The 56,367-nt window shown below is 61.6% G+C and carries 55 protein-coding genes (2 of these 55 running past the window's edge); 35 read left to right on the top strand and 20 right to left on the bottom strand.

Annotated elements, in window-relative coordinates:
* The 11 genes from E2F50_RS05940 to ftsZ form a co-directional block, all read left to right on the top strand.
* Positions 1 to 163, top strand: partial view of an acyltransferase family protein gene (locus tag E2F50_RS05940; RefSeq protein WP_161974006.1) — the end only. The gene continues 986 nt to the left of window position 1, outside the view; the window shows 163 of its 1,149 coding nt (coding positions 987–1,149); the start codon falls outside the window, past its left edge; it ends in the stop codon at positions 161 to 163.
* Positions 164 to 168: 5 nt separating this feature from the next.
* Positions 169 to 966, top strand: a complete 798-nt coding sequence (gene exoK / locus E2F50_RS05935) for an endo-1,3-1,4-beta-glycanase ExoK (protein ID WP_133315089.1) — start codon at positions 169 to 171, stop codon at positions 964 to 966.
* A gap of 59 nt (positions 967 to 1,025) precedes the next feature.
* Complete coding sequence (locus tag E2F50_RS23340; protein ID WP_245515299.1) at positions 1,026 to 2,216, top strand: glycosyltransferase; 1,191 nt, start codon at positions 1,026 to 1,028, stop codon at positions 2,214 to 2,216.
* Between the two features lie 9 nt (positions 2,217 to 2,225).
* Complete coding sequence (locus E2F50_RS23335) at positions 2,226 to 3,236, top strand: glycosyltransferase family 2 protein (protein ID WP_245515298.1); 1,011 nt, start codon at positions 2,226 to 2,228, stop codon at positions 3,234 to 3,236.
* Between the two features lie 2 nt (positions 3,237 to 3,238).
* Complete coding sequence (locus tag E2F50_RS05925) at positions 3,239 to 4,159, top strand: glycosyltransferase family 2 protein (protein WP_133315088.1); 921 nt, start codon at positions 3,239 to 3,241, stop codon at positions 4,157 to 4,159.
* Positions 4,156 to 5,112 carry a glycosyltransferase family 2 protein gene (locus E2F50_RS05920; RefSeq protein ID WP_133315087.1) on the top strand — a complete coding sequence of 319 codons (957 nt, stop codon included), beginning with the start codon at positions 4,156 to 4,158 and terminating at the stop codon, positions 5,110 to 5,112. Before E2F50_RS05925 ends, E2F50_RS05920 begins: the two co-directional genes overlap by 4 nt.
* Before the next feature lie 44 nt (positions 5,113 to 5,156).
* On the top strand, positions 5,157 to 6,062 hold the full coding sequence (locus E2F50_RS05915) for a UTP--glucose-1-phosphate uridylyltransferase (RefSeq protein ID WP_133315086.1): 906 nt from the start codon (positions 5,157 to 5,159) through the stop codon (positions 6,060 to 6,062).
* A gap of 76 nt (positions 6,063 to 6,138) precedes the next feature.
* Positions 6,139 to 8,475: a Wzz/FepE/Etk N-terminal domain-containing protein gene (locus E2F50_RS05910; protein WP_133315085.1), complete on the top strand. Its 2,337-nt coding sequence runs from the start codon at positions 6,139 to 6,141 to the stop codon at positions 8,473 to 8,475.
* 228 nt (positions 8,476 to 8,703) lie between these two features.
* Positions 8,704 to 10,506 carry an adenine deaminase gene (locus tag E2F50_RS05905; protein WP_133315084.1) on the top strand — a complete coding sequence of 601 codons (1,803 nt, stop codon included), beginning with the start codon at positions 8,704 to 8,706 and terminating at the stop codon, positions 10,504 to 10,506.
* Positions 10,507 to 10,516: 10 nt separating this feature from the next.
* Positions 10,517 to 11,890: a M20/M25/M40 family metallo-hydrolase gene (locus tag E2F50_RS05900; RefSeq protein WP_133315083.1), complete on the top strand. Its 1,374-nt coding sequence runs from the start codon at positions 10,517 to 10,519 to the stop codon at positions 11,888 to 11,890.
* 147 nt (positions 11,891 to 12,037) lie between these two features.
* Complete coding sequence (gene ftsZ, locus E2F50_RS05895) at positions 12,038 to 13,060, top strand: cell division protein FtsZ (RefSeq protein ID WP_133315082.1); 1,023 nt, start codon at positions 12,038 to 12,040, stop codon at positions 13,058 to 13,060.
* Between the two features lie 62 nt (positions 13,061 to 13,122).
* Here the strand turns inward: ftsZ and E2F50_RS05890 are convergent, their stop codons facing one another.
* From E2F50_RS05890 to E2F50_RS05880, 3 genes are all read right to left on the bottom strand, one after another.
* Complete coding sequence (locus E2F50_RS05890; RefSeq protein WP_133315081.1) at positions 13,123 to 14,046, bottom strand: pseudouridine-5'-phosphate glycosidase; 924 nt, start codon at positions 14,044 to 14,046, stop codon at positions 13,123 to 13,125.
* Positions 14,047 to 14,069: 23 nt separating this feature from the next.
* Positions 14,070 to 15,179 carry a carbohydrate kinase gene (locus tag E2F50_RS05885; protein ID WP_133315080.1) on the bottom strand — a complete coding sequence of 370 codons (1,110 nt, stop codon included), beginning with the start codon at positions 15,177 to 15,179 and terminating at the stop codon, positions 14,070 to 14,072.
* A 71-nt stretch (positions 15,180 to 15,250) separates the two neighbouring features.
* Positions 15,251 to 15,832, bottom strand: a complete 582-nt coding sequence (locus tag E2F50_RS05880; RefSeq protein ID WP_425375358.1) for a TetR/AcrR family transcriptional regulator — start codon at positions 15,830 to 15,832, stop codon at positions 15,251 to 15,253.
* 247 nt (positions 15,833 to 16,079) lie between these two features.
* Here E2F50_RS05880 and E2F50_RS05875 point away from each other — a divergent pair, with 247 nt between their 5' ends.
* From E2F50_RS05875 to E2F50_RS05865, 3 genes are read left to right on the top strand one after another with little or no spacing between them, the layout of a single operon-like run.
* Positions 16,080 to 16,556, top strand: coding sequence for a (2Fe-2S)-binding protein (locus E2F50_RS05875; protein ID WP_133315078.1), 477 nt, complete (start codon positions 16,080 to 16,082; stop codon positions 16,554 to 16,556).
* A complete protein-coding gene (locus E2F50_RS05870) occupies positions 16,553 to 17,536 on the top strand; it encodes an FAD binding domain-containing protein (protein WP_133315077.1) in 984 nt (327 codons plus the stop codon). Before E2F50_RS05875 ends, E2F50_RS05870 begins: the two co-directional genes overlap by 4 nt.
* Positions 17,533 to 19,824: a xanthine dehydrogenase family protein molybdopterin-binding subunit gene (locus tag E2F50_RS05865; RefSeq protein WP_133315076.1), complete on the top strand. Its 2,292-nt coding sequence runs from the start codon at positions 17,533 to 17,535 to the stop codon at positions 19,822 to 19,824. Before E2F50_RS05870 ends, E2F50_RS05865 begins: the two co-directional genes overlap by 4 nt.
* Before the next feature lie 31 nt (positions 19,825 to 19,855).
* Here the strand turns inward: E2F50_RS05865 and E2F50_RS05860 are convergent, their stop codons facing one another.
* Positions 19,856 to 20,809, bottom strand: a complete 954-nt coding sequence (locus E2F50_RS05860) for a LysR family transcriptional regulator (RefSeq protein ID WP_133315075.1) — start codon at positions 20,807 to 20,809, stop codon at positions 19,856 to 19,858.
* A gap of 107 nt (positions 20,810 to 20,916) precedes the next feature.
* Between E2F50_RS05860 and E2F50_RS05855 the strand changes: the two genes are divergently transcribed.
* Positions 20,917 to 21,525 (top strand): NADPH-dependent F420 reductase, encoded by a 609-nt coding sequence (locus tag E2F50_RS05855; RefSeq protein ID WP_133315074.1) that lies wholly within the window; start codon positions 20,917 to 20,919, stop codon positions 21,523 to 21,525.
* A gap of 53 nt (positions 21,526 to 21,578) precedes the next feature.
* Here E2F50_RS05855 and E2F50_RS05850 read toward each other — a convergent pair whose 3' ends face one another.
* Positions 21,579 to 22,274, bottom strand: coding sequence for a sulfite oxidase-like oxidoreductase (locus E2F50_RS05850; protein WP_133315073.1), 696 nt, complete (start codon positions 22,272 to 22,274; stop codon positions 21,579 to 21,581).
* Between the two features lie 86 nt (positions 22,275 to 22,360).
* Here E2F50_RS05850 and E2F50_RS05845 point away from each other — a divergent pair, with 86 nt between their 5' ends.
* Genes E2F50_RS05845 through E2F50_RS05835 form a run of 3 tightly spaced genes read left to right on the top strand, consistent with a single transcriptional unit; the run spans position 22,361 to position 25,153 of the window.
* Positions 22,361 to 23,533 carry an aminotransferase gene (locus tag E2F50_RS05845; protein WP_133315072.1) on the top strand — a complete coding sequence of 391 codons (1,173 nt, stop codon included), beginning with the start codon at positions 22,361 to 22,363 and terminating at the stop codon, positions 23,531 to 23,533.
* Positions 23,534 to 23,560: 27 nt separating this feature from the next.
* A complete protein-coding gene (locus E2F50_RS05840) occupies positions 23,561 to 24,817 on the top strand; it encodes a DUF763 domain-containing protein (protein ID WP_133315071.1) in 1,257 nt (418 codons plus the stop codon).
* A 57-nt stretch (positions 24,818 to 24,874) separates the two neighbouring features.
* Complete coding sequence (locus tag E2F50_RS05835) at positions 24,875 to 25,153, top strand: hypothetical protein (protein ID WP_133315070.1); 279 nt, start codon at positions 24,875 to 24,877, stop codon at positions 25,151 to 25,153.
* Positions 25,154 to 25,242: 89 nt separating this feature from the next.
* On the opposite strand, the gene E2F50_RS05830 is transcribed toward E2F50_RS05835, so the two are convergent.
* The 4 genes from E2F50_RS05830 to E2F50_RS05815 all read right to left on the bottom strand — a co-directional run bounded on the left by E2F50_RS05830 (position 25,243) and on the right by E2F50_RS05815 (position 29,932).
* The gene (locus E2F50_RS05830; RefSeq protein WP_133315069.1) at positions 25,243 to 26,448 is read right to left on the bottom strand and encodes a pyridoxal phosphate-dependent aminotransferase; all 1,206 of its coding nucleotides are present in this window, start codon (positions 26,446 to 26,448) and stop codon (positions 25,243 to 25,245) included.
* Positions 26,449 to 26,463: 15 nt separating this feature from the next.
* On the bottom strand, positions 26,464 to 27,105 hold the full coding sequence (locus E2F50_RS05825; protein WP_133315262.1) for a TetR family transcriptional regulator C-terminal domain-containing protein: 642 nt from the start codon (positions 27,103 to 27,105) through the stop codon (positions 26,464 to 26,466).
* Between the two features lie 224 nt (positions 27,106 to 27,329).
* Positions 27,330 to 28,577, bottom strand: a complete 1,248-nt coding sequence (locus E2F50_RS05820; RefSeq protein WP_133315068.1) for an MFS transporter — start codon at positions 28,575 to 28,577, stop codon at positions 27,330 to 27,332.
* Positions 28,577 to 29,932, bottom strand: coding sequence for an LLM class flavin-dependent oxidoreductase (locus E2F50_RS05815; RefSeq protein ID WP_202615405.1), 1,356 nt, complete (start codon positions 29,930 to 29,932; stop codon positions 28,577 to 28,579). Before E2F50_RS05815 ends, E2F50_RS05820 begins: the two co-directional genes overlap by 1 nt.
* Positions 29,933 to 30,023: 91 nt before the next feature.
* Here E2F50_RS05815 and E2F50_RS05810 point away from each other — a divergent pair, with 91 nt between their 5' ends.
* From E2F50_RS05810 to E2F50_RS05795, 4 genes are all read left to right on the top strand, one after another.
* A complete protein-coding gene (locus tag E2F50_RS05810) occupies positions 30,024 to 30,587 on the top strand; it encodes a helix-turn-helix domain-containing protein (RefSeq protein ID WP_133315066.1) in 564 nt (187 codons plus the stop codon).
* A 534-nt stretch (positions 30,588 to 31,121) separates the two neighbouring features.
* Positions 31,122 to 31,865, top strand: a complete 744-nt coding sequence (locus E2F50_RS05805) for a helix-turn-helix domain-containing protein (protein WP_425375357.1) — start codon at positions 31,122 to 31,124, stop codon at positions 31,863 to 31,865.
* Between the two features lie 244 nt (positions 31,866 to 32,109).
* Complete coding sequence (locus E2F50_RS23330; protein WP_133315065.1) at positions 32,110 to 33,573, top strand: DUF305 domain-containing protein; 1,464 nt, start codon at positions 32,110 to 32,112, stop codon at positions 33,571 to 33,573.
* 569 nt (positions 33,574 to 34,142) lie between these two features.
* Positions 34,143 to 34,376 (top strand): hypothetical protein, encoded by a 234-nt coding sequence (locus E2F50_RS05795; protein WP_133315064.1) that lies wholly within the window; start codon positions 34,143 to 34,145, stop codon positions 34,374 to 34,376.
* Between the two features lie 70 nt (positions 34,377 to 34,446).
* On the opposite strand, the gene E2F50_RS05790 is transcribed toward E2F50_RS05795, so the two are convergent.
* A complete protein-coding gene (locus E2F50_RS05790) occupies positions 34,447 to 35,199 on the bottom strand; it encodes an endonuclease/exonuclease/phosphatase family protein (protein ID WP_133315063.1) in 753 nt (250 codons plus the stop codon).
* Between the two features lie 63 nt (positions 35,200 to 35,262).
* Between E2F50_RS05790 and E2F50_RS05785 the strand changes: the two genes are divergently transcribed.
* Positions 35,263 to 36,195: a lysylphosphatidylglycerol synthase domain-containing protein gene (locus E2F50_RS05785; RefSeq protein WP_133315062.1), complete on the top strand. Its 933-nt coding sequence runs from the start codon at positions 35,263 to 35,265 to the stop codon at positions 36,193 to 36,195.
* Here E2F50_RS05785 and E2F50_RS05780 read toward each other — a convergent pair.
* The 4 genes from E2F50_RS05780 to E2F50_RS05765 form a co-directional block, all read right to left on the bottom strand.
* Entirely contained in the window at positions 36,175 to 37,701 is a 1,527-nt protein-coding gene (locus tag E2F50_RS05780) for a phospholipase D-like domain-containing protein (RefSeq protein WP_245515296.1), read from the bottom strand. The two genes, E2F50_RS05785 and E2F50_RS05780, sit on opposite strands and share 21 nt — an antisense overlap.
* A 64-nt stretch (positions 37,702 to 37,765) precedes the next feature.
* Positions 37,766 to 37,966 carry a hypothetical protein gene (locus tag E2F50_RS05775; RefSeq protein WP_133315061.1) on the bottom strand — a complete coding sequence of 67 codons (201 nt, stop codon included), beginning with the start codon at positions 37,964 to 37,966 and terminating at the stop codon, positions 37,766 to 37,768.
* 40 nt (positions 37,967 to 38,006) lie between these two features.
* Complete coding sequence (locus E2F50_RS05770; RefSeq protein ID WP_245515295.1) at positions 38,007 to 38,207, bottom strand: hypothetical protein; 201 nt, start codon at positions 38,205 to 38,207, stop codon at positions 38,007 to 38,009.
* A gap of 36 nt (positions 38,208 to 38,243) precedes the next feature.
* A complete protein-coding gene (locus tag E2F50_RS05765; RefSeq protein ID WP_133315060.1) occupies positions 38,244 to 38,450 on the bottom strand; it encodes a hypothetical protein in 207 nt (68 codons plus the stop codon).
* 148 nt (positions 38,451 to 38,598) lie between these two features.
* Here E2F50_RS05765 and E2F50_RS05760 point away from each other — a divergent pair, with 148 nt between their 5' ends.
* Positions 38,599 to 39,105, top strand: a complete 507-nt coding sequence (locus E2F50_RS05760; protein WP_133315059.1) for a ferritin-like domain-containing protein — start codon at positions 38,599 to 38,601, stop codon at positions 39,103 to 39,105.
* Between the two features lie 85 nt (positions 39,106 to 39,190).
* On the opposite strand, the gene E2F50_RS05755 is transcribed toward E2F50_RS05760, so the two are convergent.
* From E2F50_RS05755 to E2F50_RS05735, 5 genes are all read right to left on the bottom strand, one after another.
* Complete coding sequence (locus E2F50_RS05755) at positions 39,191 to 39,406, bottom strand: hypothetical protein (protein ID WP_133315058.1); 216 nt, start codon at positions 39,404 to 39,406, stop codon at positions 39,191 to 39,193.
* Between the two features lie 183 nt (positions 39,407 to 39,589).
* On the bottom strand, positions 39,590 to 39,802 hold the full coding sequence (locus tag E2F50_RS05750) for a hypothetical protein (RefSeq protein ID WP_133315057.1): 213 nt from the start codon (positions 39,800 to 39,802) through the stop codon (positions 39,590 to 39,592).
* A gap of 124 nt (positions 39,803 to 39,926) precedes the next feature.
* On the bottom strand, positions 39,927 to 41,891 hold the full coding sequence (gene asnB, locus E2F50_RS05745; protein WP_133315056.1) for an asparagine synthase (glutamine-hydrolyzing): 1,965 nt from the start codon (positions 41,889 to 41,891) through the stop codon (positions 39,927 to 39,929).
* Positions 41,892 to 41,993: 102 nt separating this feature from the next.
* Positions 41,994 to 43,367 (bottom strand): FAD-containing oxidoreductase, encoded by a 1,374-nt coding sequence (locus E2F50_RS05740; protein ID WP_133315055.1) that lies wholly within the window; start codon positions 43,365 to 43,367, stop codon positions 41,994 to 41,996.
* A complete protein-coding gene (locus E2F50_RS05735) occupies positions 43,364 to 43,840 on the bottom strand; it encodes a DUF4126 family protein (RefSeq protein WP_133315054.1) in 477 nt (158 codons plus the stop codon). Before E2F50_RS05735 ends, E2F50_RS05740 begins: the two co-directional genes overlap by 4 nt.
* A gap of 228 nt (positions 43,841 to 44,068) precedes the next feature.
* Between E2F50_RS05735 and E2F50_RS05730 the strand changes: the two genes are divergently transcribed.
* The 7 genes from E2F50_RS05730 to E2F50_RS05700 all read left to right on the top strand — a co-directional run bounded on the left by E2F50_RS05730 (position 44,069) and on the right by E2F50_RS05700 (position 51,698).
* Positions 44,069 to 45,895: a sensor histidine kinase gene (locus E2F50_RS05730; protein WP_281029177.1), complete on the top strand. Its 1,827-nt coding sequence runs from the start codon at positions 44,069 to 44,071 to the stop codon at positions 45,893 to 45,895.
* Positions 45,892 to 47,271, top strand: coding sequence for a sigma-54-dependent transcriptional regulator (locus E2F50_RS05725; RefSeq protein WP_133315053.1), 1,380 nt, complete (start codon positions 45,892 to 45,894; stop codon positions 47,269 to 47,271). The genes E2F50_RS05730 and E2F50_RS05725 overlap by 4 nt, the downstream gene beginning before the upstream one ends.
* Before the next feature lie 358 nt (positions 47,272 to 47,629).
* A complete protein-coding gene (locus E2F50_RS23325) occupies positions 47,630 to 47,821 on the top strand; it encodes a limonene-1,2-epoxide hydrolase family protein (protein WP_245515294.1) in 192 nt (63 codons plus the stop codon).
* Positions 47,822 to 48,075: 254 nt separating this feature from the next.
* Positions 48,076 to 49,059, top strand: coding sequence for a tripartite tricarboxylate transporter substrate-binding protein (locus E2F50_RS05715; RefSeq protein WP_133315052.1), 984 nt, complete (start codon positions 48,076 to 48,078; stop codon positions 49,057 to 49,059).
* A 126-nt stretch (positions 49,060 to 49,185) separates the two neighbouring features.
* Positions 49,186 to 49,647: a tripartite tricarboxylate transporter TctB family protein gene (locus E2F50_RS05710; protein WP_133315051.1), complete on the top strand. Its 462-nt coding sequence runs from the start codon at positions 49,186 to 49,188 to the stop codon at positions 49,645 to 49,647.
* Between the two features lie 10 nt (positions 49,648 to 49,657).
* Positions 49,658 to 51,163: a tripartite tricarboxylate transporter permease gene (locus E2F50_RS05705; RefSeq protein ID WP_133315050.1), complete on the top strand. Its 1,506-nt coding sequence runs from the start codon at positions 49,658 to 49,660 to the stop codon at positions 51,161 to 51,163.
* Between the two features lie 136 nt (positions 51,164 to 51,299).
* A complete protein-coding gene (locus E2F50_RS05700; RefSeq protein WP_133315049.1) occupies positions 51,300 to 51,698 on the top strand; it encodes a DUF1236 domain-containing protein in 399 nt (132 codons plus the stop codon).
* 83 nt (positions 51,699 to 51,781) lie between these two features.
* On the opposite strand, the gene E2F50_RS05695 is transcribed toward E2F50_RS05700, so the two are convergent.
* Entirely contained in the window at positions 51,782 to 52,837 is a 1,056-nt protein-coding gene (locus tag E2F50_RS05695; protein ID WP_133315048.1) for a LacI family transcriptional regulator, read from the bottom strand.
* Positions 52,838 to 53,099: 262 nt separating this feature from the next.
* Between E2F50_RS05695 and E2F50_RS05690 the strand changes: the two genes are divergently transcribed.
* From E2F50_RS05690 to E2F50_RS05675, 4 genes are all read left to right on the top strand, one after another.
* Complete coding sequence (locus E2F50_RS05690; protein WP_202615421.1) at positions 53,100 to 54,350, top strand: ABC transporter substrate-binding protein; 1,251 nt, start codon at positions 53,100 to 53,102, stop codon at positions 54,348 to 54,350.
* A gap of 110 nt (positions 54,351 to 54,460) precedes the next feature.
* The gene (locus tag E2F50_RS05685; RefSeq protein WP_202615404.1) at positions 54,461 to 55,387 is read left to right on the top strand and encodes a carbohydrate ABC transporter permease; all 927 of its coding nucleotides are present in this window, start codon (positions 54,461 to 54,463) and stop codon (positions 55,385 to 55,387) included.
* A complete protein-coding gene (locus E2F50_RS05680) occupies positions 55,384 to 56,265 on the top strand; it encodes a carbohydrate ABC transporter permease (protein ID WP_133315046.1) in 882 nt (293 codons plus the stop codon). The genes E2F50_RS05685 and E2F50_RS05680 overlap by 4 nt, the downstream gene beginning before the upstream one ends.
* Positions 56,266 to 56,269: 4 nt before the next feature.
* A protein-coding gene (locus tag E2F50_RS05675; RefSeq protein WP_133315045.1) for an ABC transporter ATP-binding protein crosses the window boundary here: on the top strand, positions 56,270 to 56,367 show its 5' portion. The gene runs 1,000 nt beyond the window's last position; only the first 98 of its 1,098 coding nucleotides appear in the window; it begins with the start codon at positions 56,270 to 56,272; the stop codon falls past the right edge of the window.

Below are 56,367 nucleotides of genomic sequence, written 5' to 3'. Positions count from 1 at the left end.
GGCCGCCACCAATGCGTTGGTTTCGACAAGGCTGACGAGCGTCTACGAAGTGCTGACGGGCAGCCGTGGCCGCACGGCGAAATCCTCTTCCGCTTCCAAATTCTATCCGCCCGCAGCATCTGTCCAGCCTAACAAACGCGCTTTGACGCAACAGCAGAGGTGACATCGATGGCCCAAGAACGCGAGATACAGAACCGACGGGTCTACCAGATCTTGGTGGTAGCGATGGTGTCTCTTGTCGCGCCTCCGCTGCATGCCCAGGAAGGTGTTACCGGCAAGTCCTTCGTCGAGAATTTCGACAGTCTCGACCGGTCGATCTGGTATATCTCGGACGGCTGGAACAATGGCAGCCACCAGAACTGCACCTGGTCCAAGAAGCAGGTGCAGGTCGAGGGTGGCGAACTGCGTCTTTCGTTTGCCGAAGGCAAGGCCGCCGATCGGAAATACCTGTGCGGCGAGATCCAGACCAAGGCGCGGTTCGGCTACGGCACCTATGAAGTCCGCATGAAGACCGCACCTGGATCGGGCCTCAACTCGGCCTTCTTCAGCTATATCGGCCCGACCGACAAGAAGCCCTGGGACGAGATAGACTTCGAGGTTCTCGGAAAGGACACCAGCCAAGTTCAGGTTAACCAGTATGTCAATGGCAAGGGCGGCAATGAAAAGCTTGCCCCCGTTGCCGAGGGTGCCGACAAGAGCTTCAACGACTATGCCTTCATCTGGGAGCCAAACCGGATCCGCTATTTCTTGAACGGCAAGCTGGTCCAGGAAGTGACCGACAAGGCCAAGTTGCCATCGAACGCCCAGAAGATATTCCTGAGCCTGTGGGGCAGCGATACTTTCAAGGACTGGATGGGGCCCTTTGCTTATACGGGGCCGGTCAGCATGCAGATCGACCGCGTCGCTTTCACGGCGCTTGGCGAAGACTGCCTATTCCCGCAATCCGTTCTGTGCACCATCGATTAAGGCCGCAGAGGCGTCTGCCGCCTCGACGGTCTCTCGAATAGCCAAAGGAGCTGGACGATTTGACGCTGCATGTTCTTTATCTGGCCCATGATCTGGCCGACGCTGCCATCCGGCGGCGGGTGCTGACGCTGAAGGCGGGCGGCGCAGACGTCACCGTGGCGGGCTTCCAACGCGGAAGCAATCTCCTGTCCGGCGAGGACGTCACAACCGTGGTGCTGGGCGAAACGGCGGACGGCCGCTTTGCGCAAAGGATTGGCGCGGTGTTTTCAGCGCGCATGACGCTGAAGAGCAAGTTGGCCGGGCTGAGGAGGCCCGATGTGATCATCGCCCGCAATCTGGAAACCCTGGCGCTGGCCGAGCAGGCAGCCTCGATCTTTGGCGGGAGAATTCCTTTCGTTTATGAATGCCTGGATATCCATAGGCTTCTTCTCGATGACGGCGTGAAGGGCTGCGTGATGCGGGCGGCACAGCGCCGCTTCGCTCGTAATGCCAGCCTGCTGATCACCAGTTCACCCGCCTTTATCGACAATTTCTTCAAGCCGCGGTCCGGCCTCGACCTGCCGATCCTGCTTCTGGAAAACAAGGTTCTGCAGCTCGATCCTCCGTCCGACCAGCAGCCGCCCCAGCCGCGTCCTCCCGAAGAGGGAAAGCCTTGGCGGATCGGCTGGTTCGGGGCGATCCGCTGCCGCAAGTCTCTGACCATTCTTCTGGATTTCGCCCGCCGCATGGAAGGCCAGGTGGAAATCGTGCTGCGTGGCCGCCCCGCCTATGGCGAGCTTCCGGATTTCGACGCGCAGGTGGCCGCCGCTCCGCATGTAAAATTCCACGGGCCTTACCGCAATCCGGAGGACTTGGCGGCAATCTATGGCGACGTGCAATTCACCTGGGCGATCGATTTCTTCGAGGAAGGCCTCAATTCGGATTGGCTGCTGCCCAACCGCCTATATGAAGGCGGGCTGCATGGCGCCATTCCTATTGCGCTTGCCTCGACCGAAACGGGCCGCTTCGTCGCCAGCCGCAATATCGGCGTGACGCTGGAGACCGCGACGCCGGATGTCCTTGTCGGCGTGTTCAAGGCAATGACACAAGCGCGCTATATGCAGTTGTTCGGCGCGGTCGCCGCCGTAGACCGCAGCCAATGGGTCACGGACATGGCCGACTGCCGCGCCCTCGTCGCCAGGCTTGGCGCACTTGGCTTCAATTCATCATCGCCGGCAGCCATGCCGGTCGTTTCAACCGTGCAGTCTTGAGGGTAGGATATGGTTTCGAGTGTGCCTTCGGATGCTCCAGTGTCGGAAATGCGGATATTGCTGGTAATCCCCTGCCTCAATGAGGCAGCGACGATCGAGCCGCTGCTCCGCAAGCTTGATGGTCAGCGCGCCGGCTTGGACATGTTGATCGTCGTTGCCGACGGCGGCAGCCGGGATGGCACACCGGATATCGTGCGCAGCCTCAGTGCGGAAATCGCCAATATCGTGCTGATCGGCAACCACAAGAAGATCCAGAGCGCTGCCATCAATCTTGCCGTCGAACGCTTCGGTGACGAGCGGGACTATCTGATCCGCATCGATGCGCATGGCGACTATCCGGATGATTATTGCCGTGTCCTGCTGGAAGAGGCGGCCGCGCCGGGCGCCGATTCGGTTGTCGTCGGCATGGATACGGTCGGCTTCGGCCTGTTCCAGAAGGCAACCGCCGTCGCGCAGAATTCCAAGCTCGGCAATGGCGGTTCGAAGCACCGGGCCGGCGGCGGCGGCGAGTGGGTGGATCATGGCCATCATGCGCTGATGCGGATTGCCGCCTTCCGCGCTGTCGGCGGCTATGACGAAAGCTTCAGCCATAACGAGGACGCCGAACTGGATTTCCGCCTGCGCAAGGCCGGCTTCCGTATCTGGATGACCGGCAAGACCTATATGACCTACTATCCGCGCAAGAGTGTCGGAGCGCTTTTCCGCCAGTATCTCGGCTATGGCCGCGGCCGCGCCAAAAACCTGCTCAAGCACCGCTCCATCCCCAAGGTGCGCCAGGCCATACCCCTGGCCGTGGCGCCGGTCGTTATCATTGCCCTGCTTGCCATGCTGCATTGGTGGGCGGTGATCCCACTCGCGGTCTGGGCTTTCGCCTGCCTCGGCTACGGGGTCTGGATGGCGGTCGGTCAGCGTAACCCCTACGGACCATTGGCCGCGGTCTCGGCAATGATCATGCATTTCGCCTGGTCGACCGGTTTTTGGCTGGAACTGATCGGCATTCGCCGGCGGAGGACGGTGTGAACATGGAAAGCAAGACCCGCATCGATATCGGCATCTGCACCTATCAGCGGCCGGGGCTGGAGGAAACGCTCGTTTCGCTCTTCGGCCTCGACGTGCCGGCGGCAACCGAACTTCGTCTCATCGTTGCAGACAATGACGTAGTTCCGAGCGCCCGCGACCTCGTGGACCGGTTGAGAGATCGCTCGCCTTTCCCCATTGCCTACGTCCATTGCCCGAAATCCAATATTTCGATCGCCCGCAATGCCTGCCTTGCCGCCTCCGACGGGGACTATCTCGCCTTCATCGACGATGACGAGACCGCCGGTCGCTCCTGGATCGCCGAACTGCTTGCCCGGGCAAAGGATAGCGGCGCGGATGCCGTTCTTGGACCAGTACGGGCAATCTACGATGGCAAGAGTGCCGGCTGGATGCAGAGCGGAGATTTCCACTCGACGATGCCAGTCTGGGTCGGGAACACGATCAAGACGGGCTATACCTGCAATGTCCTCCTCGACATGCGATCGCCCCATGTCACGGGACGGACCTTCGCGCTGTCGCTCGGTCAAAGCGGCGGCGAGGATACACATTTCTTCACCCAGCTGACCGAGTCGGGAGGCCGGATCGAGTTCGCGCCGGACGCTGTCGTCACCGAGCCGGTACCGGCCAAGCGTGCGAGCTTTGCGTGGCTCGCCAAGCGCCGCTTCCGCTCCGGCCAGACGCATGGGCGCATTCTTGCCGCCAAGACGTCCGGCCTCGGCCGCATCAAGCAGACGGCAGTTGCTGGTCTGAAGCTTGGTTATTGCGTGGCCGTGGGAGCGGTGAGCGCGCCATTCCCCGTCAGCCGCAACCGATACGCGCTCAGGGCGGCCCTGCATGCGGGCGTGTTTCTCGGCACGCTCGGCATGCGGGAAATCCGCCAATACGGCACGGTGGAGGCAGCATGAATTCCTCCCCAACCTTTCCCGACGTCAGCTTCGTCATTGCCGCTTACAATGCCCAGGACACGCTGGCGGACGCCATCGAAAGCGCGCTGACGCAGGTCGGCGTGACCGTGGAGGTGATCGTCGTCGATGATTGCTCGAGCGACCAGACGCGGGACATTGCCGGCAATCATCCGGACGAACGCGTGAGACTGATCGCACAGCGGGTCAATGGTGGCCCGGCCGTGGCGCGCAATACCGGCTTTGCGGCTGCGACTGGTCGCTGGATCGCCGTTCTCGATGCCGATGACACGATCCATCCGCAGCGCCTTCAAGCCATGCTGGCCCGGGCAAAGGCCACCGATGCGCAGGTGGTGGTCGACAATATCGACGTCATTCCGCTCGATGGCGGAAAGCCGGAGGCCATGTTCCCGCAGGAGGAGCTGCGCAAGCGCCCGCTGATGACGCTTGCGGAATTCATCCGCTCGAATGTGATCTTCGGCTCCACCTTCAACTTTGGCTACATGAAGCCGATCTTCGAGCGTCAGTTCCTGGTGGCGCACGAACTGCGCTTCGACGAGACGCTGCGGATCGGTGAAGACTATGCGCTGCTGGCTTCCGCGCTTGCAAGCGGTGCCCGCTGCGCCATCGAGCCGAGTGCCGGCTATGTCTATAACCTGCGCCACGGCTCGATCTCGCGGGTCTTAAAGCAGCAGCATCTCGATGCCATGCTGGAAGCGGACAAAAAATTTCTCGCCCGCTACCGGCTGGATGCCGATGCGATGGCGGCCCAGCAACGCCGGACCCGCAGCATTCGCGAAGCCGGTTCCTTCCTCACGCTTGTCGACGAACTGAAACGCGGTTCCGTCGGCGGCTTCCTGAAAACGGCAATGGGCAATCCGCGGGCATTGATGCATCTGCGCATGCCGATTGCCGTTCGCATGCGCCGGCTCGTCAAAACGGCAGGCGTCAACTGAAATCCGATCGAACAGGGCGGGGCGCCCTCGGAAAGGACGAAGGAATGGACATGATGAGACCAGTTCGCAAGGCAGTCATTCCGGTCGCAGGCAATGGAACGCGCTTCCTGCCGGCGACCAAGGCTATGCCCAAGGAAATGCTGACGATCGTTGATCGGCCCGTCGTGCAATATGCAGTCGACGAAGCGATGCAGGCAGGCATCGAGAACATCATTTTCGTCACCAGCCGCAACAAGACCGCCATCGAAGACTATTTCGACAGCGCACCGGAGCTCATCGCCACCCTCACGCGATCCGGCAAAACCGTGCAGGTAACGCAGCTCGAGAAGATGCTGCCGCTTGCCGGCACCGTCAGCTATACCCGCCAGCAGGTACCGCTCGGCCTCGGTCATGCCGTCTGGTGTGCCCGTGAACTGGTCGGCGACGAGCCCTTCGCCCTGCTTCTTCCCGACATGGTGTCCTACGGGCCCCAAGGCTGCATGGCCGGCCTGATGGGGCTTTACGAGGAAGTCGGCGGCAATGTCTTTGCCGTGGAACAATGCGCACCGGAGGAAACCTCCAGCTACGGCGTGGTCGGCATCGGCCGCAGCGTCAGCCATGGTTTCGAGGTCACCGAAATGGTCGAGAAGCCGGCTCCAGCCGAGGCTCCGTCGAACTATTACCTCAATGGTCGCTATATCCTGCAGCCGCAGATATTCGAATTGCTTGCCGCGCAGGAGCGCGGGGCCGGTAATGAGATCCAGCTGACGGACAGCATGCAGAAGCTCTTGCAGACGCAGCCCTTCCACGCTCATCCTTACAAGGGCCGCACCTTCGACTGCGGCAGCAAGCGCGGGTTCATCGAAGCCAATGTGGCCTTCGCCATGCTTCGTGCCGACATGGGCGACGACATCTATACCTCCGTCAAGGAGCTTATCGCCCTGCACGAAACGCGCATGAAGGCTGCCTGACGGCACAGACCTAAGTCGGAGGAACGGCAAGCAGATCTTGCCGTTCCTCGTACACTCTCCCGAAGCGGAAAAATCCATGGACCAGGCAAACTTTCGACCGATAACCATCTTCCCGAGCGAGGCGAAGGACAATGATACATTCATTGACCTCGACAAGCTGTGGACGGCGGCGATGCGCCGCGCCCGCGTGATCATCGGTTGCGTCATTGCCGCCGTTGTTCTGGCCGGGCTTTATCTGCTGACGGCACAGCCGACCTATACGGCGATGACGCAGATCCTTCTGGACGAGAACCTGTCCCGTTATGCGGAAGAGCAGACGGATAGCCAGACTGCCCAGCAGGTCGACAACCGCCTGTCGAGCACGGTGGAAATCCTGAAGTCCAAGGCGCTGGCTCTGAGCGTTGTCGACAAGGCCAAGCTCGACCAGAACGAGATGCTGGTAAACCCGCCGAAGTCGCCGGTGGATCTGATCAAGGATACGGTGCGCAGCCTGGTCGCCCTTGTATCCACCGGCGATGCGACGCCGACGGAGGATCAGCTGCGAGCCGGACGGCGGGAAAAAGCCGCTGCCATCGTCCAGCAGGCCATCATCGTGGAGCGCGTCGGACGAAGCTCGGTTATCGCTCTTTCGGCCAAGTCGCCGGATCCGCAACTCTCAGCACTGATTGCCCGGACCTATGCGGAATCCTTCCTTACGGACCAGCTGAACGCCAATTTCGATGCCACCGAAAGGGCGTCGCTGTGGCTCCAGGAAAGGTTGAACGACCTCAACACCCGAGCCCAGCAGGCGGCGCTGGCGGTCGAGCAGTATAAGCGGGAAAAGGGCCTCGTGTCTCCAAGAGGCGAACTGCTGTCCGCCCAGCAGCTTTCCGACCTCAACAGCCAGCTCATCGTCGCCCAGGCGGATGTTGCCACCGCGTCTGCCCGCTACAACCAGTACAAGGCCATCCTCGACAAGGGCCCCGACGCGGCTGTGCAGAATGCCGTGATCTCCATGCGCGATACGGATAATTCCGTGATCCAGGATCTGCGCAAGCGGTATATCGCCATCAGCGACCGCGAGCAGGGCATCATCCAGCAGTTTGGCGCAGACCATCCGCAGGCGGTTGCTCTGAAAGGCGAAAAACAGGATCTGGCTCAGCAGATCTTCCGGGAGCTGCAACAGCTGACCGGCAGCTTCCGCAATGAGGTGGATGTCGCGACTTCGCGTGAACGCTCCCTGAAAGAGAACATCCAGCGGGTCGCCGGAAGCAATTCGGACGCCAATGTATCCATGGTCCAGCTTCAGGAACTCGAGCAGAAGTCTTCGGCCCTGAAGACCATGTACGAGGCCTATCTGCACCGCTTCGAGGAAGCGACGCAGCTGCAGTCGCTGCCGATTGCCAAGGCTCGCGTCATCTCTGCGGCCGGCACGCCGACGGCGCCTTCGAGCCCCCGCAAGACGCTGACCATGGCCTTGTCCGTGGTCTTAGGATTGATGCTCGGCGGCGCGGCTGCTGCGCTTTTGGAATTCCGCGAGCGCTTCTTCCGCACCGGCGAAGATGTGCAGGACAAGCTAGGCATGCGCTTCCTCGGCTATCTGCCGAAGATCGGCATTCAGGCGGAGGAAAGCAATGCTCCTGTGCCTGAAACCGTGGACGCAGCCGGATTGCCGGCAGGCGATCCGATCTCCTTCCGCCGGATGATGCGCATTGCCGTGGAAGCGCCACGCTCGCAATTCTCGGAAACCCTGCGCAATACCAAGCTCGCCTGCGATATCGTCCTTCAGGGGCGCAAATGTGCGGTGATCGGCGTCGTCTCCTGCCTTCCGGGAGAGGGCAAGTCTCTGGTTGCCGCCAATCTCGCCGGGCTCATTTCCGCCAGCGGCGTGCGCACTCTGGTTGTCGATGCCGACCTGCGCAATCCGGGCTTGAGCAAGATGCTGGCCAGCGCGCCTGAGGTTGGCCTGGTCGATGTTCTGCTTCAGAAAACCCCTTGGACAGCCGCAGCCCGGGTAGACAGGAAGTCGCGGCTGACCATCCTTCCGATGACCATGCGCAGCCGTCAGCTGGCTCATACCAGCGAATTGCTCGCATCGACCGGCATGAGCCAGTTCCTCGACGGCATTCGGGATACGTTCGACGTCATCGTCGTCGACCTGGCGCCGCTCATCCCGGTGATCGACGCCAAGGCCTTCGAGCCTTTCGTTGATGGCTTCATCTTTGTGACGGAATGGGGCGTGACGCCGGTCAAGGCGGTCCAGAGCGTGCTTCGGTCGGAGCCCCAGATTGCCTCGAAGACGATCGGCGTCATCCTCAACAAGACCGAGATGTCGGAGCTGAAGCGCTATGCCGATGCCGGTGCGCCGGAACGGCTGCATGACAGCTATTCCTCTTATTATCGCGAAGGACCGATCTCCACAAAGACGCGATAAAAGAGCAAATCAAACGGGCGGCGGCCTTTGGCAGCCGCCCGAAGTGTTTTCGGAAAACTTCAAGCACCGCCTCCTTCAAGCACGCCGCGGCCTCGAGAGTTTCCTGCCCGAAGCCGTCATGCAATGATGCACCACCGGGAATGATTAAGAGCTTGGACAAGGTGCTTCCGCGCCCTTTCCAATTCCCCTAGGGTGGTGGCAGCCCGATCATCAATTTAGCGAGTTCTCATGGCCACGCTCACCCGCTTTTCAGTCCAGCCGCTTTCGACCATGACGCGGGTCCTCGCCGACGTCGCTTCGGCCCGGCGGGAGCCGGATCTCCTGATCCGCGGCGCACGAGTTCTGTCGACCTATTCCGAGCGCATCATCGATCACCGCGAGATCTGGATTTCGGGTGGCCGCATCGCTGCGGTCAAGCCGGCCGGCAGCTATGGCGGCAGCTCGGCCAAGAGCTATGATGCAAGAGGTGGCATCATAGCTCCGGGCCTGGTCGATCCACATATCCATATCGAGTCCTCCATGGTCACCGCCTGCGCCTATGCCGAGGCGGCGCTCCTCAATGGCACGACGACGATCTTCTGCGACAGCCACGAGATCGGCAATGTCATGGATGTCGCAGGCGTCGAGGCGATGCTGGAGGATGCACGGCAGGCGCCGCTGTCCATCTTTCTGACGGTGCCGAGCACGGTGCCGGCGACAACGGCGGAGATGGAAACGGCAGGCGGCGACCTGACGCCCGCCAAGATCGCGGCGCTTTTCGACAAATGGCCGGAAGCCGTCGCGCTCGGCGAGAAGATGGATTTCGTGCCGGTCGCCATGGGCGACGAGCGCAGCCATGCCATCCTTGCGGCGGCTCTCGAGCGGGGACGTCCGGTCTCGGGCCATGTCTATGGCCGCGAATTCGTGGCGGCCTATGCGGCCTCCGGCGTCACCGACACCCATGAGGCAATCGACCGGGACATTGCCGACGATTTGCTGGAAGCCGGCGTCTGGATCTTCCTGCGCGGCGGACCGCCGACAACGCCGTGGCATTCGCTGCCGCAGGCGATCAAGACGATCACCGAACTCGGCGCCTCCCACAAGCGCGTCGCTGTCTGCACCGACGACCGGGACGCTGAAGACCTGCTCGCCTTCGGCATGGACTGGGTGACGCGCGAGGCGGTGAAATACGGCATGAAGCCGGAACAGGCCTGGTCAATGGGTTCGCTGCATGGCGCGACGCGCTTCGGCATGGAAGGCGAGATCGGCGGTCTCGGCGGCGGCCGGCGAGCCGACCTCGTGCTTTTGAGCGACGACCTCAAGCCGGTCAGCACCTGGTATGGCGGCGAACTGGTGGTCGATCAGAAGAAGATTACGCCCCTTCTCGACGCGGCGCTGTCCAAGCCTTACCGCTATCCAGAGGCGGCCTATCATACGGTCAAGCTGCCGAAGAACCTCCAGCTGACGCCGGACCTGCCGACCGGTACTGTCACGGCCCACACGATCAAGACCGAGCTGCCGGGCATTACGCTGCGCCATGTGACGGTGGAGCTTGAACCGGCCAAAGATTGGCAGACGCATTTCGACCGCCACGACCTGTGCTTCGTGACGGTCGTGGAGCGCCACGGCAAGTCAGATGGCAATGTTGCGCATGGGCTGCTGAACGGTTTCGGCCTCAAGAAGGGCGCGGTCGCCTCGTCTGTCGGGCATGACAGCCACAACATCATCGTTGCCGGTACGAATGCGGCCGACATGCAGGTGGCCCTGGATGCTATCGAAGTGCAGCAGGGCGGCGTCTGCGTCGTCATGGACGGCAAGGTGACCGCCATGGTGCCGCTGCCGATCGCCGGTCTTTTGTCGGACAAGCGCGTGCATGAGGTCGCCGACGAGGTGAAGGCCCTGAAGCTGGAATGGGAAAAGGCCGGCTGCACCATTGCCTATATGGGCTTCAACCTCATTCCACTGTCGGTCATTCCGGAAATTCGCATTACCGACAAGGGCCTGGTGCTTGTGCCGGAAATGCAGATCGCTCCCCTGTTCGAGCCGGCTTGAGGACTTGGCATTGACTGCAGAACCATCCGACCTGGACAAGGTCTTCGCCCATATCGAATCGCATCGCGAAAGCTTCATCGACCGGGTGATGGATTATGTCCGGCATCCCTCGATCAGCGCTTCCAACGAGGGGATCGGCGACGCGGCCGATATCCTGGTCGCCATGCTGAACGGTCTCGGCATGCAGGCCGAGACCATTGCCACCCGCAACCATCCCATGGTCATCGGCCGGATGGAGACGCAGCCGGGCAAGCCGACCGTGCTGCTCTACGGCCATTACGACGTGCAGCCGCCGGAGCCGATGGAGCTTTGGAAAAGTCCGCCCTTCGAGCCGGAAATCCGCGACGGACGTATTTACGCGCGCGGCATCGGCGACAACAAGGGCCAGCACTTTGCCCAATTGCTCGCCCTAGAGTCCTTCCTCAAAGTGGCGGGCGAGCTGCCCTGCAACGTCATCTTTCTTCTCGAAGGCGAAGAAGAGATCGGCAGCCCACATATGGCCGAATTCGTTTCCGAGCATGCCGATAAGCTAGACGCGGATCTAGTGATTACCGCCGACGGTTCTTTACATGACAGCGGCCGGCCGATCGTCACCTTTGGCGTGCGCGGCGTCGCCTCTTTCGAACTGAGGGCAAGGACTGCCAACCGCGACGCCCATTCCGGCAATTTCGGCGGTGTGATGCCGAACGCAATCTGGAAGCTGGTGCATCTGCTGGCGACGATGAAGAACGAACGCGGCGAGATCACCATCGACGGGATCTACGATCCGGTCCTGCCGCCAAGCGATCTCGAACGGCAGGCGATGGCCTCCCTGCCGCTCGACGTTGAGAAGATCAAGGCCGAACTCGGCATGGCAAAACTCGACGAGCCCGCGGATCGCCCGTATTACGAACGGCTGATGTTCCAGCCGACGCTGACGATCAACGGCCTGCATGGCGGTTACGGCGGGCCGGGACAGAAGACGGTGCTGCCGAGCGAGGCGATTGCCAAATGCGATATTCGGCTGGTCGAGAACCTGACGCCAGACTATGTCTTTGAAAAGGTGCGAGCGCATGTGGAGACACATGCGCCGGATGTCGAATTCGTGCCGATGAACTCCATGCTGCCGTCGAAGACCTCGATCGACAGCCCATTCGCCCCGGTGATCCGGGAGGCGGTCGTCGCGGCGCGGGGCGTGGAGCCGCTGCTTTACCCGAGCCTCGGCGGCAGCCTTCCCGATTACGTGTTCACCAAGATCCTCAAGAAGCCGGCCTTCGTGGTGCCTTATGCCAATGCGGATCAGGCCAACCATGCGCCGAACGAAAATCTGAAGATCGATCTCTTCATTGCAGGCATTCGCACCGGCGCGGCGCTTCTGGCAAAGCTGGGCGAAATGGCGCGCTGAGCGAGCTCAAGCGTCCGCTCGTCGGGCGCATTTCGCATTCCGTTGTGGATTTTACGCCCCGTCTCTGCCTTGTTGCGCACTTAGTCTGCGCCCGATTCGCTGCCCGCATAAGGGCAGGGCGGAAACACGTTCAAAGGAGAAAGCACGATGACGGACGCTAAGAGCGGCATTTCCGGATTACGGCCGCATATCACTGTCATCGGCGTTGGCGGCGGCGGCGGCAATGCCATCAACAACATGATTGCGGAAGATCTGCAGGGCGTGGAATTCATTGCCGCCAATACGGATGCTCAGGTGCTCGCCACATCAAGGGCGTCGCGCCGCATCCAGCTCGGCGCCCAGGTCACCGAAGGTCTCGGTGCCGGGTCGCTGCCGGAAGTGGGCCGCGCGGCCGCCGAGGAGTCCATTGACGAGATCATGGACCACCTGGCCGGCTCGCATATGTGCTTCGTCACCGCCGGCATGGGCGGCGGCACGGGTACGGGTGCCGCGTCAGTGATTGCCCAGGCAGCGCGCTCGGCCGGGATCCTGACCGTTGGCGTGGTGACCAAGCCTTTCACCTTTGAAGGCAATCGCCGCATGAGAATGGCGGAAGCCGGTGTCGAGGCGCTCCGCCAGGCCGCCGATACCGTTATCGTCATCCCCAACCAGAACCTTTTCCGCATCGCGGATGCGAAGACGACATTCGCCGATGCCTTCATGACGGCCGATCGGGTGCTGTTCGCCGGCGTCGGCTGCATCACCGACCTGATCGTCAAGGAAGGCCTGATCAACCTCGATTTCGCCGATGTGAAATCGGTCATGCGCGGCATGGGCCGGGCCATGATGGGTACGGGCGAGGCTGCCGGGGAGGGCCGGGCGATGAAAGCTGCGGAAGCGGCGATCGCCAATCCGCTGCTGGACGATGTCTCGCTGCGGGGTGCCAGAGGTGTGCTGGTGTCGATCTCCGGCGGCTCGGACATGACGCTGTTCGAGGTCGATGAGGCGGCCAGCCGGATCCGCGACCAGGTGCAGGACGATGCGGATATCGTCGTCGGCGCGATCTTCGACCGCAATCTCGACGGCAAGTTCCGTGTCTCGGTCGTTGCGACCGGCCTGGAAGACAGCGGGCTTCCCGCTTCGGCTTCCGGTTACAGCGCCGACCAGCTGCAGCCGCGGACGCTTCAGTAGGCTCTGGCCTGATACTGGCGCATAAATCGCCCGCATAGTGTTCGGCTATGCGGGCGTTTTTGTTACGACCTCTTCAGCGCGGCGTAGGCCACCGCCATCTGAGCTGCGAGCTTCGCATTGTTGCGCACCAGCTCGATATTCGCCTTCAGGCTTTCGCCCTTGGAAAGCTCATTGATCCTGCCGAGAAGGAAGGGGGTCAGCTCCTTGCGGCTGATGCCGCGTTCTTCGGCTTCGCGCACCGCATCCGCAATCGTACCGTCGATGAAGTCAGGCGTCAGGGCCGCTTCCTGCGGAATGGGATTGGCGATCAGCAGGCCGGTTCCGGTGCCGAGCTGGTGGTGCAGGTGCATGGCCCGGGCGATCTCCTCTGGAGAATCCAGCCGATGATCGGCCTTGTAGCCGCTTTGGCGCGTAAAGAAGGCCGGAAAATCCTCGGTTCCAAACGCGATCACCGGCACGCGCTGGGTTTCCAGAAATTCGAGCGTCTTAGAAATATCTAGGATCGACTTGACGCCGGCGCAGACGACGGCCGTCCTGGTGCGGCCAAGCTCCGTCAGGTCGGCCGAAATGTCGAATGTCTGTTCGGCGCCACGATGCACGCCGCCAACGCCGCCGGTCGCGAAGATTTCGATGCCGGCAAGATCGGCCAGCAGCATGGTCGCGGACACGGTGGTTCCGGCCGTCTGGCGGCGGACCATGGCGACGGCCAGGTCTCGCCCGGACGCCTTCACCACGCCCTTTGCCTGGGCCAGCGTTTCCAGCTCATGGCGTTCCAGGCCGGCGCGCAGTTCCCCGTCGATCACCGCAATGGTTGCCGGGACCGCACCATTGTCGCGAACCACGGCTTCGACGCCGAGCGCCGTTTCCAGATTGGCCGGATAAGGCATGCCATGGGTGATGATCGTCGATTCCAGCGCGACGACCGGACGGCCTGCCGACAGGGCTGCGGCGACTTCCGGACTGAGCTGGGGCTTGAGCAGGGACATGGAAATTCCTTTCGATCGGTTCTTCAACCGGTGAGACGGTGCATATTGGCCTCCAGGAAGGCCTGCGAGAGGTGCGTGTGGACGCTGGCCGAGCTTTCGGTCGTCAATGCGCCGAGAAGCGCACCGGTTCGGGCTGCGGTGTAGATATCGTCCCCGGCCATGACGCGGTGGAGCGTTCCGGCAATCATTGCGTCGCCGGCGCCGGTCATGTCGACGGACACGGCCTCGACGGCCGAAAAAATCTTGGCGCCCTCAGGTCCGGCAACTGCAATGCCTTCTGCGCCCATGGTCACAATGGCCTGATCGGCGCCGACCCGCTGCAGGCCCATGGCCGCTTCTCTTGCATCTTCGATGCTAGCCCTTCCGTGGCGTTTGAGAATGCTGTTTGCTTCGTCGATGTTCATGAACAACAGGTCGATGCCGGTCAGGTCTTTGGGCAGCCGCGCCGCCTTGACGGTCGAGACTGCATCCACGGCCAGCCGGAAGTGGGCTCCCTGTCTTCTGGCAATCAGCGAAGCAAGCGTCTCAGCAGGCGGATTGCAATCGGCAAATACCCAATTGGCCGAAGCAAGATGCGGCCAGATCCGGTCGAGGTGATCCGGTTGCAGCAGATCGAAAATGCCCATATCCGCAAGCCCTAGGACCAGGTCTCCGGCGGGGTCCAGGATGGCGGCATATTCGGCCGTCGGGCGGTCGCCGGTCACCATGGTCTGGCTGACGTCGATGCCGCGCTCGCGCATATAGGCCAGCAGTGTGCGGCCGTTTTCGTCATCGCCGACGATCGAGACGAAGCTGGTGGCGGTGCCGAGCCGGCTCAGGTTTTCGGCGACGTTGCGCGCCACCCCACCCAGGCTTCGCACGCCATCGACGGGGTTGGAGGTGGCATTGATCAAGGCTTCGCGGGCACGGTATTTGCGGTCCAGAACCGCACCGCCGATACAAAGTGCGCGGGCCTGCTCGGCCAGCACATAAGCCCTACCGAGAAGCTGTCCCTTCTGCATCAGCTGAACAATGTGAGCCGCAACCGTCGATCGCGCCAGGCCAAGCATTGTGGCGATCTCCTGCTGACCTACGAAAGGATTTTCGCGGATCGCTTCGAGAACGGCCAGTTCCTGCGGGCTTGGATCTTCCATGTCAGGGGCTTTCTGTTTCCCCTGTTTCTCAACTTTTGACGACCAAGTCAACAATTGTTGCGCGGATGCAGCTACCGTTTGGCGCGCAACCCGTCCATCAGCAGGCCGATCAATCGGTTGGCGCTCGCGCGCCATTCCGGAGAATCCGGGATGGAATAGATGCTAGACATGGCATGCATCAGATCGTTCTGCTCGATGTCCTTGCGGATGAGATCCTGTTCGCGGGCAGCCGTCAGAAGCCCTTCCATGGCGATGCGGATGCGGCCGAAGCCCTCGGAGAACAAGGTCGAATTGGAATTTGCAATAATCTTCAGGCTGGCTGCCATGCCCCGCTTGGTGGCCATGTAGTTGACGAAGCGCAGCATCCATTCCTGCAGTGCCACGTCGGCCGCATGTTTTTCGGCAAGTTCCGATGCCGCACTCGCCAGGCTCTCCAGCTCGCGGCGATAAACCGTTTCCACCAGATGCTCGCGGGTCGGAAAGTGCCGGTACAGTGTGCCAATGCCGACGCCGGCGCGGCGGGCGATATCTTCAAGCGACGTCTCGACGCCATTTTCTGAAAAGGCGGCCGCGGCTGTTTCCACCAGCTTGTCGCGGTTTCGACGCGCATCGGCCCGCAGTTTGGCGGGTGTGGGCGATGGTGCAGTCGGCAAGGCCGAGGCCAAAATGATAACTCCGGCAATGAAAGGCTTGACGAAAGCATGCAAGCCATTAAGTTAAACGGAGGCGCCTCCGCTTAACTGGAGCGCCTCGCACTTCTTAATGCAGATGGGGACCGAATGCCATGCCGAAAGATGCCGGTCTTCTCTCGCACCCATTCAACTAGCGCGCCGTCACCGGGCGGCCAGTGCACTCTACATCATGAATTTTCCATTCTCGTGACGATAGCAGGAGCTTATCATGACACGAACCATCCAATTGACGCTCGATATCAACGGGCACAGCCATGAGCTCGACGTCGAGCCGCGCGTCACCCTTCTCGACGCGCTGCGCGAGCATCTCCTTCTGACCGGTACGAAGAAGGGCTGCGATCAGGGTCAATGCGGCGCCTGCACCTGTCATGTGGACGGGAAGCGGGTTCTTTCCTGCCTGACGCTCGCGGCCCAGGTCGAGGGCCGCCAGATCACCACGATCGAAGGAATTGCTGCCGAAAACGGCGACCTGCATCCGGTTCAGGCTGCCTTCCTAGAGCATGATGCCTTCCAGTGCGGCTATTGCACGCCGGGTCAGATCATGTCGGCCGTTGCCTGCATCAAGGAAGGCCATACAGGCTCGGACGAGGAAATCCGCGAATACATGTCCGGCAATCTCTGTCGTTGCGGCGCCTATAACAGCGTTGTGGCGGCGGTGCGCGAAGCGGCGGAGGCTGCCCGATGAGAGACTTTTCCTATTTCCGCGCGACATCGGCGGAAGACGCCCGTCAGGCCGCGCTCCAAGCCAGTGCTGTGATGCTGGCCGGCGGCACGACCCTGCTCGATCTCGCCAAATGCGGTGTCGCAGAACCTGAAGCCGTTATCGACATCACCCATTTGTCAGGTCTCGACGGCATTGCCGTCAACCAGGAGGGGGCGGTGATTGGCACGCTTGCAAAAATGGCCGCTGTTGCCGATCATCCCGACATCAAGGCATGGTTTCCTGCCGTCTCGGAATCGCTCTCGCTTGCGGCTTCGGCCCAACTCCGCAACATGGCAACAATCGGCGGCAACCTTCTGCAGCGTACCCGCTGCGCTTATTTCCGTGATCCGCTGACTTTTCCCGCCTGCAACAAGCGTAATCCCGGCTCAGGCTGTTCTGCTCTCGGCGGAGTGATCCGCAATCACGCGGTGCTCGGCGTCAGCGAGCAGTGCATTGCCAGCTATCCCGGCGATCTGGCAGCGGCGCTTGTCGCCTTGGATGCGGTCGTTGATCTCGGCCAACGTCAGGTGCCGGTCGACGATTTCTTCCTGCCCTATGACCATGCACCGGAGCGGGAGACGGTGCTGCAGCCCGGCGAAATGATCCTCGGCATCAGCATTCCGGCGTCCGTTGCGGCCAGGAACTCCACCTATCTCAAGGTTCGCGACCGGCAGTCCTACGAATTTGCCGCGGCAAGTGCGGCCGTCGGATTGGAGCTCGAAAGCGACAACCGGACTATCAAGGACATTCGCGTTGCCTTGGGCGGTGTTGCCAGCAAGCCATGGCGGGCCCGTGCCGTCGAGCAGGCGCTGATCGGCAAGGCGCTGGAGGAGCAAACAGTCGCCCGGGCCGCCCGCCTCGCCATGGATGGTGCTGTCAGCTACGGCGACAATCTCTACAAGATCGAACTGGCTCCGCGCGTGATCACCCGCGCCATCATGAAAGTTGGAGGTCTCGCATGACCATCATGGAAACCCGCAAGCACGGCAGTGCCGCCGATGGCCTGGTCGGTGGGCGACTGTCCCGTTTCGAAGGCGATCTAAAGGTCACCGGCGCCGCCACCTATGCGCTGGAATACCCGGTCGACGGCCTGGCGCATGCCGTTCTCGTGCAGAGCACCATTGCCGCCGGCACGGTCGTTGCGGTCGATGCCTCGCAGGCGCTGGCGGTGCCAGGCGTACTGATGGTGCTGACGCCCGAAGACGATCTGGGCCTGATGACCGCCTCGGACTGGTACGGCAATCGGCCGGAGAACCAGCCTTTCCTGCCGCTGCCGCGCGAGGTCACCTATAACGGCCAATCGATTGCTGCCGTGGTCGGCGAAAGCCGCGAGCAAGCAATCGAAGCGGCCAAGCTCGTCCGCGTCATCTATGAGGAAAAGCCAGGCATCGCCGATATCGACGATGCGAAGGCCGGCAAGGGCAAGTTGATGGACAATCTCAGCGTCGCCTGGGGCGATGCCGAGGCGGCGTTCGCCGCGGCCCCCGTTCGTGTGGAGGCCGAGTATCGCACGCCGCGCGAATATCATGTGGCCATGGAGCCCCATGGCCTGACGGCGAAATGGGACGGCGACCAGCTGACCGTGTGGGAACCGAGCCAATGGACCCACGGCATGCAGCGCAATTATGCGGAATGGTTCGGCCTGCCTATCGAGAATGTCCGGATGATCTCGCCCTTCATCGGCGGTGGCTTCGGCTCCAAAGGCGTGGCTCTGCCTTACGGGGCGGTGGCCGCCGCTGCGGCTCGGAAGCTTGGCCGGCCGGTCAAGCTGGCCGTCACCCGCCCGCAGAACTTCACCAGCTATGGCGGTCGCGCCGCGACGCGCCAGACGATTGCGCTCGGCGCCACTGAGGATGGGGTCCTTCAGGCGATCATCCACCGGGGTGCCAATGAAACCTCCACCTATACGGATTACCCGGAACAGACCGGTGCTGCCACGCCGATCCTCTACAAGGTGGAAAACTTCTCGTCGCAATCGCGGGTCGTGCCGGTCAATACCGTCACTCCGGGAGCGCTGCGCGGCCCGGGCAAGAACCCCAGCGCTTTCGGCATCGAATGCGCTATGGAGGAGCTGGCCTACAAGCTCGGCATGGATCCTCTCGAGCTCCGCCTGAAGAACTATGCCGACCACGATTATCAATCAGGCAAGCCTTGGTCGACGCGCCAGCTTCGCGAAGCGCTAACGCAGGGTGCCGAAGCCTTCGGCTGGTCGAGGCGGAGCCACGAGCCGCGTTCCATGCGCGACGGGCGCCAGTTGGTCGGCTGGGGCATTGGCTGCGGCACCTTTCCCGTGCTGCGGGCCCCCAGCGCTGCCATGATCCGCATCCTTGCCAATGGCCGGGTCGAAGTGGTCAGCGGTGCCATCGACATGGGGCAGGGAACCTATACGATCCTTGCCCAGACCGCGTCCGAAGCATTGGGTGTTCCGGTCGACCAGATTGATGTCGTGCTTGGCGATTCGAGGCTGCCGGGCTCCGCAATCGCCGGCGGTTCCATGTTGGCGGGATCGATTACCGGGGCGGTGCACAAGACCGCAGCGGCTGCCCGCGACGAATTGATCGGGCTGGCACTGAACGATCCGAATTCGCCGCTGCGCGATACCGGCGCCAATACCTTAACCGTCAGCAATGGGCGGATCGCCTCCGAACTTGGCCAAGGTCCTGCGTTGAGCCTGCCGGAGCTGATGGCGGCGCTCGGCCGCACCGAAATCGAGGTCGTGCGCAATACGCTGCCGGAGGATGCGCAGAGCCTCACGGATCAGAATGCCGCCTGGAGCAGCATGGCCAGGGTCCAAGGCCCGACCATGGGCGATTATTCCATGCATTCATGGTGCGCGCATTTTGCTGAAGTGCGGGTGGACGAGGATTTTGGCACTGTCCGGGTTTCCCGCATCGTGTCCGCCTTCGATTGCGGCCGGCTCTACAATCCGAAGATGGTGGAAAGCCAGTGGCGCGGCGGCATCATCATGGGCATCGGCCAGGCTTTGTTCGAGGAAGGCCTGGTGGATGGCCGCAACGGGCGGACCATCAACAACAATGTCGGCGATTATCTGGTGCCGACCAATTCCGACATTCCTCATATCCAGGTGATCTCGGTCGGTGTGCCGGACCATCAGGCATCGGCGCTCGGCGGCAAGGGCGTCGGCGAAGTCGGTATCGTCGGCGTCGCACCGGCCATTGCCAATGCCGTCTTCCATGCCACCGGAAAACGCGTCCGCGACCTGCCGCTGACGCTGGACAAACTGCTCTGACAATCAGGCATCCGGCCGTTGGGCCGGATGCCTAGCTTTGCTTGCGAAAATTCGAGGCACCGAGGCTGCCGGCGAAACGCTTGGCTAGACCGTTCCTGCGGAAATGCTCGGTGATGAAATCGACGAAGACGCGGGTCTTGGCGGGCAGCAGCGTCCTGCTCGCATAGTAGATCGAGATCGTGCCGATATCGGCATACCATTCCGGCAGCAGCCGGATGAGCTCGCCCCTTTCGAAATACATCACGCCGTCCGGCATGGCGATCATCGCAACCCCGAGGCCGAGGCTTGCAGCGCGGGCCACGGCGGCGGGGTCGTTCATCACGATCTTTTCGGTCAGCGCAGCCGGCATCTCGTCGCCCGCCGCGTTGCGCATAATCCATTGCCGGATACGGCCGGTATTGGAGGAGCGTAACTGGATGCCCTCCAGTGCGGCCAATCCTGCGGGATCGGGCGGCAGAGCCCGACCCCGCATATAGGCTGGTGATGCGACCGCAACGATATGCGCCGGCGCGAGAACGCGTGAAACGGTTCCGGACGATAATTCCAGGCCGCCGCCGATCGCCGCATCATATCCTTCCGCGATCAGATCCACCTGGCGGTTCTCAAAGGTCCATTCCGGACGGATCCGAGGATAGCGCGCCATGAAATCCGGCAGCAGCGGCAGGATATAGTTGGTTCCGAAATGCGGGCTCATGCTGACCTTCAGCACGCCGGCCGGCTCCCCGCCTTCCAGCGAGACCTCGGTAATGGCCGTCTGCAATGCCCCGACATGATCGCGGATTTCCGAAAGAAAGCGTTCGCCAGCTTCCGTCAGCGTCAGCTTGCGGGTGCTGCGCTGGAAAAGCCTGATGCCGAGGTTCCTTTCCAGCGTCGCCACATTGCGACTGACCGCAGCAGGCGTAAGCGCCAGCCGCCTGCCGGCCGCCGAAAAGCTACCGAGTTCAGCGCTGCGAATGAAGGCTTCCAGATTGGCAAGGCTTTCCACTTTAGGACTATCTTCAAAGATTTGTTGAAACTGAAGCGCAACATTACAGACTAATGGAGAGGTAATCCAGATGCGATATTCAGTCCATCGAAGCCAAACAAAAAGGAATGCAAATCATGACCATCGGTATCATTGGCGCCGGCAATATCGGCGCAGCAATCGCTCGCACATTGGCCCGCAACGGCATCAGTGCCGTGATCGCCAACAGTCGCGGTCCGGTGTCGCTTGAAACCTTCACCGCCGAACTGGCGCCGTGGATTTCCGCCGTCAGCATGGAAGAGGCCGCCAAGGCAGATATGGTCTTCGTTGCGGTTCCGTGGTCAAAGCTGCCGCAGGCCATGTCCGGCTTGCCGGACTGGAACGGCCGCATCGTTGTCGACACCAACAATCCGATCGAAGCACCGCTGTTCAAGCCAGCCGATCTCGGCGGCCGCTTGTCGAGCGAGATCTTTGCCGACTTGGTTCCCGGCGCCCGCGTCGTGAAAGCCTTCAACCACCTGCTGGCCGCCCTGCTGCAGAGTGATCCTCAGTCCGAAGGCGGCAGACGTGTGTTGTTCTATTCCGGCGATGACGACAGCGCCAAGGCAGACGTTGCAGCGCTGATCGACAGGCTGGGCTTCTTCGGCATCGACCTTGGATCGCTCGCGGTTGGCGCCAAGCTCGCGCAGTTCCCGGGCGGCTCGCTGCCAGCCATCAATCTGGTCAAATTCGACTAAGGCTGTAGGTGCAGTTCGGGAGGACCATGTCCTGCCGTCTTCCTGGATTGCCACTAGTCGTCGGAGTAACGTTCCTCGGCCCAAGGGTCGCCGCGCATGTGGTAGCCGTTCTTCTCCCAGAAGCCGGCCTGGTCGCGGTCGAGGAAGTCTATCCGGTGGAGCCATTTGGCGCTTTTCCAGAAATATAAGTGCGGCACGACGAGCCTTACGGGCCCGCCGTGCTCTTCCGTCAGCGGTTTTCCTTCCCAGGCCGTCACGATGATCGCGTCAGCGACCGCGAAATCCGGGAGCAGCAGATTGGTGGTATAGCCGTCATAGCTGGTCAGCATAACGGCAACCGCCTCAGGCTTCGGATCGACGGCATCAAGGAAATCACGCGTAGACACGCCTTTCCAGTTGTTGTCGTAGCGGGACCAGGTCGTCACGCAATGGATGTCGGAGCGTATTTCGCTCTGCGGCAGGGCCTGCAAGGCGGCCCAGTCGAACGTCATCGGATGGTTGACGAGGCCGCGCACGTCAAGCTTCCATTGCGCCGGCGAAACGCGAGGCTGCTGACCAAGATCGAGCACCGGCCAGTTCTTGACGAGATGCTGTCCGGGCGGCAGCCGGTCGGTTTCGGGGCGGGTTATACGCCCCGTCAGAAACTTGCCCGCTTCAGCCCATTTGCGCTTGGTAAGGGTGAGCTTGGAATCGGCGGACTGGCCATTTTGGGCGGCCTGCTGATCCTCAGGATGAATGTCGTCGGCCATGAACGTTCTCCTTGCGTCGCCCGATAATCTGATGAACATGTGCGGCAAATCAACCGCCTTTGTTGCAAATCGCTTTCCGGATTATCATGCCTTTGTTCAATTCCCATGTCGAAAAGCTCTCCCCGCCGCCTGTCCCTGCCGTTGCCGCCTGGGGACGCGCCTATGACGGCAAGCAGGGCCCGCTGATCGATCTTTCGCAGGCGGTGCCGGGATATCCCGCCCATCCGGACATGCTGAGACTGCTCGGCGAAACGGCCTCCTCGCTTGCCTTTACCGGCTACGGACCGATTGAGGGCGAAACAAAGCTTCGGCAGGCTTATGCCGAACATTTTTCAGAGGTCTATGGCGCCTCCTTGGGGATGAGCAACATCCACATCACCTCCGGCTGCAACCAGGCCTTTATCTGCGCTGCCATGGCGGTGGCCGGGCCGGGCGATACGGTGCTAATGACCGAGCCCTTCTACTTCAACCAGGAAACGACGCTCACGATGATGGGCGTCAGGACTGCCTTCGTGCCCTGTGCTGCCGAAAACGGTTTCCTGCCGGATCTGCTCGACATTGAAAAGGCGATCACCGGCGGCGTGCGGGCACTGGCCCTGGTATCGCCCAACAATCCGACCGGTGCCATCTATCCGCCATCGCTGCTGGAAGCGGTGTTCAGGCTCTGCCGGGACAAGGGCATATGGCTGATCCTCGACGAGACCTATCGCGATTTCCTGCCCGCTGCCGGCCAGATGCCGCATGGTCTCTTCCAAATCGAAGGCTGGGAGGAGGTGTTGATCAGCCTTTACAGTTTCTCGAAAAGCTTCTGCATCCCCGGCCACCGGCTAGGCGCCATTGCGGCCAGCGAGGTGGCCGTCTCCCAGGTCGCCAAGGTCATGGACAATCTGCAGATCTGCGCACCGCGGTCCGCCCAGGCCGCCGTTGCGCAAGCGCTGCCGCTGCTGGCCGACTGGCGTGAAGAAAACCGCCAGGAAATCGGTCGCCGTGCCGAAGCGCTGAAAGCCGTCATGCGCGGCCTCAACGACTGGAAGCTTGATGCGATCGGTGCCTATTTCGCCTTTGTCCGCCATCCTTTCGCCGGCAGGGGGTCCGCTGAGGTGGCCGAACAGCTAGCGAAACGGGCCGGCATCAGCTGCATTCCCGGCGCGTATTTTGGCGAAGGCCAGCAGGATTACCTGCGCTTTGCCTTTGCCAATGCGGACGCGCCGACCATCGCCCTTCTCGAAGAACGTTTGAAGAACTTTTCCCTGTCCTGACGGTGTCCGCCCGTCTATAAACGGAACATGGTTCAAAGAGCAGGTAGCGCCGATCTTCCGCTTCATGGCGGCCGGGTTCCCCGGTGGCTCGGCGAGCGCATGACCAGGCTCGGTTCTGTCATCACCGAGGCGATCGTCATCCATTACGGCCGCGACGAGCTTTTGCGGCGGCTGGCACATCCTTTCTGGTTCCAGTCCTTTGGGGCGGTAATGGGCATGGACTGGCATTCGTCCGGCATCACCACCAGCGTCATCGGCGCGCTGAAGCGCGGTCTGACGCCGATGTCGGGCGAGCTCGGCATCCATGTCTGCGGTGGGCGCGGTCGGAATTCGCGCCAGACCCCGGACGAACTGATCGCTATTGGCAACCGCGTCGGTATCGACGGCACAGCGCTCGCCACGACCAGCCGCCTCGTCGCTAAGGTGGACAGCGCAGCGGTTCAGGACGGTTTCGATCTCTACCTGCACGGCTTCATCGTTACCGACGACGGAAAATGGGTGGTCGTGCAACAGGGCATGAACGGCGACAGGGGCCAGGCACGGCGCTATCATTGGCTGTCGGAAGGCATTGCCAGCTTCGTCGATTCTCCCCATGCTGCGATCGAAGGCCGAGGGCAAGGGGAGATCGTCAACCTCGCCGATCACCGCGCCGGAGCCTCGCGAAAAGGTCAGCTCGATCTGCTCGCCACGCTCGGGCCGGACCGGATTGTCAAGGAAGTGATCGCCATCGATCCCTCGCGCAAGAAGAAGGAGCTGGCGCAGCCTATGCTGCCGTATCTCATCATGCCGGCACATCACGATGTGCGTGAGGAAGACGTCAATATGCGCCGCCTGCACGGCACGCTGGCCGCCGCGGCCGATCGCGGCCCGGAGGATTTCGAGCAATTGCTGCTGACCCCCGGCGTCGGCGCCCGCACGGTCAGTGCGCTTGCCATGGTTGCCGAGGTGGTCCACGGCGCGCCCTGCCGCTTTTCGGATCCCGCCCGCTTTTCGCTCGCTCATGGCGGCAAGGACCGGCATCCGTTTCCGGTGCCGATCAGGGTCTATGACGAAACGATCAAGGTCATGAAGTCGGCGGTCGGCAAGGCCAAGCTCGGCCGCGAGGAAGAGCTGCAGGCGCTGAAGCGGCTCGACGATCAGGCGCGCCAGCTCGAGCGATATGTGACAGGTCCCGACCTCAAGGAAATCGTCGCCGGCGAATTCCGCCAGAGTCACGAATGGGGCGGCCGCAGCGTTTTCGGATGGGAGCCGCCGGAAGAGAAGTTGGATGAACGCCGCGGCTGATTGCGGAACGATGATGTCTGCCGATGGTTGTGAAACGAACAGCCAAGGAGGCAGATCATGTCAGACGACAGCACAAGCAACCAGGAAGCCGCCCGCTTCGGCAGCAGCCAGCCGAACATCGCCAAGAGTTCGGGCACCGGTGAAGTGCCGCACAAGCAGGGGGCCGAGCCGACGGCGGCCGATATCAACAAGGCGCGGAAAGTCTGGGGCGCCGACGGAACCAGCGATCCGAGCGGGCGTGTGGCCGATGCCGGCGACGGAGGCGGAAGCCATTCCATGCCCTATGATGTCGAAACAGCCTCCGATGTCATCGGCGGCCAAACCAAGCCGGAGTAGCCCGGGGCCCCTATGAATATGCCCGGCCATGCGGCCGGTAGCCCAAGGCCTCCGTCACCAGATATCGGCTGGAATGCGACGGTCTTCAGTTATTGGACATGCAGCGTGGCTTCCTTGTGCAAGGAGGCGACGCGGCTGGCGAGGTCGGCGATGCGGTCCATTGCCGTTGACAGCACATCGTCGGGAACGGTCAGGGAAATGCGCAGGAAGCCGGCTGCCTGGTCGCCAAAGGAGGTGCCCGGCATCACTGCGACCTTTTCCTCGCGCAGCAGTTCCCAGGCGAATTCCTCACCGCCGAGGCCGGTTGCCGTGACATCGAGCAGGATGAACATACCGCCTTCGGGTGGCATGGGCTTCACAAGATTGCTGCCGGCGAACGCCTGTTCGACGATCTCGGCCCGGCGCCGGTAATTGTCGCGCATCACGTCGGCCGTGTCGAAATGCTGCGACAGCGCCAAGGCTGTCATGTCGGAAATGAAGGGCTGTACGCCGAACAGCATGGTTTCCGAAACCGGCAGCAGCTTTTCGCAGAACTCTTCCGGGCCAGCGGCCCAGCCGCTGCGGAAACCCGGCGCCGCATGGGATTTGGAGATCGACGAAACCACAATGGTACGCTCCGCCAGTTCCTGCATGTCGAAGGGCGACGCGAAGTCGGTGCCATCGAAGATCAGTTCCTCGTAGACTTCGTCGCAGAGGATCCACAGATCGTGCTTGCGGCAGATCTCGCCGATCGCTGCAATTTCGGTGGCAGTTAGTACTGCGCCAGTCGGGTTATGGGGCGTGTTCAGGAGCAGCACGCGTGCTTCCGGCGTGATGGCGCGCTGCAGGTCTTCCGCCTGCAGGTGGAACTTTTTTTCCGGGCGCAGCGGTACCGGGATCATATGAGCGCCGGTCGATGAGATGACGCCTTCATAGGTCGCGTATAGCGGATCGCCGACCAGCACGCCGTCGCCAGCTTCGACCAGCCCCGTCATGACGCTGTAGAGCGCCGTCTGGGTTCCGGGGAAACAAAGGAAATTGCGCTCGCTGACGCCGGGCCGTCGTTTGGCATATTTCTCCACCAGCGCCTTCAGCACCGGCGGCTCGCCGCGGCCGTTGGAATAGCGGGTGCGACCCGCATACATGGCCCGCGCCGCCTCGTCGAGCAGCGCCTTGTCGGGCTTCACATCCGGCTCGCCGATCGTTAGCTCGATGATATCTTCTCCTTCGGCCTTCATGCGGCGTGCGGTCAGATGCAGGGCCCAGCGGCCGGAGCCGAGATGCGCGAGACGGTCGGTGATCGAGGCATAACGCATCGGTATTTCCTTTTGTTATCGTTGTCTTGCCGAAAGATGGCCGGGCTGAAGGCGCAGCAATGCTTCGACGGATGTCAGGGCATTATCGGCGAGTTCGCTGTCGCCAAACATGTCGGACGCCAGCGTGCCTTCCAGCCAGAGGCCGTCGACCAAAGCGCTAAGCGAAATGGCCAAGCCGTGGCACTGGCTTTTGCTGATCTCCCGTTGTTCCTCGATGAAGAAGGCCGTCAGCAGGCTTTCCAGCGCATCCAGGAAGGCCCGGTAGTTTTCATGGTGGATAGCAGCAAAGCTCGGATCGATCTGGATATGGCTGATAAAGGCGGCCCAGAGCGACAGGGTGCGCGGATCGGTGACGGGTGGCGTGACATTGGCGATGATGAAATGGCGAAGACGGTCGCGCGCCGTTTCTCCTTCAGCGGCCGCCCGGATGGCGGTCTCGGTCATGCCGGCCATGACCTTGCGATAGGCCTCCTGCAGCATCTGGTCCTTGGTGGCGAAATAGTGCCGGATCAGCCCGCCGGTGACGCCAGCGCGCATGGCGATCTGCCGCACCGTCGCGCCCTGGATCCCGAATTCAGCGATGCAATCCAGCGTCGCGAGGATGAGATCTTCGCGCCGCTCGGCCTCCGAGGCCCGCGTATAGCTACGCCGGACCACGCTCATTGGCTGCGGGCCAGGGGGCGCAAATGCGCTTGTCGAAACGCCAGGGGGAAAAACGAGGAGCGTGTGGCGTTCATCAGATCTCTCAGGTCCCGGCCAAGCGCGGTTCATCCGTCGAGCCAGGTCGTTTGCAACAAAGCTTTATTATACGGTTGAGTAATTGGCGCACAAGGGGACGAGCTGTTTCCCCACTTGCGGCGCGGGCGCCTGTCGCGCCTTGGTCAGCGTCGTCCGCCGGCAAGTTTTGCTGCCTCCGGCTTGGTCCTGAGGATCAGCATGCAGGCGGCGCCCACAGCCGGTCCGATGGCCAGCACGGCAAAACTCCAGCGCCAGCCGCCCAGCCAGTCGGCGAGGTGCGGCATCAGCCAGATCATCAGGATGGTCAGGGCAAAACCCATGCCCATCTGCAGCGAAAGTGCCGTTCCGATATAGTTGCGGTCCGCCAGTTCCGTGACGGCGGCGGAAAACTGAGCAGAATCGCCGATGATCGAAATGCCCCAGGCGATCACCACGAGGGCCAGCAGCCAGAACGGGCCGTCGAAGACGAAGCCGATCAAGACTGCGCAACTGCCGGACACGATCATCATGCCGGCCGTGGTCGCTGTGCGTCCGAAGTGGTCGGAGAGGATGCCGCCGGCAAAGCAGCCGATGACGCCGGAGGCGACAGCCAGAAAGGTCAGCAGCGACGCCTCGCCGCCGATCACGACGCCATCCGCCTCGAATGCTGCAGTCAGATAGGCGAGCAGCCAGGCCCACATGGCATAGAGTTCCCACATATGGCCGAGATAGCCGCCATTGACGAGCAGCAGGTCGCGGTCCTTGAGAACTTGGCCGATCTGGCGGGGATCGAACAGTGCTTTACCGAAAAGGTAGGGGCCTTCGCGGGTGAAGATGAGGAAGATCAGCGCGCCCACCAGCGTCGCAGCGCTTGCCAAGAGCACGACATTGCGCCAGTCAACCGCTGCCGATATGCCGCGAAACAGATGCGGTAGCGACGAGCCGGCGGTGATGGCGCCGATCACGCTTGCCAGCGCCAGACCGCGCCCCGACACGAACCAAGTGGAAACCAGTTTCAGCGCCGGAGGATAAACACCAGCCAGCGCAAAGCCGGTGACGATGCGGCAGAAGACGGCGCCGGCAGGCCCTGGCTCCAGAACCAGAGCGAGGTTTGATAGTCCGGCAAGCAGGGCGGAGCCCGCCATCAGCCGGTTCATGCGGACCAGGTCCGGCAGATTGAACAGGCTTGCCGAGAGCGCGCCGATGACGAAGCCGATCTGTACGCCATTGGTCAGCCAGGCCGCCGAATTTTCCGACAGCGCCCAGTCCCGCTTCAGTTCCGGCGCGATGGCATTGGCCGAGAACCAGCAGGAAAAGCACAGGACCACCGCAACCGACAGCAGCGCCAGCCTAGCCCAGCGGCCTCCAGCAGGGATGTCCGTAGCGGTCGACGCGTCGTCCAAGGTCTTCATCACCCCGCCCTATGCTTCGCTCCCACATGCCGATCCGGCAATCTCGGCGTACCGAACAGCTTGTCGCGCAGAGTGCCGTCGCTATAGCTTGTCTTGTAAAGGCCGCGCTCCTGCAGGATCGGAATGACCAACTCGATGATGTCGTCGAAACATTCCGGCACGACGGTGCGCGACAGGTTGAAGCCGTCGACGCCCGCCTCATCCATCCATTCGGCAAGCCTGTCGGCGATCCGTTCCGCCGAGCCGACCATCGGTGCTTGTCGGCTTCCGAGGACCATCTGTTCCAGAAGCTTGCGCTTTGTCCATTGCGGGCCGGCTGTGCGGGTCATCGCCTCGACATTGGAGACGATGGCGGTGCTCTTGCCGGTTTCGATCGGCTCATCCAGATCATAGCGGGAAAAGTCGATGCCGAGCGAGGCGGCCGCATGCACCAGCGCCCCTTCGGAACTCGCATAGGCGCGGTAATCCTCGAGTTTCTCGCGCGCTTCCTTTTCCGTGCGACCCGTCACCACCGTTGCGCCGACGAAAATCTTGATGTCTTCTGCCTGCCGGCCATAGCCCACCGCACGCCCGCGGATATCGTCGACAATGGCTTTGACGCCGTCGATCTTCTGGCCGTTGACGAAGACGCATTCCGCATGGCTGGCGGCGAACTGCCGGCCGCGGGTCGAGGAGCCGGCCTGGTAAAGCACCGGCGTGCGCTGCGGCGACGGTTCGCAAAGGTGGATGGCGTTAAGATGGTACTGCTTGCCCTGGTGGTGGATCTTCCGCACCTTGGACGGATCAGCATAGACATGATTGGCGCGGTCGAAGACCACTGCGTCATCATCCCAACTGCCTTCCCAGAGCCGGTACATCACCTCCATATATTCGTCCGCCAGATCGTAGCGGTCGTCATGCGCCGCCATGCCTTCGAGCCCGATCGCCTTCGCCGCACTGTCGAGATAGCCGGTGACGATGTTCCAGCCGATCCGCCCGCCGGTCAGGTGATCAAGCGTCGACATGCGCCGGGCAAACAGAAAGGGTGTCTCATAGGTGAGGTTGGCGGTGACGCCGAAGGAGAGATGTTCCGTCACCGCCGCCATGGCCGGCACCAGCAGCATCGGGTCGTTGACCGGCAACTGCACCGCGCCTTTAAGCGCCGCCGCACCGTCGCCGCCATAAACGTCGTTGACGCCTACCACGTCGGCAAAGAAAATTCCGTCGAACAGGCCTTTCTCCAGCCTTTTGGCGTAATCCGTCCAGTAGCGCAGTTCGGCATAGCGATGCGACTGGTCGCGGGGATGCGCCCAAAGGCCCTGCTGGATATGCCCCACGCAGTTCATGTCGAAGGCATTGAAGCGAATTTCCCGCATCACGCGGTTCCTCGTCCGGTTGCGAATGCTCGGTGTCTCTTATAGGATCTGTTCGTCCACTATATAAGACGATCAGAGGAAGGCAAGCCAGTTGAGCGGCAGTGAAAAGGATCCGGCAGAAGCAATCGCCACCCGGCTGAAGGCCGAGCGGGAAGCGCGGGAATGGTCGCTGGCAGAGCTGGCGGAACGGGCCGGCGTTTCCAAAGCGATGATCAGCAAGATCGAGCGCAAGGAGGCGAGCCCGACCGCAACCGTGCTCGGCCGGCTGTCGGGCGCTTTCGGCCTGCCGCTTTCAGTCTTGCTGGCCTTGGCCGAACGGGAAGAGCTGCGCAGCAGAGCCTACGAGCGGCAGCCTGTCTGGACCGATCCTGAAACCGGCTATACGCGCCGCGCCGTTTCGCCGCCCAATGCGCCGATCGAGCTTCTGGAGGTTGACCTGCCGCCCGGCGTGCGCGTGCCTTATCCCGCCTCGGCCTTCGCCTTCCAGCACCAGCAGATCTGGGTTCTCGAAGGCCTTCTGGATTTCCGGGAGGGGCCGGTGCTGCACCATTTGCGCCAGGGCGATTGCCTGATGCTAGGCCCGCCAGCCGATTGCGTTTTTTCAAACCCCGCCAAAGCGCCGGCCCGCTATCTCGTCGCCCTGACGCGGCGGTGAGGGCCGCTGAGTCTATGGTCGCGCAAGCTTTTGAGATATGGCATTTCTAAAATCTCCTATGTCACGCGGTAACCTCAAGGTTTTAGGATCTGCCACCGTGCGCTGGCTGTGAGGGGCGGGCGGTTTTTCATGGTCATTCTAGCCGGCCGCCTGTTGCGCCTCTACCATCGCCTAACAAACCTGGCGTCCGCCATTTAGAAGCCAATCCTGAACCCACCGCCCCTTCAACGCGTGAAGCAGGAGTCTTGTTGGACGGTACTGCCGGCAGGAAGCGGTGTATGTACGCCGTGTGAGGCCGACTGATTCCTGCACCTTTTCTTCGCCACCATGCTTTGCGCCTGCGGGACATTGCACCGCCACGTAAGCAGGTTTTGATTTAGTGTGAAGCAATCGGCGAAGAACGAGGTCTCTGGATGTAACCTGGGCAGGCTGGTATAAATGCCAGAAGTTGCGATCCGTCTCCCCAAGAGATTCCGGCTGCCGTCTTAGCTAGACGACCTGGATCACAGCACATGAGATGGATCGACTGGCAAAATGGACGACAAGACTTTGACCGCGCCGCCATCTTTAGGATTTCGAAAGCCATGCGGCGCCTGTGCCAGCTGCGACGTCCGCACGATGGCGGTCTGTGCCGCACTGGCGGACGATGAAGTTGCTGAGCTTGAGAAAATCATGACGTCGCGTAACCTCGTTCCTGACGAGATGCTGGTGAGCGAGGGCGATCCGTTGAGACGGGTTTATAGCCTTACTGCCGGCGTGTTACGCCTCTCAATCGCACTTCCTGATGGCCGCCGCCAGATCACCGGCTTCCTGCTTCCAGGTGATTACTTCGGTCTGGCAGATGATGACGTCCACTCCGCTACGGCGGAAGCGATCGGGGCGGTTCAGCTCTGTTCGTTTACAACCCGCGACATGCAGGCGCTAATGGAACGCTTCCCCAAGCTGAAGGATCGGCTGCACGCCTTCACCCGCATGGCTCTTCGTCAAGCCCGCGACAACCAGGTGATGCTCGGGCGTTTGACGCCGGTCGAAAAGCTTGCAAGCTTTCTTCTGACCTTGTCGATGCGGGCGGCCGAGCACAAGCTGTCCGCCAATCCGCTTTCCCTGCCAATGTCGCGCACTGATATCGCCGACTATCTCGGGCTCACGATTGAGACCGTCAGCCGCTCCTTTACCAAGCTGCGCAATACGGGCCTGATCCAGCTCCCTGAACCGCATATTGTTGAACTGGTCGATAACCGTGGTCTGCAAGCGGTCGCCGGGATGGACTTCCACTAATCCATTCCGTCGACGAGAAAGCCGGGCAGGCTTTTTGGTCGAGACTACAATTCGGTTTGCCCAGGACAGCTGCGGTCCTGTTTACTGCGCTTGATATGGGCCTAGCCGTCATCGCGATGATTCATTGGCGCGGCAGTCGGTGCATTGATTTCAATCAATGCGCGGATGCCGTGCTTTATCTATTCCGCGTGCAGACCCCGGCAAAGCATAAGGCCCGCAACGCCGGGACAACAAGGAAACCATCATGTTCTTTCGTCAATCTGATAAAGGAGTGCCGTCGGCTGGGCGTGCTTCTCTTGCGCTTTTGTGCACGCTTGCGCCTTCAGCGGCGTCGGCTCATGTGAAGTGGTTTGAGGCTTATGAAGTCTCCGCCAAGCCGGTCCCCATCACGACTACGCTTGGCCTTCCTTACTTCTGGCTGGCGCTCCTATTGGTTCTCGGCTTTTTCCTGGTGGCGACCCTCCTAGAGCAGAGGCGGCCGGGGCAGCTAGTATTAGAAGGGCTGGATACTGCCACATCGCCGCTGCGCCGCCATGCAGATCCTTTCTTGCTGAGCGTCATGGCGGCATTTTTTGTAGCTTTGTTCGCCGTAGGCGGGACTTATCTGACGCCTGACCTTAAGACGAAATCCGAACTAGTTCCCTGGGCGCAGATTGTTATTGCACTGCTGATCCCGATGCGCCGCACCCGGCCACTGGCCGCGCTTGCCATCGTGGTCCTGTGGCTATTCACGCTGGGTGCATACGACCTCTTCCACCTGTTTGATTACCTCGCATTGGGTCTAGGGCTTGCAGGCTATTTGCTCCTTTCAGGGATGCCGGATGGGAAATGGCACGACCGCCGTTTCGCAGTGCTACGTTGGGGCATTGCGCTGGCGCTCACCTGGTCGAGCATGGAAAAGTTCATGTATCCACAGTGGTTCATGCCGCTTCTTGAGGAAAAGCCATTCCTCGCGTTTGGTATCCCATTCGGCCCATATACCACAATGGCGGGCGTCGCTGATTTTACTTTGGGGTTCGGTTTGCTCTGGACGCCGCTGGTACGCCGACTGTCCGCCTTTGCTCTGTTTGCGCTGATGTTTGCGGCGGTTTATCCATTCGGACGGGTGGACCTGATAGGTCATGCGACGATATTGGCGTCCTTACTCGTCGTGCTTGCCGATCCTTTGCGCAACAGTGCACTCGAAATCTCGCCCCAGGGTCGCTCCGCGACGCTATACGTACCCGCCGGGCTCGCTGCCGGGCTCGCGGTAACGATGGTGTCGTATGCTGGACTGCATAATATCATCTATGAACGCGCGAGCGGACAAATAGCAGCACTGCTGCGGCCGGAATCCAGCGTCGTCAACACCAACACGGGAGCTGCACCCGGAGCCTTCTGGCGTGGAAACGAGCACTACCATGGCGACGCCGAGGCGAACCGCGCACCTGGCGCAGGGGCTGCCGCGGCGATGATGGCACAGATGCACGCGATGCACGAAGCCGCCAACCGCGTAAACGTAACGGGTGATGTGAATCGCGACTTTGTGGCGTTGATGGTGCCGCATCACCAGGCTGCGATCGACATGGCGCGCACCTATTTGGAGAGTGGAAATGATCCGGAACTGAGGCAGTTGGCTGAGCACATTGTTTCAGAGCAGCAGGCCGAGTTAACACAGATGGAAGCACTGGCCCGCGCCCATTCCAGTAACGTGTCGATGTCGCATTAAGGATAAGGGGCGGCGCGGCTTCTTGAAGCTAGCTGCGCCGCCGTTAAAAGAAAGACCCTGCTTAATATAGTGTCCGGGCCACTGGGTAAGGCAGTGCTGGAAGACCTATGCACCCTAACGGACGGCGCTGTCATCTCGAACATGTTCGCGATCAAGATCGGTAACATTATCAGCTGTGGGCGACTGTGCGCGAACGATTAGCGACCTGCGAGAGCCTCGTAGATCTTATGCCGAGGTGTTCGCTAATTGGTGTCTCAAATTCCAGAAGGTCGCGTCCGACTACACCTCACCCACGAAAAGGCGCTTGCCTTAGGAAAAACCAGTTGGGGAGGCAATTTATCAAGCTGTAGTGTCACCGGGACAAGCCGGGTGAGCGACGTCTGGCGAGCAGTCTTGCTTCAAACTCGTCCCGCGCAGCCTCGTGTATTTTAGCGATCGCGCATGCGGAACAATCGCCATCTGTCCCGGTTTTGCTCTCGTGAGCCAATGACGCCAACCGGTTTGGCGGCGTCGATCCCGATCAGCGGGGCCGCGCCAGCACGTAGCGGCGGCACATAAGGAGAAAGTCCATGCAAGGCAACAAGACCCATCAGCAACAGCGCGATATCCTGCAAAAGCAGGTGAACACCGCCAATGCGGGCGAGGAATTCGACGCCGAAACCGACCTCAAGCGCGGCGATGCGGCCCGCGAGGCGTTTCGGCGCGGAGACAATATCAACATGCGCGCCGCCGATGTCTCGATGAACGACGATCCGGCGATCATCCGCGGTCGCGGCCAGGAAAGCGGCCACAAGAAGGGCTGAGCGAGAGCCTGGCGGCGCTCGCGCCGGCAGAAGGATAAAGAAGGCGCGGCGGAGATTGTCCGCCGCGCCTTCAGACTTCCACCGTCGCCAGGAGCGGCAGGTGGTCGGAGGCGCGGCGGGTGAGCGGCGTCGAAACGGCCTCGACCTCCACGACGCGGATTTCGTCCGAAACGAAGACGTGGTCGAGGCGCAAAAGCGGAAAGCGCGACGGGAATGTCGCCTTGGGCCTTGCGACGCAGGCCGAATGCGCGTCGTTGAGAGCCTTGGCCGCTTGTTTGTAGGTCCTGGTGATCGGCGTCGAATTGAGGTCGCCGATCAGGATGCGGGGCTGATGCGACAACATTTGCTGCCCCAGCCATTCCGGCCCGAGCAGGCAGTTGATCTGCCCCATGCGATCCTTGCCGAACAGGCCCAGATGGGTGTTGAAAATCTGCAGCTTGCGATCGCCGCAGTCTACTTCCACCCAAAGCGCGCCCCTTTGTTCCCCAAGCGAAGGGAGTTCCCCGGCCTTGACCAATCTTGCCGGCAGGGCAGTCAGGATGGCATCGCCATAGCGCTCTTCGGCAATATTGAGGGCGGCGTGGAAATGAAAATCCATGCTCAGCAGGGAGGCGATCACCTGCGCCTGGTCGACGCCGCCGGTCCGGCTGCGGCCGACATCCAGTTCCTGCAGGCCGATAATGTCCGGCTGCAGCAGAGCGATGACCTCGGCAATGCGCGCAGGATCGAGCCTGCGGTCCGTGCCGATGCAGCTGTGGACATTGTAGGTGAGGATCTTCAATCGGCGGGGCGTGGAAATCTTGGCGGCTGTAGGATCGTTCATAGCGCGGGGAACACCTTCGGCGCCGTTTCGTTCCCACCCGGCAAGTCAGCATGCGGAGAAACAATGGCTATCAGACGGCACCTCCTGAAACTCTTGCTCGGTGCCGCGGTCTGTGTTGCGGCCCTTCTCGTTTATCGTAGCCTCGGCCGCTATACCTGGGACGAGATCGAGGAATCCATCCAGTCGATTTCCGGTCTGCGGCTGGCCGGCGCCTTCTGCTTCGTCATCCTCTCCTATTTCTGCCTGACCATGTTCGATGCGCTGGCCGTGCGCTATGCGGGCAAGCCGCTCCCTTATCGGGAAACCGCGCTCGCCTCGTTCACCGCGCTCTCCATCGGCCATAATGTCGGCATGGCCGCCTTGAGCAGCGGTGCCGTGCGCTACCGCTTTTATTCCCGCTGGGGCCTCGGCGCCGAGGAAATCGGCAAAGTGATCATTTTCTGCGGCGTTACCGTCGGACTTGGGCTGGCGACGCTGGCAGGTCTGGCCCTGCTTGCCGATCTCGGCCGCGCGACGGATCTTCTGGGCATGAACCGCGCGGCGCGGGCCCTGCTCGGCTGCGCCTGCCTTGCCGTCCCGGCGGGTTATCTGCTGCTTTGCGCCTTTCTGCGGCGCCCGCTGATTGTCCGCTCATGGCGCTTCGAGCCGCCGGTCTTGCGGCTTGCGCTGGCGCAGATCGGCATAGGTGCGCTGAATTTCGCCTGCGTCGCCGCCGCCATCCACCAACTGCTCGCCGCCTTCACCGAGGCCGGCTATCTGCAGGTGGCGACGGCCTATGTGACGGCTAATATGGCAGCGCTGATCAGCCATGTGCCGGGCGGGCTCGGCGTGCTGGAAGCCACCATTCTCGGCATCCTTCCCGGCACGGAAGCGATCGGCGCCATGGTCGCCTTCCGGGTGCTTTACTTCTTCGTGCCGCTGATGATCGGCCTGCCGACCCTCGTCATTGCAGAAGCCTATTATCGCCGGCAGCCGTCAGGACATCCGGCGGGCTGACAGGCGGCCGGCCATCTTCCTCACCCAGGAACTAATTTCGGGAATCGGCCAGAACGGCTGCTTCGGGTCCACCAGTCCGGTGCCGATCAGCGAGCCGGTTTCGCCCTTGTGGGGGTCGATCTCGAATGGTCGCAGGCCGCGCGGATGGACATTCAGCCGGTCCATGGCGGCGATCATCGATCCGGTTTCCCGGATGATTTCGGTCACCTGAGCCGGATCGGCGTCGAGATGTTCGGCAATCAGATCATTGCGCAGCGAAAGGATCGACCGGCGGGAAAGCGGATCACTGGTTTCCACCGCGATATCGCATTCGGTATCGAGGCCTTCCGACCGGTTGTTGAGGTTGGAGGAGCCGACCCGCACGAAGCGGTCGTCGGCAATGATCACCTTGGAATGCACGATGATCTCGCGTTCGCCGCCCTTGCCGTCGGGCGTCACGGCAAAGAAGACGCGCAGCCGGTTATGGCGGTCGGCACGCTGTAGTCGGCGGATCAGCCGGTTGCGGTTGCCGCCCATGGTCAGCCTTTCGAGAAAGCCGTGCGACTCGCATGTGACGATCACCACAATCTCCGGCCCGTCGGACGCTCGCAAAAGCTTGGCAAGTGTCCGGCCGACGCCGAAGGAGGCGAGATACTGGGTTTCGATATACAGATGCCGCTTGGCGGCCTTCAGCGCATCATGGGTCAGGCGGATCGCTTCGCGGTGTCCGCGCCGGCCCTTCCATTTCCAAGGCTCCGTCAGGGCAAGGCCGGTGCTGCAGTTTTCCAGCGCCGGCGTGAGCCCCGCCGGCCACGGCGCCGGCTTATCGACGGTCGTGGCGGGCACTGTTTCTTGCGTCGCCGTCTTCCAGCGCCGCCGCGCAACCTCGCCGATCATGCCGGCGATCGGCCCGGTCACCAACGTCTGCATGTCATGCACCGGGCCATAGGCCACGCCGTCCGGCGCAACGCGGACCGGGTTGTCGATCGAGTGGTTGCGGTCGTCCCAACGGCGGGCGGTCAGGTCGATGCCACCGAGGAACGCCGCCTGATCGTCGAGCACGACGATCTTCTGGTGGTGGCTGGCGCGCAGCGGATGGCGGAAATCGAAGCGCAGCTGGATGCGCGGATGATCGCTCCAATCCATCTTGCCGAACATCTTGAAGCTCTTGCCCGAATAGATCGGACCCATCCCCCAGACGAGAATGCGCAGAACAAGTTCGGGATTGCGATCGACGCAATCGCGCAGGATCTGTCCGAGCGTCGGGCTTGCCGGATCGCGCGGCGTCAGCCGGATATCCGGATTGAAGTCCCAGCCGATGATGAAGATGGACTTTTCCGCCTGAGGCAGGACCTCCTGCAGGCGCCGGAAATATTCCTCGCCATCGATCAGGAAGCTGAGCCTGTCGGCCTTTGCGGACCGCCATAAATTGCGGCCCGGCTTCAGAATGGGATCCCGTTCCTGCAATATAGTCCTGCTGTGATAAGTCGTCACGTCCACCTGCGCCACCTCGTCCTTGCGGTGCACATGAACGCCAACATCTGCAAATTGTTCCAGCCGCAGCCGGATGACCTTCCGTCGAGACTACCGTTTAATGACTTACGCTTTGATGCTCCGGTTTGCTCACCAGCGATGCGTCGGGCTGCTTGAACAGCTCTATGGACACGACCAGGAGTATGAGAATGGCGGCCGCTGCGGTCACCAGCTTCCAAAGTCCCGGATTGACATGTTTGTCCTGTGGCCGCTGGCCTGACGTGCCACGGTTCGACTGCAAGTAGCCTCGGATAGCCATTCTTACCTCTTTCTGGTCTGCCGGCCAGCGCAGTGTCGCGCTAGATGCCGGAAGGCACAGGGGTGGGTATCGGCGTTTCGCCAGGGTCCTGCTCGTCGGGCTCCTGCGCGGGTGCGCCATCGGGTAGCCCATCAGGCTCAGGCTCGTCAACCACCGGTCTCGGCGCCCAGGCCGGCGCCGGCATGGGCGGCTGCTCGCTCGGCTCGTCCGGCACGCCGGGTGGATCCATTGCAGATGTCATCCCTATGCTCCCATGTCAGCTCGGCATAGCTCAAGATCATTTCTGTGGGCTGACCGACCCTGTCGTTGCCTGATCCGCCTTCATAGCGGGACCAGCCGGCAGGTTTTCGGCGGTGCCGGCGCGATCCGGTGGGACCAGAGGTGCGCTGCCGGTACCTGACGCGAGGAAGTAACCGCCGGCTCCCACGACAATCACGACGATAAAGGCTCCGATCAGCACTCTCGCCTGTTTCTGGTTCGTCATCTTGCAACCCTCATCTTTGCCGTGTCGGCAACTGCCGCGACGTGGTGAGAAAACCAAACTCGCGGCCAAATGTTCCCTTCTCAGGAACCTCGCCTGCTCTCGTGAATTGAAAACATGTCCGAAGAAGAAACATCCAGGAGGAGAAACAATGACTCATGCGCGAGACAATTTCATCGCCTGGCTGAAGAATGCTCATGCGATGGAAGAGCAGGCGATCACCATGCTGACGGCGCAATCCCGGCGCATAGAAAGCTATCCCGATCTCAAGGCGCGGCTGGAGGCGCATCTGGCCGAAACACAGGGTCAGGCGGAAAGACTGAAAGGCCTGCTCGACCGCCTTTCAGGCGGCGCCTCGACGCTGAAGCATGTCGCTGCCAAGCTGGCCGCCACGGCGCAAGGCGTCGGTGGCATGCTGACCAGCGACGAGGTGGTTAAGGGCTCGATGTCGAGCTACGCCTTCGAGCATATGGAAATCGCCACCTACCGGGTTCTCATCGCCGCTGCGGATGAACTCGGTGAAACGGAAGCCAAGGCCGTCTTCGAAGACATTCTCCAGCAAGAAATTGCCATGGCCGACTGGCTCGGCAGCAATCTTGACGACATAACCCGGGTCTTCCTGATGCGCGACGAGCGCGATCTGCAGGCGAAACGGTAAGCTGACTGGAGATCGATCTCGACACTGAGGAAGCGGGTGCGAGGTGCAGTTGGGATATCGAACTGTCCAGACGGCAGTCGGAATGTCAGCTCTTGCTGAAGACGGTACCGTTCAGCTCGATCTGCAGGTGGGTTTCGTCCCGGACGCCTCGCTGATAAAGCTGGATGATCTGAGAAGCGATATCTGTTGCGGCGGGTGTGTCGCCTGCTACGCCGCGTTTAGCGCAGATCTCCTTGAAGAAACGCTGCAGAAACGCGAGTTCATTGGGTTCGAACGCATTAGTGAGAACTGCCGGATGCATGTTTCGGCCTCCACTATCGGGGCGGAAGCGCAATGTCTTCCGGTCATCAGCGCCCTGTCAGATTGCCGATAATGCCGTCAGACTACTCCTTCTTCCTTCATTGGCAAGGGAGAAGCAGGTTACAATCCGGTAATGAGCGGGCCATTCGGCCCTGCTCACTCAGTCGTGAATCCGGTCTAGAGGTTATTCCAGATGGTTCGCCTCGTGATCGTGGAACTGTTCCGTCTGTACCGTTTTGCTGTCCAGGCCGCGCTCGCGCGAATGCTGCGCCTTGTCGCGGTTGGAAAGCACCATGTTTTCCGGGAGGATGTCCTTGTCGATATCCGTCATCGCTCCGGTTCCACTGCTTTTGCCCTGGGCGCCGGCACCAATATGCTTAGAGCTTGCATTCGCCATGAGGATGTCTCCTTCTTTCTGCTTCTGATGAAGATCAAACCGGCGAGCGGTGGTTTTGATCCCTCATCATTGGGAAAGAACAACAATTCTTCGACGAACGAAATGAGGAGAGGGACCCTCGGTGTTACGCTTTGGCCAAAGCGACGCCCGTCCGAGGATCGTTGGTCTTGCCTGCAGCGTTAAAGCTGTCCAGCCAGAGCTGGGTGGACAGGATACCCACAAAGGCGGCATTATCCCGGAAGCCGGAGACATGCTGGCTCTGGCATTTCTGGTGAAGCTTTGCGACGGCGCGCGGGTTGAACAGGCCGCCGGCCGCGATCGCCCCTTGGCTCAGTGTTTCCGACAGATAGGCCGGTTCACTTTCTCCAACAAAGCTGCGGCTGTCCGGCGCCCGATAGGGTTGCTTCGGACGCCGGACAATCGTCGGTGGCAGCAGGTCGCGCGCGACATTGCGCAGGATGTGCTTTTCTTCCAGCCCCCGGAGCTTCAGCTCGGGAGACAGGCGGGCGGCAAATTCCACCAGCCGGTGATCGAGAAACGGAAAACGCCCTTCAACACCATGGGCCATGGCCATCCGGTCGCCTTGGCTCGACAGGATATAGCCCGGCAGCAGGAAGCGGCTTTCCAGATACTGCGCCTGGTGCAGCGGATGCCAGCGGCGGAAACGGTCCGGCAGACGGGAAGCGAGCTCTTCGGCCGCATCGTAGGCGCCCAATGTCGCGCGAAGATCGTCCGAATAGAAAATCTTCGCCGCCGCCGTGGAGCGGAAGCGCGGCCGGTGCGAAAACAGCGGGTCGTCGGCCCGGTCGGTCGCTGCGCCGAAGAAGGCGGCCAGATATTCCGGTGACTGCTGCTTCAGGCCCGGCAGGTAAGGGTAAAGCTTCCGGAACAGATGCGGGCGGATCTTCGAGGCCGGCTGACGGGCGCAGAAGCGGCGAACGCGTGCCTCGCGAAAGATGTCGTAGCCGGCAAAAACTTCGTCGGCGCCTTCGCCGGTCAGCACGACCTTCATGCCTTCGTCGCGAACCAGGCCCGCAAGTGCATAAAGCGGGGCAGGTGCCGTGCGCAGGACCGGCCGCTCGGTGAAGCGGATCACATCGGTGAAACTGCCGGCGATATCGCCGCTGCGGCAAGCGACGGAACGATAGCGGGTGCCGAGTGCTTGCGCCATCTCCTGCTGGAACGCGCTTTCGTCGTGCTCGGCATCATCGAAGGTGACGGAGAATGTATTCAGCCCGCCCGGCGCCATCGGCGCCGCCAGCGCTGCAATAAGGGAAGAATCGAGGCCGCCGGACAGGTAGGATCCGACTGGCACATCGGCCCGCATGCGCAGCCGGGTTGCATCCGTCAGCAGGGCGCGCAGCTCTTCCTGCGCATTGCTTTCAAGTGTGTCGCCATGGTCGCCGCCGTCCGGATAATCGAGCGTCCAATACTCGTGCAGCGAGGGCTTGCCGTTATCGAGCGTCAGGAACTGGCCGGGCTCGAGCTCGAAGATATTCCTGAAAGCAGTGCGGGGAGCGATGGGAGCCCAGAGCGTGAAGATCTGATCCAGTGCGAAGGGATCCAGTTCCGCTTCGATACCGGGCACCCGTAGCAGTGCCTTCACTTCCGAGGCGAAATAGAGGGTTCCCTTGTGCTGCGTGTAGAAAAGCGGCCGTACGCCCATCCGGTCGCGAGCCAGCATCAGCCGGCGCTCCTGCGCGTCCCAGATGGCGAAGGCAAAGTCGCCGTTCAGTCGCGAAAGGCATGCCGCGCCATAAGCCGCATAGAGCTGCAGCAGCACCTCCGTATCCGAGCCGGTACGGAAAACCACGCCACGCGACTTCAGATCGTCGCGCAGTTCCACATAGTTGAAGATCTCCCCGTTGAAGGCGATCGTGAACCGACCCAGTAGGTCGGTCATCGGCTGTTTGCCGTCGGCCAGGCCGACGATGGAAAGGCGCACATGCGGAAGGCCGATGCCCGGAGCAAGGTAGATGCCCTGTCCATCGGGGCCGCGATGGGCGATCGCCCGGGCCATCTCCGCCAGCAGCGCTTGCCCGTCACCTAAGGCGCATGCATCACCCGCAAAGCCAGCAAAACCGCACATTTGTTTCCATCATGAACAGGGACCCCAGCCTCGTTAATAACCCGCAAAGCTTGCCGAGCTTCTTAACGGGCGGCTAAAATTCGATCATGTGCAAAAGAGGGATCAATTCGGCTGCATGGATAGGATCACGGTCGGCCACAATTCGGAAACGGTCGGGTGGATCGGCATTGCCCATCGCAGCGTGTCGTAAGTGGCGCCGGCATTCATCATGTCCAATATTCCGTGTATGGATTCGTCGCCGCCCGTGCCGAGGATGGCAGCCCCAAGGATCTGCTTCGTGTCTGCATCGGCGACGATCTTCATGAAGCCCAGGGTTTCGCCTTTTTCGACCGCGCGGCCGACCTTCGTCATCGGCCGTGTGCCGACCAGGATGTTCTTGCCGGCCTTGCGCGCTTCGGTTTCGCTCATGCCGACGCGGCCGAGCGGCGGATCGATATAGAGCGCATAGCCGAGCAGCCGGTCGGAAACCTTGCGGTTCTCGCCGTCGAAAAGATTGGAAGCAACGATCTCGAAGTCATTATAGGCGGTGTGGGTAAAGGCGCCGCGGCCGTTGCAGTCACCGAGTGCCCAGATCCCCTCGACATTGGTGGCAAGATCGTCGCCGACCTTGATATAGCCGCGCGCATCCAATTCGACGCCGGCCTTGTCCAGACCGAGATCCTGGGTATTCGGGTTGCGCCCGACGGCCAGCAGCACATCCGAGCCGATCACCTCCGGCTCGCCTTCGGTGCAGGTGACGCCGACCGCAACGCCGTCTGCGTGCTTGGCAAAGCGGATGCATTCGGCGCCGGTGCGGATCTGGATGCCTTCCGCCTCGAGAATGCCGCGCACCGCATCGGAAATCTCTTCGTCCTCGCGGCCGACCAGGCGCGGGCCCTTTTCCACCACCGTCACTTGCGAGCCGAAGCGGCGGTACATCTGCGCGAATTCAAGCCCGATATAGCTGCCGCCGATCACCACCAGATGCCTGGGCAACCGGTCGAGCACGACGATATCGCTATTGGTCATATAGGGAACGTCTTGGACGCCGGGAAAATCCGGAATGGCGGCACGGGCTCCCACGTTCAGGAAAATCTGCGGCGCGGTGAGGATCTCGTTCCCGACGCGGATCGTGTTGGCGCTCTCGAAACGGGCATGGCCACGGATCAGCGTGCAGTGTTGCATGCCGTCAAGCCAGCTTTCATTGCCGTGACGGGAATCCAGCGTCACCTGATGCGAACGATGCATAACGGCCGGCATGTCCACCGTCACGTCGCCGCCAAGGACAATGCCGTAATCCCTGCTTCGGCGGGCAAGATGCGCGGCATAGGCACTGGCGACCAGCGTCTTGGTAGGCTTGCAGCCGGTATTGACGCAGGTGCCGCCGACATGTTTGCGCTCGATGATCGCAACCGTTTTGCCGGCGTCGTTGAACCGCCCTGCAAGCGAGGGGCCGGCTTGCCCGGCCCCGATGATGATGGCGTCGAAGCTCCTCATGCGGCCGCCGCACCCGGCAGCATGGCAATGATCAGGAATGCGCCGACGATCGCAACGGCATCCTCGATGAAGGCGGCCGGCGGGTCCTTGCCGAAATGCGCGGCAAGCTTGGCACGCACGGCAGCGCCGCCATAGGTGCCGATCACGGCTCCGATGACGCCCGACACCAGGCCAGCCAGCCAGATACCATAAGGCATGCCGATTGCCGCACCAGCCAGCGCGCCGGTGATCAGCCGTGCACCGAACTGCTGCGGAACCTTGCGGCTCGGCGTTGCCGGCAATTGGTCGGTGATCAGTTCGACCACGGCCAGCAGCGACAGGACGAGAACCGCCCAGATCGTGCCGAGAAAGGCAAGCCAGCTGCCTGAAAGGTTGAGCCAGCCGAGATAGGCCGCCCAGGCCACGGCAGCCGGGGCGGTCATGGCCCGCAGGCCGGCGACCACGCCGATGAAAAGCGCAAGTATGGATGTCATTCTATTCCCCCTGGCGGCACCATCAAAGCGATGGACCCCGTGCCGAACCTATCGAAGCACGAATGTGCGTCGAGTCAATGAACAAGTAAAATGCTGCGTCTGGATGTAAAATAGGCTTTTGTTGGCAGTTGCTGCAACCACCGGCGTTAATCTTGCAAGATTTGGTGGAAATCGCCAGAGGGCAATTTAAGATAGACTTTTTGATCGAGGGAGGAGGAGCCCAACATCGTGAAGTCTCGCCTGGTTCTGGCCCTCGTGGCGGCCGTGTCTCTCGCTCTGGTTCTTATCCTTCAGGGCGGCGCCATGATCGCGCGCGGTTATATGGAGGAGGCCGAGGCCCAGGCAGCCACAACCCTGCGCCTGGCGGTTTCTGCCCTGGGCGGCCATCTGAAACGTTACGAGGCTTTGCCGGCCCTGATCGCCGATCAGCAGAATGTCGAGGCACTGGTTGTCGATCCCGGCAACGAGGCGCTGCGCACCGTGACCAACCGTTACCTGAAGGAGATCAATCTCCTTCTCAAATCCTCCGACATCTATGTGATGACGACGGACGGCAATACGGTCGCCGCCAGCAATTACGATTCCCCCGTTAGCTTCGTCGGCGAAAATTTCAGCTACAGGCCCTATTTCCAGGAGGCGGCGGCGGGCCGACAGTCGCGTTTTTATGCGCTCGGCACCACGTCCTCGAAGCGGGGCTATTATTTCGGCTCGCCGATCGAGATTGCCGGCGCCATCCGCGGCGTCATCGTCTTCAAGGTGGATATCGACATGATCGAAGCCTCCTGGGGCGGCGGCGACGACCGGATCTTCGTGTCGGATCCGGAGGGGATCATCTTCATGACCGGCAGCCCCGAATGGCTGTATGCGAGCATCCTGCCGCTGACGTCCGACCGCATTGCCCGCACGGAAACGTCCCGACGCTATGCCGACGCCAAGCTTCGCGAATTGCCCATCGTTCGGGCCAGCTTTGTCGGCCATGATGTCATGCGGATTTCTGGCGATCAGGGCGAAAAGGAATATCTCGTGGTTTCGCAGCCCATGTCCGAAGCCGGCTGGACGGTGAATGTGCTGATGGACACGAGTTCGGTGCATGCCCAGACCAAGACGACGATTGCGGCTATTCTGCTGACGCTCTGCCTCACGGCTCTGGTCCTTGCGACCATCCTGCAGCGCCGGGCCCGGCTCAATGAGCGGATGCAATTGCAGGCCGAGGCCCGCAACGAGCTGGAAAGCCGGGTTGCCGAACGCACGGCGGATCTGGCCCGGGTCAACAGCCGCATCGAGGAGGAGATCGCCGAGCGGCGGCTGACGGAACAGCGCCTGCGGCAAACGCAAGCCGACCTCATCCAGGCCGGCAAGCTCGCCGGCCTCGGCCAAATGTCGGCGGCGCTGTCCCATGAGCTCAACCAGCCGCTGGCGGCTGCAAAGACCTATGCGGAAACCACGTCCGTTCTCATCGATCTCGGGCGTATTGCGGAAGCCAACGACAACGTCCGGCGCATCTCCTCGCTGATCGACCGTATGGCTTCGATCGGCAAGCATTTGCGTAATTTCGCCCGCAAACCGAACGAGAAGCTTGGTGCGGTGTCGCTGGAGGACGTGATGCACGACACGCTGGAGATTGTCGCGGCCCGTCTGAAGGCGGCCGATGCCGTCCTTGAAGTGGACATCGATCCGCTTGTTCCGGCGGTGAAGGCTGGCGCCGTCCGCCTGCAGCAGGTGCTGGTCAACATCATCACCAATGCCGCCGATGCCGTCGAAGGTCTTGACGACCGAAGGATCGACGTGCGTGCCCGGCTGGAAGACGATAAGGTTGTCGTTCGCGTCCGCGATCGCGGGCCAGGCGTCGCCGCGGCCATTCACGAGCGCATCTTCGATCCCTTTTTCACCACCAAGGGTGTCGGCAAGGGATTGGGGCTCGGCCTGTCGATCTCCTACAATATCATCAAGGATTTCGGCGGCAGCCTGACCGTGGCCGATCACCCGGAAGGCGGGGCCGTGTTCCGCATCGAGCTGGAGCTGGCCGGTGAGAACCTTCTGGAGGCGGCGGAATGAGCGGCCAGAGGGTCCTGCTGGTGGACGACGAGGAGGAGCTGCGCCGGTCCACAGCGCAGGCACTGGAACTGTTCGGCCTCGAGGTCCAGACCTTTGCCAGCGCCGACCATGTGCTGGAATTGAGCGGCTTTGGCTTCGACGGCGTCGTCGTCAGCGATATCCGCATGCCGGGCCTCGACGGCATGACGCTGCTGCAACGCATCCGCGAACTGGATGCGGAGATCCCAGTCATCCTGGTCACGGGTCATGGCGATGTACAGCTTGCGGTGAAGGCCATGCGCGAAGGCGCTTATGACTTCCTGGAAAAACCGTTCACCCCACAGCATCTGGCTGGCGTCATCCGCCGGGCGCTCGATCGCCGCGGCCTCGTCATGGAAAACCGTCGCCTGCGCGCCGTGGCCGGCAAGCGGGATGACCTGGAGGCCCGGTTGCCGGGCCGCACGCAGGTTATGGTGGATCTGCGCTACCGCATCAGGGCGATCGGCGCGACGGATGCCGATACGCTGATCATCGGCGATACGGGCGCCGGCAAGGAGGTCGTGGCGCGTGCGCTTCACGATGTCAGCCCCCGCGCCACCAAACCGTTCATCGCCATCAACTGCGCCGCGCTTCCGGAAAACCTCATTGAAAGCGAATTGTTCGGCCATGAGGCCGGCGCCTTTCCAGGCGCCCTGCGGCCGCGTTACGGGAAATTCGAGCATGGGCGGGGCGGCACGATCCTGCTGGACGAGATCGGCTCCATGCCCTTCGACCTGCAGGCGAAGTTCCTGCGCGTGCTGCAGGAAAGGGTGATCACCCGGCTCGGCTCCAACGAAACGGTGCCGCTCGACGTGCGCTTCATCGCCACCAGCAAGGTTGATCTGGAGGCGGAGGTGGCGGCGGGCCGTTTTCGCGCCGACCTCTTCTACCGGCTCAATGTCGCAACCATTCACGTGCCATCGCTTTCGCAACGCCGGCCCGATATCCCGCTCCTGTTTCTGCAACTCGTTCGGGAGGCATCGGCGCGCTATGGACGCGAGGATATGGAAGTGCCCGCCGACGTCATGGCCGGCATCGCCCAGCGGGACTGGCCGGGAAATGTGCGCGAGCTGCGCAACGCCTCCGACCGGCTGGTGCTCGGCCTTGATCCCAAACCGGGAGAAACGGGCGCCAATGCGAAAGAGGCCGCCGGCCGGCTCGCCGACAAGGTGGCGGCCTACGAGCGCAGCATCATCGCCGGAGAGATCGCCGCCCACGGCGGTGCGCTTCGGCCCGTCTACGAGTCGCTCGGCATCTCGCGCAAGACGCTTTACGAGAAGATGCAGAAGCACGGCCTGGACAAGAAACTGCTGGCCTTCGACGGGCCTTGGGAGGATGAGCAAGCTAGCCGGTCATGACCTCGTCGCGAACCTCGGAGCGGCCAGCCCTGCAGGCGTGAAGACGGACCTTCAAGCAATCATTGAAGATATCGCGCGCCAACTGTCGCTAATCATGATGAACCTTCCAAGCCATATTGCGTCTGTCAGGCCCTCCAGCCCACCATCAACATAGGAACCATCATGGCTGCCGACCCTCTCGAAATCGCTCAAGCCTTCTTCGCGCACTGGAATGCCAATCGCATAGAAGATGCTCTCCTCATGCTTTCCGACGACGTTCTTTACGACAATGTGCCTTTTCCCGATATCGCGGGCGCGACAATGTCCCAAGTTCCATCAGGACTTCGGTGTCGGCACGGTCTTCACCGTCGACTAGAAAGTGACGCAGATCGCCGTATCGGGAAATGTGGTGCTGAATGAACGGGTCGATGTTTTCCGGCATCAGGATGGCGACACGATTACCTTGCCGGTCATGGGAACGCTGACCATCGACAACGGCGTCATCACTTTCTGGCGCGATTATTTCGATCCTACCGATTTCGACCGGCAGCTTGCCCAGGTCAAAACGTAGTGTCTCATATCGCAGGCTCGGCACTTTCTTCGAAAGTCCAGCTTCAGGCTCCGCCGTGCCTGCGGGTGGAAATCCACCCGCCGTTCGACGGTAATGTTCCCTTATCCACCCATGCTGCAATGCGGCATTGTAAGAAAAGCTTCCTCCCAGCCCCTGCGGTGATTGCACCCGCTTTGTCGCGGGCCGCAAATGGCCTTCCTGCCGGCGCGGGGGAGAATGTGCCGGTTCCCTGTTGTTCATCCTGGAGGAGCTCGATGAAAACCCTGAACGCCCTTATTGGCGCAACCGCTCTTGCCGCACTCTCGCTGTTTTCCGCATCGGCTGGTGCAGCCGGTTATCCTGAACGGCAGATCACCATGGTCGTACCGTTTGCGGCCGGCGGCCCGACCGATACGGTTGCTCGTCTTGTTGCGGAGTCTATGTCCAAGGACCTCGGCCAGCAGATCGTCGTCGAAAATGTCGGCGGCGCCGGTGGAACGCTTGGTGCCGGTCGCGTCGCCAAGGCGCAGGCGGACGGCTATACGATCCTGCTGCACCATATCGGCATGGCGACCAGCGCCACGCTATACCGCAAGCTCGCCTACGATACGCTCAAGGATTTCGATTATGTTGGCCTCGTCACCGACGTACCGATGACCATTGTTGCCCGCAAGGATATGGAAGCCACCGACCTCAAGGGGCTGGTGGATTACGCCAAGGCCAACAAGGACAAGGTCACGGTCGCCAATGCCGGTATCGGCGCAGCCTCGCATCTATGCGGGATGCTGTTCATGAGCTCCATTCAGACGCCCCTCGTCACCGTGCCCTACAAGGGAACCGGCCCCGCCATGACCGACCTTCTCGGCGGCCAGGTGGATATCATGTGCGACCAGACCACCAATACGACGAAGCAGATCCAGGGCGGAACGATCAAGGCCTATGCGGTGACCTCCGCCGAGCGGCTCGACGTGCTGAAGGACCTGCCCACGGTGAAGGAAGCCGGAATGCCCGACATGAGCGTCGGTATCTGGCATGGTGTTTATGTGCCGAAGGGTACGCCGAAGGAGGCGACGGAAAAGCTCACCAAGTCGCTCAAGGTCGCCCTGAAGGACCAGAACGTCGCCGCCCGTTTCGCGGAACTCGGCACCAAGCCATCGTCGGACAGCGATGCGACGCCGGAAGCCCTGAAGGCGAAGCTCGAAGGTGAGATCGCGCGTTGGAAGCCGGTCATCCAGGCCGCCGGTCAATACGCGGACTGATCAGGTTGCGTCGGGAACGCCGTGTTTAGCTGAAGAAGCTCGCCCCCTTTGGCCTTTCGGCTGGAGGGGGTTGGCCCCGTTCCTTCGGATACGGTCGCAACGCTCCTCCATTTCAACGGGGACATCATGAATTCATCGAAAGTCGACACCACCAATCTTATTTGCGGGCTGCTGCTCGTGGCGACGGGGCTCTGGTTTGCTTATCAGTCGTTTGAGCTGGAGCTCGGAACGGCGCTGCGCATGGGGCCTGGCTATTTCCCCTTCATCCTGTCCTGCGCGCTGATGCTGTTTGGCGCGATCATCCTCGTCCAGTCGCTGCGCGTCGAAGGCGAGCCGATGGGTGCCATTGCCTGGCGCGGCATGCTTTTCATTCTCCCGGCGCCCATCATTTTCGGCCTGACGGTGCAAGGGCTCGGCTTTGTGCCGTCGATCTTCATTTCTGCGCTGGTTGCCGCGTTCGCCTCGCACAAGATGAAGCCGCTTTCCGCGCTCATCCTGTCGGCAGCGCTCACGGCATTTTCGGTTCTTGTTTTCAGCTATGGTCTCGGCCTGCCGTTCCAGCGGTTCGGTCCATGGCTCGGTCTATGAGGTTTGATTGATGGATCTCTTCAGTAACCTCGCGCTCGGCTTTGCCACCGCCGCCTCGCTCGAAAACCTGTTCTTCTGCCTGATCGGCGTCCTGCTCGGCACCCTGATCGGTGTGCTGCCCGGGATCGGCGCCACGGCGACGATCGCCATGCTCCTGCCGATCACCTTCCAGCTCGAGCCCGTCTCGTCGCTGATCATGCTGTCGGGCATTTATTACGGCGCCCAATATGGCGGCTCGACCACGGCCATCCTCATCAATATGCCGGGCGAATCCTCCTCCGCCGTCACGGCGCTGGACGGCTACCAGATGGCCCGCAAGGGCCGAGCAGGGGCAGCGCTCGCCATTGCCGCCATAGGCTCGTTCTTTGCCGGCACCGTATCCACCTTCCTCGTGGCGATATTCGCGCCGCCCCTGACGGCGATCGCGCTCAAGTTCGGCGCCGCCGAATATTTCTCGCTGATGGTCGTCGGTCTCGTTTCGTCCATCGCATTGGCACACGGCTCGATCGTCAAGGCGCTGGCCATGGTGTCGCTCGGCCTGCTGCTCGGGCTTGTCGGAACCGACATCTATACCGGCGCGCCGCGGTTCAATCTCGGTATCAGCGAATATGCCGACGGCTTGAATTTTGTCGCCGTGGCCGTAGGTGTCTTCGGCATTGCCGAAATCCTCCGCAATCTCGAAAGTGAGAAAACGCGCACCGTGCTAATGGCCAAGGTTCACGGGCTGATGCCGACCCGGGATGATTTCCGCCAGATGGTCGGCCCGGTTCTGCGCGGCACGGCGATCGGCTCGATCCTCGGCATTCTTCCCGGCGGCGGTGCCATTCTGGCCGCCTTCGCGTCCTATACGGTGGAGAAGAAGGTTTCCAAGCATCCGGAAGAGTTCGGCCATGGTGCGATTGCCGGCGTGGCAGGTCCGGAATCCGCCAACAATGCCGGTGCCCAGACATCCTTCATCCCGCTCCTGACGCTGGGCATCCCGGCCAATCCGGTCATGGCGCTGATGATCGGCGCAATGATCATCCAGGGCATTGTGCCAGGGCCGAATGTCGCCATCGAACAGCCGGCGCTGTTTTGGGGCATCATCGCCTCCATGTGGATCGGCAATCTGATGCTGGTGATCCTCAACCTGCCGCTGATCGGGCTGTGGGTGAAGCTGCTGACAATCCCTTATTACATACTGTTTCCGATCATCATGGCCTTCTGCTCGATCGGGGTCTACAGCGTCAACTCGAACGTCTACGACCTCTATTCGGTGGCCTTCTTCGGGCTTATCGGCTACCTGCTGGTCAAGCTGCGCTGCGAGCCGGCGCCGCTTCTGCTCGGCTTCGTGCTGGGGCCGCTCCTCGAGGAAAACCTGCGGCGGGCGATGATCCTGTCGCGCGGCGATGCGACCACCTTCATCAGCCGTCCGATCAGCGCCGGCCTGCTGTTCGTCGCCGCCCTCGTCCTCGTCGTCGTCTTCTTGCCAAGCGTCAAGGCCAAGCGCGAAGTGGTGTTCCAGGACGAGGAGTGAGACCGGGCGGCTCCGCTGTGCGCCCTTTGTCCAACGTCGATGTTATAGGTCTGGCGGCTGCGCCAGACCTAAGTCCCTAGCCGGAACCTGTTTTCTTCCTGCCCGTTGTCGCACCAATACAACCAAGGAGAAGACAATGAAGAAGATCATCATTCTATCCGCCGCCATGGGTATCGCTGCTGCCACCGGCGCTTTTGCACAAGAAGGTAACGGCGCTGCCACCGGCATGCTCGGCGGTGCCGCGACCGGCGCTATCGTCGGCGGCCCGATCGGCGCAGGCGTTGGCGCTGTTGTCGGCGCTGTTGCCGGCGGTGCAATCGATCCTCCGCCGCGCGAAGTTGTCACCTATGTCCAGGAACAGCCGATGCAGCAGTCCGTCGTTGTACAGGAGCCGATCGCCGTCGGCCGTGCCGTTCCGGAAACCGTCGTCCTGACGCCGGTGCCGCAGAACCCGAAATACTCCTACACCGTGGTCAACCAGCAGCGCGTCATCGTTGAGCCGCAGTCCCGCAAGGTCGTGCAGGTCATCAACTAATACCGCCACATCCAAGGCAAACAAAAAGCCTCTCGTGTTTTCACGAGAGGCTTTTTGCATTCGGCGGGCTGGCTGCGGTCAGCTCAGACAGTCTGCAGCGCCTGAAGTTCGTTCACCGGCGCGCCACCGGCGATGCGTTTCAGCAGCAATGCCGCCATTATCTGCCCGGCTTGCGACAGATCCTCGTAGATCGTTTCGATGCGCGGCCGCATCTGGTCGAACAGGCCGGACGTCTGCTTGGCGACCAGCCGCACGTCACGGCCGACCCGCAGCCCGAGATCGTGGGAGGCCGACATCACCGCCATGGCCGAAACTTCGCCGCCGCAGATGAAGCCGTCGGGGGGGGCGGCGTCACCGAGCCGGGCAGCAATATGATCGCGGATCGCCTCGGACTTGCTGTCGAGCGAGATGCCCTGCGCGATCTCGAAAGCGATCCCTTCCTCCCGCACAGCAGTCATGAAGCCGTGGCGCATATGCTGGGCGAACGTGAAGCGGTTCGGCGGCAGGATCATGTAGAGCTTCCGACAGCCAGCGGTGATCAGGCTGCGCGCCGCCCGGTAGGCAAAGGCATAGTTGTCGTAGTCGACGTAAGGGTGAGGGGTCGCAAGCTCCGTTCGGCCATGGCAGACAAAGGGAAAATCGTGTTCCATCAGGAATTTCACCCGCTCGTCCGAAGGTTCCGTGCGGCTGAAGAGTATACCGTCCGCCATACGGTTGCGGACAATGTGGCGGACCGGGTCGATCGGCGGCGTGTCGGAAAAATGCGGCGTAATCACAAGATGATAGGGCGTGCCACGCAACGACGCCGTCAGGCCGCGGATCATCGAGGTACCGTAGCCGAGAATTTCCTCGTGCGGGTCGAGCACCAGGCTGATCACATTGGTGCGTCCCGTACGAAGCCGCTGAGCTGCCCTGTCGGGAAAGTAACCGATGTCCGCCGCCACCTGGCGGACCCGCTGCCGCGTCTCGAGAGCAATCTGGGGCGCATCCGCCAGTGCCCGCGAAACGGTTGTCACGGCGAGCCCGGTCAGTTCGGCGATCGTCTTGAGGGTGGGCTTGTCCGCCGTGCCCGCCTTGTCACCTCGTCGCTCCGGCCTCGTCACTTCCCGGCCTATCTCCTCTAGGCCCTTTGACGACATTGCTTTTCCTCCCCGTCCTCGTAAGCAATGTGAAAACTGCTCACCTATATCGTTGCATACCCGAAATGCAGCGCTCCTTCAGCCTGCCTGGCCCATCCTCAAGCGCTGCAATGCCTATGCCATCTGCATTTCCGCTTGTTAACCGACCTTATCGACAAGTTAAAAATTGCTTGCTGCCGGGTTGACACCAACGGCATTTATATCGTTATAAATTTTCATATCCGGAGAGGAGCCCGGATGCAAAGGGAGATTCTCAATGAACATTCGTATGATCAGCAAGCTTGCTGCGGGCGCTGCCATGCTCGCCATGGTGGCTGGCACAGCCAAGTCGGCCGAGCAGGTTGAAGTCCTCCACTGGTGGACTTCGGGTGGTGAAGCCGCCGCGCTCAACGTGCTGAAGGAAAACCTCCAGAAGCAGGGCGTCACCTGGAAGGACATGCCGGTTGCCGGTGGTGCAGGTTCTGCCGCCATGACCGCGCTGCGCGCTCGCGTCACCGCCGGCGACCCGCCAACGGCAGTCCAACTGCTCGGTTTCGACCTGCGCGACTGGTCGGAAATGGGCGTTGCCGCCAATCTCGACGATCTGGCCGCCAAGGAAGGCTGGGACAAGGTCATCCCGCCTGCACTTCAGGCCTTCTCGAAATATGAAGGTCACTGGGTTGCAGCCCCGGTTAACATCCACTCCACCAATTGGCTGTGGCTCAACAAGGCAGCTCTCGACAAGGCCGGCGGCAAGGTGCCGACCAATCTCGACGAACTGATCACGCTGCTGGACGCCTTCAAGGCTCAGGGCATTACCGCGCTCGCCCATGGCGGCGTTCCGTGGCAGGACGGCACACTGTGGGAAGCCGTGGTTCTTTCCACCGGCGGGCCGGATTTCTATAAGAAGGCGGTTCTCGATGCCGATCCGGCTGCCCTGTCCGGCGACACGATGAAAAAGGTGTTCGACACCATGTCGAAGCTGCGCACCTATTTCGACCCGAACTTTTCCGGCCGCGAATGGAACCTGTCGACGGCGCTCGTCATCGAAGGCAAGGCCGGCGCCCAGGAAATGGGTGACTGGTCGAAGGGCGAATGGCTGCGCGCCAACAAGAAGCCGGGCACCGACTTCGTCTGCATCCGCTTCCCCGGCACGCAGGGCTCGGTTCTGTTCAACGCCGACCAGTTCATGATGTTCGACGTCGGCGGTGACGCGGAAAAGGCCCAGCAGAAGATGGCGTCAGCCGTCGAAAATCCGGCCTTCCAGATCGCCTTCAACACGGTCAAGGGTTCCGTTCCTGCGCGCACCGACATCTCGGACGAAAAGTTCGACGATTGCGGCAAGAAAGGCATGAAGGACCTCAATGAGGCCTCCACCAAGGGCACGCTGATGGGCTCGCTCGCCCATGGTTACGCCCAGCCGGCAGCCGTCAAGGAAGCCATGCTCGACGTCATCACCCAGCATCTCAACGGCCAGCTGACCACCGATGCGGCGCTGAAGCGCCTGCCGGAAGCCGTTGCTGCGGCGAAGTAAGGTTTGATCGCTAGGTCTGACTCTGAAGTGGTCGGGAGCACATCCCGGCCACTTTTCAAATTCCCCGGCTTGCCGGTGGCTCTTCCTTCTGGTGACAGCCGGAGAACGCGATGACGACGATTGAACCCATGCCTGTAGTCGTGCCCGAAAGGCGCAAACCGTCTTTGGCGGATGGGCTGCGCAACGGGCTGCCGAAACTCGTTCTGGCGCCGTCCTTCGCGATCATCCTGGTGTTCGTCTACGGCTTCATCCTGTGGACCGTGTACCTGTCCTTCACCACGTCGAAAATGATGCCCATCTACAAATGGGGCGGGTTCGATGCCTATTACCGTCTCTGGTCGCAGCCCAACTGGTATGTGGCGATGCAGAACCTGGCGATTTTCGGTATCCTTTATATCGGTATATGCATCGCGATCGGACTGTTCATCGCGATCCTCATGGACCAGCGGATCCGCGCCGAGGGCGTGCTGCGGCCGATCTTCCTTTATCCGATGGCGCTGTCCTTCGTGGTCACCGGCACGGCCTGGAAATGGTTCCTCAATCCCGGCCTCGGGCTTGAAAACACGATGCACAATCTCGGCTGGGAAAGCTTCAAGTTCGACTGGCTGGTCAACCCCAAAATGGCGATCTATACGGTGGTCATTGCCGGCGTCTGGCAGGCCTCAGGCTTTGTCATGGCGATGTTCCTGGCCGGGCTTCGCGGCATTGACGGCGAGATCATCAAGGCGGCCCAGATCGACGGCGCCTCGACCGTATCGATCTATCGGCGCATCATCATTCCGCTGCTGCGGCCGGTCTTCCTGTCCGCCTTCATCGTGCTCGCCCATATGGCGATCAAGTCCTACGACCTGGTGATCGCGCTAACCGGAGGCGGACCCGGCAATGCCACCGAACTTCCGTCCACCTTCATGTATTCCTACACGTTCACGCGCAACCAGATGAATGTTGGCTCGGCGAGCGCCGTAATGATGCTGATGGGCATTACCGCCATCATCGTCCCTTATCTTTATTCGGAATTGCGGGAGAAGAACCAATGAGCGCCGCCCATGAGACGGTCAGCCCAGGTTCGGCCCGCGCTGCCCGCTATGTCATCTATGCCGCCCTGATCTTCCTGGCGCTGGTCTATCTGCTGCCGCTCTACGTGATGCTGTCCACCTCGCTGAAATCGCTCGACGAGATCCGTGGCGGCGACATGCTCGCCCTGCCGGGCGATCCGTCGATCGCCGCCTGGGTCAAGGCCTGGGGCGAGGCCTGCATCGGCGTCTCCTGCGTCGGTATCAAGGGTTACTTCTGGAACTCCATCAAGATGGTCGTTCCGGCCGTGGTGATATCCACGCTGCTCGGCGCGCTCAACGGCTATGTGCTGACCAAGTGGCGCTTTCCGGGCCACAAGCTTGTCTTCGGGATGATGCTGTTTGCCTGCTTCATTCCCTTCCAGGCGGTACTGATCCCCATGGCGCGCCTGCTGGGGGCGGCCGGTCTTTCCAATTCCACCGCGGGTCTCGTTTTCGTGCACGTCGTCTATGGTCTCGGCTTCACGACGCTGTTCTTCCGCAACTATTACGAAGCGTTCCCGGACGAACTGGTCAAGGCGGCGATGATCGACGGGGCCGGCTTCTTCAAGATCTTCTGGCGCATCCTGCTTCCGAGTTCCGGGCCGATCATCGTGGTCACGGTGATCTACCAGTTCACCAATATCTGGAACGACTTCCTGTTCGGCGTTTCCTTCTCGTCCGGCGAAGCCTCGCCGATGACGGTGGCGCTCAACAACCTCGTTTCCTCCTCCACCGGGGTCAAGGAGTACAATGTGGACATGGCGGCAGCCGTGTTCGCGGCCTTGCCGACACTGTTCGTCTACATCGTGGCCGGACGCTATTTCGTGCGCGGCCTGATGGCCGGCGCAGTCAAGGGATGACGCCATGAGCTTTCTCCAAATCAAGAACCTGCGCAAGAAGATCGGCAATGTGGAAGTCCTCAAGGGGATCGACATTGAGCTGGAAAAAGGCGGCTTCCTTGT

Source organism: Rhizobium deserti, from assembly GCF_004358025.1.
In the GTDB taxonomy this organism is placed as follows: Bacteria; Pseudomonadota; Alphaproteobacteria; order Rhizobiales; family Rhizobiaceae; genus Neorhizobium; species Neorhizobium deserti.
This window is presented reverse-complemented; position numbering and strand designations above follow the sequence as displayed.

Coding starts and splice junctions, on each gene's coding strand:
- exoK (WP_133315089.1), top strand. CDS start 169: ATGGCCCAAGAACGCGAGATACAGAACCGACGGGTCTACCAGATCTTG.
- E2F50_RS23335 (WP_245515298.1), top strand. CDS start 2,226: ATGGTTTCGAGTGTGCCTTCGGATGCTCCAGTGTCGGAAATGCGGATA.
- E2F50_RS05925 (WP_133315088.1), top strand. CDS start 3,239: ATGGAAAGCAAGACCCGCATCGATATCGGCATCTGCACCTATCAGCGG.
- E2F50_RS05920 (WP_133315087.1), top strand. CDS start 4,156: ATGAATTCCTCCCCAACCTTTCCCGACGTCAGCTTCGTCATTGCCGCT.
- E2F50_RS05915 (WP_133315086.1), top strand. CDS start 5,157: ATGGACATGATGAGACCAGTTCGCAAGGCAGTCATTCCGGTCGCAGGC.
- E2F50_RS05910 (WP_133315085.1), top strand. CDS start 6,139: ATGGACCAGGCAAACTTTCGACCGATAACCATCTTCCCGAGCGAGGCG.
- E2F50_RS05905 (WP_133315084.1), top strand. CDS start 8,704: ATGGCCACGCTCACCCGCTTTTCAGTCCAGCCGCTTTCGACCATGACG.
- ftsZ (WP_133315082.1), top strand. CDS start 12,038: ATGACGGACGCTAAGAGCGGCATTTCCGGATTACGGCCGCATATCACT.
- E2F50_RS05890 (WP_133315081.1), bottom strand. CDS start 14,046: ATGTCCCTGCTCAAGCCCCAGCTCAGTCCGGAAGTCGCCGCAGCCCTG.
- E2F50_RS05885 (WP_133315080.1), bottom strand. CDS start 15,179: ATGGAAGATCCAAGCCCGCAGGAACTGGCCGTTCTCGAAGCGATCCGC.
- E2F50_RS05875 (WP_133315078.1), top strand. CDS start 16,080: ATGACACGAACCATCCAATTGACGCTCGATATCAACGGGCACAGCCAT.
- E2F50_RS05870 (WP_133315077.1), top strand. CDS start 16,553: ATGAGAGACTTTTCCTATTTCCGCGCGACATCGGCGGAAGACGCCCGT.
- E2F50_RS05865 (WP_133315076.1), top strand. CDS start 17,533: ATGACCATCATGGAAACCCGCAAGCACGGCAGTGCCGCCGATGGCCTG.
- E2F50_RS05855 (WP_133315074.1), top strand. CDS start 20,917: ATGCAAATCATGACCATCGGTATCATTGGCGCCGGCAATATCGGCGCA.
- E2F50_RS05850 (WP_133315073.1), bottom strand. CDS start 22,274: ATGGCCGACGACATTCATCCTGAGGATCAGCAGGCCGCCCAAAATGGC.
- E2F50_RS05845 (WP_133315072.1), top strand. CDS start 22,361: ATGCCTTTGTTCAATTCCCATGTCGAAAAGCTCTCCCCGCCGCCTGTC.
- E2F50_RS05840 (WP_133315071.1), top strand. CDS start 23,561: ATGGTTCAAAGAGCAGGTAGCGCCGATCTTCCGCTTCATGGCGGCCGG.
- E2F50_RS05835 (WP_133315070.1), top strand. CDS start 24,875: ATGTCAGACGACAGCACAAGCAACCAGGAAGCCGCCCGCTTCGGCAGC.
- E2F50_RS05830 (WP_133315069.1), bottom strand. CDS start 26,448: ATGCGTTATGCCTCGATCACCGACCGTCTCGCGCATCTCGGCTCCGGC.
- E2F50_RS05820 (WP_133315068.1), bottom strand. CDS start 28,577: ATGAAGACCTTGGACGACGCGTCGACCGCTACGGACATCCCTGCTGGA.
- E2F50_RS05815 (WP_202615405.1), bottom strand. CDS start 29,932: ATGCGGGAAATTCGCTTCAATGCCTTCGACATGAACTGCGTGGGGCAT.
- E2F50_RS05805 (WP_425375357.1), top strand. CDS start 31,122: ATGGACGACAAGACTTTGACCGCGCCGCCATCTTTAGGATTTCGAAAG.
- E2F50_RS23330 (WP_133315065.1), top strand. CDS start 32,110: ATGTTCTTTCGTCAATCTGATAAAGGAGTGCCGTCGGCTGGGCGTGCT.
- E2F50_RS05795 (WP_133315064.1), top strand. CDS start 34,143: ATGCAAGGCAACAAGACCCATCAGCAACAGCGCGATATCCTGCAAAAG.
- E2F50_RS05790 (WP_133315063.1), bottom strand. CDS start 35,199: ATGAACGATCCTACAGCCGCCAAGATTTCCACGCCCCGCCGATTGAAG.
- E2F50_RS05785 (WP_133315062.1), top strand. CDS start 35,263: ATGGCTATCAGACGGCACCTCCTGAAACTCTTGCTCGGTGCCGCGGTC.
- E2F50_RS05775 (WP_133315061.1), bottom strand. CDS start 37,966: ATGGCTATCCGAGGCTACTTGCAGTCGAACCGTGGCACGTCAGGCCAG.
- E2F50_RS05770 (WP_245515295.1), bottom strand. CDS start 38,207: ATGACATCTGCAATGGATCCACCCGGCGTGCCGGACGAGCCGAGCGAG.
- E2F50_RS05765 (WP_133315060.1), bottom strand. CDS start 38,450: ATGACGAACCAGAAACAGGCGAGAGTGCTGATCGGAGCCTTTATCGTC.
- E2F50_RS05760 (WP_133315059.1), top strand. CDS start 38,599: ATGACTCATGCGCGAGACAATTTCATCGCCTGGCTGAAGAATGCTCAT.
- E2F50_RS05755 (WP_133315058.1), bottom strand. CDS start 39,406: ATGCATCCGGCAGTTCTCACTAATGCGTTCGAACCCAATGAACTCGCG.
- E2F50_RS05750 (WP_133315057.1), bottom strand. CDS start 39,802: ATGGCGAATGCAAGCTCTAAGCATATTGGTGCCGGCGCCCAGGGCAAA.
- asnB (WP_133315056.1), bottom strand. CDS start 41,891: ATGTGCGGTTTTGCTGGCTTTGCGGGTGATGCATGCGCCTTAGGTGAC.
- E2F50_RS05740 (WP_133315055.1), bottom strand. CDS start 43,367: ATGAGGAGCTTCGACGCCATCATCATCGGGGCCGGGCAAGCCGGCCCC.
- E2F50_RS05735 (WP_133315054.1), bottom strand. CDS start 43,840: ATGACATCCATACTTGCGCTTTTCATCGGCGTGGTCGCCGGCCTGCGG.
- E2F50_RS05725 (WP_133315053.1), top strand. CDS start 45,892: ATGAGCGGCCAGAGGGTCCTGCTGGTGGACGACGAGGAGGAGCTGCGC.
- E2F50_RS05715 (WP_133315052.1), top strand. CDS start 48,076: ATGAAAACCCTGAACGCCCTTATTGGCGCAACCGCTCTTGCCGCACTC.
- E2F50_RS05710 (WP_133315051.1), top strand. CDS start 49,186: ATGAATTCATCGAAAGTCGACACCACCAATCTTATTTGCGGGCTGCTG.
- E2F50_RS05705 (WP_133315050.1), top strand. CDS start 49,658: ATGGATCTCTTCAGTAACCTCGCGCTCGGCTTTGCCACCGCCGCCTCG.
- E2F50_RS05700 (WP_133315049.1), top strand. CDS start 51,300: ATGAAGAAGATCATCATTCTATCCGCCGCCATGGGTATCGCTGCTGCC.
- E2F50_RS05695 (WP_133315048.1), bottom strand. CDS start 52,837: ATGTCGTCAAAGGGCCTAGAGGAGATAGGCCGGGAAGTGACGAGGCCG.
- E2F50_RS05685 (WP_202615404.1), top strand. CDS start 54,461: ATGACGACGATTGAACCCATGCCTGTAGTCGTGCCCGAAAGGCGCAAA.
- E2F50_RS05680 (WP_133315046.1), top strand. CDS start 55,384: ATGAGCGCCGCCCATGAGACGGTCAGCCCAGGTTCGGCCCGCGCTGCC.